The organism is Desemzia incerta (genome assembly GCF_900115825.1).
GTDB lineage: Bacteria > Bacillota > Bacilli > Lactobacillales > Carnobacteriaceae > Desemzia > Desemzia incerta.
Window position 1 is genome coordinate 115,343 of record NZ_FOXW01000001.1, and the last position, 57,671, is coordinate 173,013.

Here is a 57,671-nt window from a genome sequence, read left to right on the forward strand (position 1 = left end):
TAACAAATAATATTGCGGGATGTGGCAACTTATTCCCGACATTTTCAATTATCCCTAAAAAACCCTTAGACCTTTCTTTCGTAGGTCGTTCTTTCTTGCTCATTTTCTATTCCCCCGTTTATATATTTCTCTTCGTGATATAAATAAAAGAGAAGTATTTATCGGTCCCTATTAACCGATAATTTTTATATTACAGGATTTCAAAAGGGGGGTCAATGAACTTACGTAAGTGAATAGGTCATAGCAAGTATTGTATTCGCTAACAATATTTATAAATAAAGTTTTTAAAATGTTCAGAATTTTTAAAAAAGAACCTGAATCCACCAATAGGCTAAAGTTGCTATCGGTGAATTCTGGTTCTATCTTATTCTTTTTGGAATAGTGTCGGCGACTTGCCGTAATATTTTTTGAATAATTTGCTGAAATAATAGGCGTCTTGGTAACCTACTAATTGAGACACTTGACGGATGCTGATATCTAAGTTGTCCTCAATCATTTCTTTCGCTTTTAACAAACGCAATTGGATAAGGTAGTTGATAACGGTTTCACCTGTATGTTCTTTAAAAGCTCTAGACAGCGAAGTTGGGCTTGTGTAAAAATGATCGGCGATTTGATTTAATGTCAGATCTTCCATGTAGTGATTCTCTAAGTACTGAACAACTTCTTCTATCAAGGTTAGTTTTTCTTTTTCATCCGCGGTCAATAATAAAGAACTTTCATTGACAGGCAAGATGGAAGCGTCTCTAAGCAAGAGAACAAAAAGTTTCAAAATCAACCCTTTTAATAATAGCTCGGAACCTGTTCTGAACTGTTCGCGTTCCTTGAGGATCTCATCGCAGCTGTCAAAAAAGTTCTGTCGGTTTTTTGACAAGCGGATGATAGGTTCTTTTATAGGGAAATAATCCCTTGGAAATAGATCGATCGTAAAATTACGGATTCCTATATGAATTTGCCTATTTTTCATATCAGAAGGCATATACTCATAATGACTGACTCCAGGGTTTAATAAAAGCACAGTCGGTTCTGTTAGGTGAGTCGTTTTTCCTTCTATATTATAGAAAACTTCTCCGCTGACAAGGATACTCATTTCTACGAAATCATGATGGTGGTTTTTTCCATCAAATGGTCCTTTGGAATCTGCATCAAAAATGTAAAGAATTTCTGGATTAAACGTTTTAGCATCGATTTTAAGCATCCCTTCACCCCCATACATTCTATTGACATAAAATGTAAACTCACGTGTATTATATGCTTTTTTCAAACAAATAACTATCACAATAAGAAAACTTTTGGATACAGTTAGTTCAATTATAAAGTATTTAAAAATTGAACTCAAAAAGGATGATCAAAAGTTTCCTTGAAGAATTGAGAAACGATCTTCACATGTTGAATTTCAGTTGCGTGCCTCAGCTCCTCGGATAAAATCATTGCCTGTTTTGAGAATAAAGAGGATTCTCTAAACAGGCAATAGATTTTTCTGTCGGAGCTAAACGAGGCACTCCGCATGTTTATTATCAGCTGCGAGGCCTAGCAACTGTGCAAAAAAGATAAATTTTGGTTGGGATAGAAAGCATCCCAATCAAAATTTCCTATTTTTGCTTCGTTGCTGTCAAGTCCTCTCCGCATGAAGTAATTTTATCCATTGTTTTTGTTGGTTATGTCCATTTTATGTGGGGTGGTTTTGGCTTAAGATTTGGGTAAGAGATTTATTGGGGGGAGTGAGAGTATGTCTAGTTTTCGTTGGATATGGGGTTACATTAAGCCGTACAAGGTGTATTGGTTTTGGGCGAGTTTGTGGACGGTTATTGTGGCGTTGTTAAATGTGGTAACGCCGTATATTGGTGGAATGATCGTTGATGAGGTCATCAATAAGGAAAGAGGGTCTTTATTGGTGCCGTTGTTAGTGATTATGATTGTTGCTACGGTGTTGCGGACGGTATTGCGGTATGTGTACCAAATGATGTTTGAAACGACAGGCCAGAATGTATTGTTTAAGATCAGAGAAGACCTGTACACAAAGCTGCAAGAAATGGACTTTGTTTTTTTCAATACGACTCGTGTTGGAGATATCATGGCGCGTATGACAGGGGATACGGATGCGATCCGTCATGCGGTTTCGTGGGTTTATTTTAACATTTTGGACAGTGCGATATTGTTTATTTCAGCCATCATTTTTTTAGGCGCCATTCAGTGGCGATTGATGCTCTCTATGTTGATCATCACGCCATTCATTGGAATATTGACTGTCATGTTGTCTTCTCGCGCAAATGCTGCTTACTATGAGATTCGAGAAAGTTTTTCGAGATTGAACTCTATGGTAGAAGAAAATATTGGAGGAAACAAAGTCGTTAAGGCTTTCGCCAATGAGGATTACGAGACAAAAAAATTCAATAAACGAAATGAAGATTACAGAGAACGCAATTTGTTTTCTGCCGAAATCTCAAGAACCTATTTGCCGGTTTTAGAAACTTTGGCCGGGCTACTGTCTGTCATAACTATCGGATTAGGCGGGTTCTTTGTTATTAGAGGAATCATGACAGTCGGAGAATTGGTTGCTTTTAGCGGGCTGACTTGGATGCTGAACGTACCGATGCGGAGTATAGGGATGTTTATGAATGACTCCCAACGGTTTATCACAGCAACGTATAAAATCAGACAAATGTTGTCTGCTAAACCTCTGATTCCAGTGGAACAGCAAAGAAGAGAGCAACGGATTCGAGGAGAAGTGGAATTTCAGCATGTTTCTTTTGCCTTTGCTGATGACCCAGAGAACAAAGTATTGGAAGACATTTCATTGAAAGCTAGTCCTGGGCAAACTATAGGGATTTTAGGAGAAACCGGTTCAGGTAAATCAACGTTAGTAAACTTGATTTCCAGATTTTTTGATCCTACTGAAGGCAGAGTGCTGATTGATGGAGAGGATATAAAAAATTGGAACGTACGCGAATTGCGACAAAATATTTCTATCGTCATGCAAGATGTGTTTCTGTTCTCAGATACGATTCAAGAGAACATTTCTTATGGTACTCCAGAAGCTCCAATTGAAACTATTCGAGAAATGGCCAAAGTGGCTGATGCCAGTCCTTTTATTGAAAAAATGCCGGAAAAATACGGCACGTATTTGGGTGAACGAGGCAGCGGACTTTCTGGGGGACAAAAACAGCGGCTATCATTAGCTCGCGGATTGATGAAAAATCCAGCAATTTTAATTTTAGACGACACGACTTCTGCAGTAGATATGGAAACAGAAGTGAAAATTCAAGATGCTATGAGAAGAGTCAGCCAAGAAAAAACAACTTTCATTATTGCGAACCGAATTTCTTCTGTAAAAGCTGCGGATGAAATCGTGATCTTATCCAAAGGTAGAATCGTTGAACGCGGACGTCATAGCGAGCTGCTTCAAAAACGCGGCGCGTATTACGACATTTATAGAGAACAACTTGGCCAATCTGAAGTAGAGGAGGCGTTTGATGATGGCACAGAATAGGTTGGAGGAAGAACAACAACTAGGAACCAAATTCAACACCGAAAACTACACAAGAATTGCTAAGTATTTACTGCCATATAAAAGTTCCATTGCTAAAATATTTGGAGTAATCATTTTCTCCAATATCGTGCTTGTTCTAGGACCTTTCTTAACAAGTGTTGTTATCGATGAGACTATTCCGAACCAAGATGCTACACAGCTTTTGTGGATCACGATTATTTACACGTTGGCAACCATTTTGAATGGAGCCGCTATTCGTTACCGGTTATACAATATTCCATTACTGGGACAAAATGTCTTACGAGATATGCGGTATGACTTGTTCACTCATTTACAGCGCTTATCTTTCTCATTTTACGACAGCAGACCTCACGGAAAAATTTTGACCAGAGTGGTCAACTATATCAATACGTTGAGCGATTTGCTATCAAATGGGGTCATCAATGTGTTGTCAGATATATTAAGTATTTTAGTGACATTAGTATTTATGTTTTCTTTAGACGTCACGCTTACTTTATATAGTTTCATTCTGCTGCCGATTTTATTTGTGATCACATTGGTAATAAAGAACAAACAACGGATCGCATATGATGAATTAAGTGCAGAACAAGCCAACTTAAATGCCTACATTCATGAAAGTATCGCAGGGATTAAAACAACTCAATCCTACACGCGCGAAGGAATGAACTACGAGATTTTTTCTCAGTTCAGCGACAATCAGCGAAAAGCATGGATGAGAGCTGTTCGGGTTCAATTCTTACTGGGACCAATCGTTCAAAACATCGCCACCATAACGATCGCGTTTATTTACTTCGCCGGAATCAGCGGGTTAGGCGTAAACGTTTCGACTGGTATTTTGATTGCTTTTGTCGGATACGTCAATAACTTTTGGAACCCAATCATTAATTTAGGAAACTTTTACAACTCATTGGTATCTGGATCCGTTTATTTAGAACGAATATTCGAATTGATGGACATTGAACCTAGTGTGAAGGATTCAGAGGATGCTTTTGAAATGCCGCCGGTAAAAGGAGACGTAGAGTTTAGAGATGTGACTTTTGGATACAAAGAAGGGCAAACGATTTTTGAAGAATTGAATTTCCATGTAAAACCAGGAGAAACGATTGCTTTAGTGGGTCCAACAGGAGCTGGTAAATCAACGATTACCAACTTGATCAGCCGATTTTACGATGTACAAAAGGGATCGATTTTGATTGATGGGATCGATATTCGCGATGTTACATTAGACTCTTTGCGCAACCAAGTAGGTGTCATGCTGCAAGATACATTCATCTTTTCAGGTACGATTCTAGAAAATATCCGGTACGGAAAATTAGACGCCACACATGAAGAAATCGTTGAAGCCGCAAAAATCGTTCGAGCAGATGAATTTATCAGCGGAATGAAGCATGGGTATCGTACGATCGTTCAAGAAAGAGGAAGTACCTTATCAGCCGGGCAAAGGCAGTTGATTTCATTTGCCAGAACGCTATTGGCTGATCCTAAGGTATTGATTCTTGACGAAGCAACTTCAAGTATCGACACTCAAACAGAAGTCCTTTTACAAGAAGGTCTGGATCGATTATTGGAAGGTCGAACAGCTTTTATCGTCGCCCATCGCTTATCAACGATTCGAAATAGTGACCGTATATTCTATATCGGAGACAAGAAAATTCTGGAATCCGGCAGTCACGAAGAATTGATGCAGCAAAAAGGCTTATATTACCAACTGTACCGAACACAGTCTGAGTTATTGAAGAAAGTATAAAAAGCTGCAGCACAAAAAAGCAACTCTATAGTGAGACTCAAAATGAGCCGAACTATAGAGTTGCTTTTTTTAAGTGGCGATTACACATTATTTTTTTCCTTGTTCAATCCAATAATCGGCGATTGTACCCATTTTAGACAAGCTACAAACAACGATCCCCAAACCAAGTAAAGCCAGCAGTAACATCAATCTCCCGTCCTTTCTATGATTTAACGTTGTTCTAAATATTTCTACTCACTCATCACTTTCTGCGTCTAGCACTATAAGAGAGAAGACCTCTTGTGATCAATGCCGTCCCGATGATAAATAAAAACCAAAACAGTAAAAAACGGTTCAAAGAAAGGTGATCCGGCACAAAGTAATTTTTAAAGAAAAGAGTCATAATTGCTGCATCCACTATAAGATAATAAATCAATCGTTGTTTTTTCAAACTCATCTAAAAACCACCTAAAAGTTAGTTGTACGATCTTTTATAGTTATCCAAACGTAAGTTTTCATCTAAAGTATACCATTCCACAAGTGGCTTGCAATCGTTTTTATAACAAATCCGATTTATTAAAGATGCAGTCCTTAATGCTTTGACTTTTTTCGCGCTCTGACTGATTTTGTGGTAATCTAGTTAGTATGAATAATTTGAAAAGAGGCTATTTTGAATGAGTGGAAAAATTTATCAAGCAAAACATTTAGTGAAATATTATGAGTGTGATACGACTAAAAAAATGACTTTACCTATGTTAGTAAATATTATGGTACATACTTCTGGGGAGCAGAGTCACCTTTTAGGTGTGAGTGATGAAGTGGTAAATGAAAGAGGTTTGTCATGGATCATTCTGCAATATGAAATGAAATTCAATAGAATGCCGGAATTTGCAGAAGAAATCACGATCACTACTCAAGCGATATCATACAATAAACTGTTTTGTTACCGTGAGTTTAAAGTATATGGAGCTGACGGAAAAGAATGTGCAACAGCTATGACGACGTTTGCTTTAATCGATACTGAAAAACGGAAAATGTCTCGTATTCCGGATGATCTTGTAGAGCCTTATGAAGCACCTTTTGATAAAAAATTAGTTCGGACTCCTAAACCAGAAAAAGTGGGCGAGGATGCATCTTCAACAGAATACCGCGTGCGCTTCTTGGATATTGATCGGAATCAACATGTGAATAACTCGAAATATTTTGAATGGGCCATTGATGCGTTAGAATACGATTTCTTGATTCAATACGAGTTTGATGCAGTAAATATCAAATTTGAAAAAGAAGTTCATTACGGAAATATGATTTCCAGCGAATTCAGTAGGACAGAACTGGAAGATGGTAAAGTGTTGACAGCTCATCGAATCAGAACAGATGAAACTGTCAATTGTGAACTAAGTGTCGTGTGGAGGAAGCGATAAGTTAGAAAAAACATTTTTTGTCCTTGAGTTTTTCTGATTCGCCTAGTATACTTATAAAAAGTAAGTTAATAAACGAATTGTAAATAAGAAAGGATACTGATATGTTTAAATTAAACGAGAATACAAAAATAGGTAAAGTAGTTTTAAATGTAGAAAATCTAGAAAATATGAAGAATTTTTACCACACTTATATTGGATTAGATATCAAAAAGGAAACCGCTGAGGAAATTTCTTTTGGGGCTCATGGAGAAGACAAAGTGATTTTAGTTCTGAAGTCTGTACCGGCTTCAGGTGCAAAAGGACGTTATGCAGGTTTGTATCACTTAGCTCTTTTAGTACCAACTAGAAAAGATTTAGGGGAAGTGCTTTACCACTTATTATCTGCTAAGTACCCAATAACAGGCGCTAGCGACCACGGTTATAGTGAAGCTATTTACTTAGACGATCCAGAAGGCAATGGAATCGAAATTTACCGCGATAAACCAGTAAGCGAATGGGATATCCGTGACAATGGAGATATCGCTGGAGTTACAGAGCCGATGGACGCTGAAGGAGTTATTGCTGAAGCTGCAGAACCGTTCAAAGGTATGCCAGCAGGAACTTACATGGGACATGTTCATTTATTCGTTTCGGACTTGGAAAAAACAGAAGAGTTTTATAAAAACCTATTAGGGTTTGATTTGAAATTCGACTTCGGTTCTCAAGCTAAATTCTTTGCAGCTGGTCTGTATCATCACCAAATCGGTTCAAACGTTTGGGCTGGAACAAACATTCCTGCAGCTCCTGAAGGAACTCGTGGAATGGACTTCTACACGATCGAACTGGACTCTGCAGAGGATTTTGAAGCGATCAAATCGTTGTTAGACGAAAAAGCTTATGCTTACGAGTTAAACAGTGAAGACAAGCAACTAACTTTGGATGATCCAAATGGCATCCACATCGTTATCGAAATGGCGTAATACGAAAAATAAAGAGCGTTGATTGCTTATTTAGTGCAATCAACGCTCTTTTTGTTTAGGATTCGCTTGGATCTCTAGGTGTTCCTGGAGAGAATGGAATGTTTTGTTCATTTGCTGTTTGTTTTTGATCAGAAGTTTCTCCAGGTATATTGTCTAAAACTGGCCGGTCGCTTTCTGGTGTTGGTTTACCTCTATAAGACTCTGACACTTCTCCAATATTAGAGAGAGTAGGATCACTTTTTGATTTGATCGGGGAACGGTTCAAGGCCGCTCCTTTTTTGTTGTCTACTGCTTCTTTTTCGACCAGAATGACATATCCGCCGTTTTTAACGGTTTTGTTGTAGTGTTCAGTTGTATCTTTATCCAATTCATATGCGGCAAGAGGATTGGTTTCATCCCCGTAATCGAAGAAATCGGGATGTCCTTTAGCCACCCCTTTTTTATCCGCTACCGGGTCCACATTTGCTACAGTTAGAGATTCTAAAGCACCTTTATTGGCACTTTTTGTTACGACGACAAGATCAGATGAAGTATAGCCTACTGTCAGTAAATGTTCTATTTCAGCAGCTGCTTCTTCTACAGACATGTATCCACCTATTACTTTTTTGACCATCGAATGAATTCCTCCTTTGATTAGCTTTGTTTCAAGTTCATACTAACAAATTATGTAAGCGAACCCAAATGATTAGTTTGTGTCGGAAATGACAATTGGGGGAAGTTATTTTTAAGAATGCTTATACTTCTAGGTGAAATCCTGTTATACTGGAAAAAAATGGACGACGAAAGAGGCTATTATGAACAAACAGAAGAGTTTTAAAGATTTTGCAGTCAGCGATGAAATTGTAGAGGCATTAACAGATTTGCGCTACTTTCATCCTACTACAGTACAAGAAGAAGTTATCCCTGTAGCATTAAAAAATGAAGATATTATTGTAGAAGCTCAAACTGGTAGTGGAAAAACAGTCAGCTACGGTGTGCCGTTGGTCGAAAAAGTGGAATGGGCAGAAAATAAACCGCAAGCATTAGTGTTAACACCGACTCGTGAGTTGGCTATGCAAGTAAAAGAAGATTTGACCAATATTGGGCGTTTCAAGCGTGTGAAAGCAGCAGCCATATTTGGGAAAGCTTCTTTCAAAAAGCAACAGCTTGAATTAAAGCAAAAAAACCATATTGTAGTGGGTACCCCAGGACGATTATTGGATCATTTGCAAAAAGGAACAATAAATGTAGACAAAGTCCGTTACTTAGTCTTGGATGAAGCAGATGAAATGTTGAATATGGGCTTTATTGAACAAGTAGAAGCTATCATTGAATACATTCCTAAAGATCGTCAAACGTTATTGTTCTCCGCTACGATGCCAAAAGAAGTCGCTAGATTAGCTGCTTTTTATATGAAAGAGGAAACGACCTCGATCAAGATCGAAGCGAGCGAAATCAATAAATCAACGATCCATCAATCATTTGTTAAAGTGCAAGAAGAAGACAAAGAGCGACAATTGTTGAATTTACTGACTGTTGAAAATCCGGATAACTGTATGATTTTCTGCAACACACAAGCAGCTGTCAACGAGGTCTATGCTTATTTGAACAAAGCTGGGTTGCCAATCGATAAATTGCATGGTGGAATGTACCAAGACGATCGATTTGAAGTCATGAAAGAATTCAAAGAAGGCCGTTTTCGTTATTTAGTGGCTACAGATGTAGCAGCCAGAGGAATCGATGTTGATAACGTGACACATGTCATCAACTATGACGTGCCCGTTGAAAAAGAAAGTTTCATCCATCGTACTGGTCGTACAGGCCGTGCAGGTAAGGCTGGATTGGCGCTGACAATGGTAACGCCAAAAGAAATGAGCTGGTGGAGAGAAATACGAGAGTATGCACAGCAAGATTTCGAAGAAGTTCCATTGCCAAATGCTCGTTTAGTTCAACGTCACCAAAATGCATTTGACGAAAAAATTGCTAAACGTCCGCCATTGAAGCGTCCACGTGAAAAAGACTTGAATAAAAATATCACTAAAGTCTATTTCAACGGTGGGAAAAAGAAAAAATTGCGTGCAGTTGACTTCGTAGGGACGATCGCTAAAATTCCTGGAATCAATGCAGAAGACATCGGAATCATCACTATTCAAGAAAGCTCGACTTACGTAGAGATTTTGAATGGAAAAGGACAGTATGTCATCGATGCAATGAAAGACCGCACGATTAAAGGAAAACAACTAAAAGTTTATAAAGCTAAGAAATAAAGAGAGCAGAACAAAGCGCTCAGAATACTGGATATAAGAAGGAATAGCCTCGTTGATGTTTTTTATCAATCGGGCTATTTCGGCTTATAGACATGTAGTCTGCTTTGTGCAGCTCGTTTAAGAGCAGAACAAAGCTTTTTGCTGATCGATTTAAAAAGAGTCTTGATTATTGGGTAGATGACCCAATAATCAAGACACTTTTTGTGTTGTAGATTTGGAAAACGGACTTGTGGAGAGAAAATTATCTCGTTTAAGTCGGGAAAGTTAAACAAACCTAACTTATGAGAGTTAGAAAGCTGCAGTCAAGTCAAGTAAACCTAGTTTAGCTGACTTAAGAGCTTTAAGTTACACTCGACAAGGCACCTTTCTAAGTTATTCATCCAAAACTGAAAAGTCGTAAAAATGAACATAAAAAAGACCGCACAATGGCGGCCTTTCTTTACTGTTATTTTGCGTAAAGTTCTGCAATTTGTTTTTGAACTGTTTCATTTTCCAAGAAATCTTCGTAAGTTGTTTCCGCACGGTCTACAACTCCGTTTGGTGTAACTTCAATAATGCGGTTAGCGATTGTTTGGATGAATTGGTGGTCATGAGAACTGAACAATAATGAACCTTTGAAAGCAATCAAACCATTATTCAAAGCAGTGATCGATTCTAAGTCCAAGTGATTTGTAGGGTCGTCCATTACCAAAACGTTTGCTTTACTTAACATCATTTTAGATAACATACAACGTACTTTTTCTCCCCCTGAAAGGACAGAAACTTCTTTCATTACTTCTTCTCCAGAGAACAGCATACGACCTAAGAAACTACGTAAGAAAGTATTGTCGCTTTCTTCTTTAGAAGCGTATTGACGCAACCAATCCACAATAGTTAATTTACCATCTGAAAATTCAGCTGTAGTATCTTTTGGCAGATAAGCTTGAGAAGTAGTTACTCCCCACTTAATAGTACCAGAATCTGGTTCCATTTCTCCCATAATGATTTTGAAAAGAGTCGTAAGAGCAATATCGCTTTCTCCAGTGAAAGCAACTTTGTCGTCTTTGTTCAAACTAAAGCTGATATTGTCTAAGATCTTTTTGCCGTCAATAGTTTTAGAAATGTTTTCCACACGCAACAAGTCGTTTCCAATTTCACGTTCAGGTTCGAAACCAACAAATGGGTAACGACGAGTAGAAGGTTGGATATCATCCAAAGTGATTTTTTCCAGTGTTTTCTTACGAGAAGTCGCTTGTTTTGATTTGGAAGCATTAGCACTAAATCGAGCGATAAATTCTTGTAATTCTTTCACTTTTTCTTCTTTTTTCGCATTTTGGTCAGCTTGTAATTTGGCAGCTAATTGGCTAGACTCTAACCAGAAATCATAGTTTCCAACGTACAATTTGATTTTACCAAAGTCCACGTCACACATGTGCGTACAAACTTTATTTAAGAAGTGGCGGTCATGTGAAACTACGATGACTGTATTTTGGAAATTGATCAAAAATTCTTCTAACCATTCAATAGACTTTTTGTCTAAACCGTTGGTAGGCTCATCCAACAATAGAGCGTCCGGTTTACCAAATAAAGCTTGAGCTAAAAGGACTTTTACTTTTTGTCCACCAGACAATTCGCTCATTTTCAGGTAGTGCAAGTCTTCAGAGATTCCTAAACCTTGAAGCAAAGTTGCTGCTTCTGGTTCAGCTTCCCAACCATCTAATTCTGCAAATTCACCTTCAAGTTCAGCAACTTTGATACCGTCCTCGTCAGAAAAATCTGCTTTCATATAAATAGCGTTTTTCTCTTGCATAATGTCATATAAGCGTTTGTGTCCCATAATAACAGTGTCTAGAACTGTTTGATCTTCATAGTCATAGTGATTTTGTTTTAAAGTTGCCATACGTTCATCAGTAGCCATTGAAACATTACCAGTAGATGGGGAAATTTCGCCAGACAAAATCTTCAAAAATGTTGATTTTCCAGCACCATTTGCTCCAATCAATCCATAACAGTTCCCTGGTTTAAATTGCAAATTCACTTCGTCAAACAATTTACGATCAGGAAATTGCAAACTTACATCAGATACAGTGATCATTAATTAATTACCTCTATTCTTTATATTATCTGCATCATTTTAGCATACTAATAGTTAGAAAGCGATAGAATTGTTGGTTTTCTCATATTAAGAGGTAACAATTTGTTCAAACAAACAAGGTTTTTCTTGACAAGAAAATTATGTTAGATTATACTGATTATAAAGTAATAAACAATACAAAAAGTATGAGGAGGAATTTTTCATGGCAACCCAAGAAGTACAAGAGTATTTGAATAATACAGTCGCAACTTTAGGTGTTTTTTACACGAAATTGCATCAACATCACTGGTATGTAAAAGGTTCGCATTTTTTCACGCTGCACGAGAAATTTGAAGAACTGTACGATGATGTAAACGAAACGTTTGATGAAGTAGCTGAGCGCTTGATTACAATTGGTGGAAAACCTTACTCTACATTAAAAGAATTTCTAGACCACTCTATTATAGAAGAAACTCCATATACAACAGAAAAATCTGGGGAAGATATGGTCGCAGAAGTAGTAGCTGATTTGAGAATCTTAGCAGATAATCTGTCAAAAGGAATTGAATTAACAGGAGATGCCGGCGACGATGTAACCCAAGACTTGCTGATCGGATATAAAACAGACGTAGACAAACACATCTGGATGTACCAAGCATTCCTTGGAAAAAGCCCAGTAGAATAAGCTGAAAAGATATTGAGTTAAGAGACGGAAGAAATCTTCCGTCTCTTTTTTGTATAAAAGGGCTTGGATGTTTTACCATTTTTTGAATGAAGAGTGTTTTGTTGCGTCCTAACTCACAAGGTTCGATACAAAAGAGCTCAAGATGTGACAGAATAGCCTTCTCGCTCATAAGAACTCAGTCCAAAAGAGTTAGAAATGTGAGAGAACAGCCTTCTCACTCACAAAAACTCACCCATAAAAGCTGAAAATGTGAGTGAGGACCAACCAAACACCCTAGTAAGAGTGATTACTTTTCTAATAATCAGGAAAATGACATAATAGATAAGTGAGAAGGAATAAAAGGGGGAACGAAAATGAACAAAAAAGGTATATGGTTACTAAATGATATTAAACCAGAGCATTTAGAAAGACTGAAAGAGTTAGCGCCAGATCACGAACTCGTAAACAGAGATGATGATTTTCCGATAGAGAATATAGAAATCGTTTATGGGTGGGATAAGATAAAAGCTGAAGAAGCAGGTTTACTTGAAACAGAAGGTCAGTTGAAATGGATTCAAGTAGCTTCGGCAGGCGTGGATTATATGGATCTGGATACATTAAACGAACGCTCTATTCTGTTAACGAACGCTAGCGGAATCCACAGTGTTCCAATCGCCGAGTCGGTTATTGGTATGCTATTGGCGTACTGCAGAAAAATTCAACAAGCAGTTGTGGATCAGTCTCAACACCATTGGAGAGAAGACCAACGGCTTATTGAGCTGTCTGAAAAAACCATTATGATCGTGGGAACGGGAAATATTGGAAAAGAACTTGGGAGATTGTCAAAAGCCTTTAACATGAAAACTATTGGAATCAACCGCAGTGGTCGAGAAGTAGAATATATGGATCATATTTTCCGACAACCGGATATGATTGACCATTTAAAAAAAGCAGATGTGGTAGTGAATATTTTACCTTTGACTTCAGAGACCAAAGCATTTTTCGACCATAAAATGTTTGCTGAAATGAAAGAGGGTACGTTGTTTATCAATGTGGGAAGAGGTCCGACTGTAAACACCGAAGACTTGATCCAAGCTTTAGACGATGGAAAAGTCTCCTTTGCCGGGTTGGATGTTTTTGAAACAGAACCTCTGCCAGAAAATAGTCCATTGTGGGATAGAAAAGACGTTTTGGTCACTCCCCATATTTCAGGAAATGCAGAGCATTACAACACAAGATTATTCAACATTTTTGAAGAAAATATCCAAGCTTTTGTTGAAGGAGAAGAACTGCCGCGTAACTTAGTGGACTACGATAAAAGTTATTAAAAAAATAAACCATCAGGCATACTCTTCATGCCTGATGGTTTATTTTTTTAGTAAATCGTTCTTTTCGTAGACCCTCTTTGGATCAATTTGAAATCTAAGGACTGGACTTGTTGTTCCTTGTTGACCAATCGTTGATAAATCAGGCGGAAAGCATTCTCGGCTTGCAAATCAACGGGATAATGGATAGTGGTGATGTCCAGCATTTCAGATAAGAAAATATTGTCAAAGCCGATAATTGAATAATCTTCTCCAGCTATGTACCCTAAGTGCATGGCTTCAGCTACGAAACCAGCAGCTACTGAATCAGAGGCGCACATAAAAGCGTCAGGTTTTTCAGTTTGCTGATGAAACCAACGTGCGGCTTGGGCTCCGTCTTTGGTGCCGGCAAGGTTGATAAATAAAGAAGGATCATGAGAAGGTAAATGGTACTTTTGAGCAAACTCTTCAAAAGTCTTGATTCTGATTTGAGTGTTCAATCCAGATTCATTGCTATATAAATTGATGATTTTTCGGCACCCAGTATTGTACAGATGTTCCAATCCTAATAAGTAGCCGCTGTACTGATCCATGTAAACAGAAGGGATAATATCTGAATCCACTCGGTTTAGGGTAACGATGGGACCATACTTTTCATACTTCTCGATAATCTCCCATTCGTTTGTTCGATAAAGCAAAAAAATACCATCTAGTTGTTTGCTTTTCAACATTTCTAATGCATCTAATTCTTTTTGTTTGTTTTGATTGGTAATGAAAATAGTGACATTATAACCTTCTTTTTGTGCTTCCATCGTGAAACTTCTTAATAAAACAGAAGCTGTATCAAAAAAGTCGGTCGAGATGATGCCTAAGGTTTTAGTAGAGCCTTTTTTCAATGAAACGGCTTGGCTGTTGGGGACATAATCGAGTTCTTGAATAGCTTGTTTCACTTTCTCTTTAGTGGACTTGCTGACGTAACCATTTTTATTGATCACTCTTGATACAGTAGCGGAAGATACGTTTGCCAAATGAGCAATATCTTGAATTGTCGTCATGTCTTTTCTGCTTCCTTTCACTTAACTCATGGTCTGTAAGGTAATACCTCTTCAAAGACAGTATAACAAAGAGAGCAGAAGTTTTGGGAAAATATTCTTGTTGTCGCCGAAGGGAAAAGACGTTATTATAAGACTATTCGAATCTAGATGAAATGAAGGGAGAAAATAATGAAAAATGAAACAAAATTAACAGCAGCATCCTATCTGACAATAGGGTCTATGTTGTTTGGGCTTTTCTTTGGAGCTGGGAATTTGATTTTTCCAGTCCATATGGGACAACTCGCCGGAGCCGAAGTGCATTCAGCTATTATAGGATTTTTAGTTACAGGGATCGGCTTGCCTTTTTTAGGGATCGTCGCTATGGGGATCACCAACAGCAATAGTCTGTTTGATTTAGCTAGCCGTGTTCACCCTATTTATGCTTATTTTATGACGATCGCTCTTTATTTGACGATCGGCCCGTTTTTTGCGACACCGCGTTTAGCAACAACTTCTTTTGAGGTTGGATTTTCATCTTATGTACCAGAAAACTACCAAACAATCGCTCTTGCGGTATTTACGCTCTTATTTTTTGGAACAGCATTATTGCTATCGTTAAAACCGACCAAAATTTTAATGTATGTCGGTAAAGTACTGAACCCGTTGTTTTTGGTGTTCTTAGGTATCTTGATCATCACAGCATTTATTCGTCCGTTAGGCTCAATCAACGATGTAATGGTCAGCGAACCTTATACCGCAGCACCATTTGTTAATGGCTTTTTGGAAGGGTATAACACAATGGATGCTTTAGCTTCCTTAGCCTTTGGAGTGATCGTCATTCAAACAATCAAAGACTTAGGGGTAACAAAACCTTCTCAGATCGCTTTAGACACTATTAAATCTGGATTTTTAAGTGTTGTTTTGATGGGAATCATTTATGCCAGTTTGGCGTATTTAGGAACCATGAGTATTGGACAATTTCCGATTTCAGAGAATGGCGGAATCGCACTTGCTCAAATATCAAATTATTACTTTGGGACATTTGGCAGTATTTTACTAGCTGTTATTGTTACGGTAGCGTGTTTAAAAACGGCTATCGGACTGATCACTGCCGGATCGGAAACGTTCCACGAGATGTTTCCTAGATTACTCAGCTACAAAGGTTATGTGGTCGTATTGAGTATTGTTTCAGGAGTGGTAGCAAACGTTGGATTGACCAGCATTATTGCTTATTCGTTGCCTGTATTGATGCTGCTTTACCCATTTGCGATTACATTGATCTTACTGGCTATTCTGTCACCGTTATTTAAGAATCGTCAGATCGTGTATGTATGTACGACGTTATTTACGTTGCCAGTTAGTTTGGCAGATTTTTTCAAAGCAGCTCCAGCTTTCCTCAGTGATTACAATTGGATACAAAACAGCTTAGCTTTTCTTACTGAACATTTGCCTTTATTTGAAGTCGGACTAGGATGGATTATTCCTTCTTTAATAGGATTCCTTATCGGATGGGGTATTAGTTTAGTGAAAAAAACCGCTTAACAAAAAAGATTCTGCCATATCACAGGCAGAATCTTTTTTTGTTCTTGACCTTCACGTTACGTAAAGGTTTAAAATGGATATCAAGGAAGGGGGAGCGTGAATGGAGTACACGGTAAACGCATTGAGCCGGTTGGCTGGGGTCAGCAAACGAACACTTCGGTATTATGATGAAATCGGCTTATTGCATCCCAAACGAAAAAGTTCAAATGGATACCGAATCTATGGCGAGGAAGAAGTGGAAAAGCTTCAGCAAATCTTATTTTACCGTCATTTAGAAATGCCGCTCGAAGAGATTCTGCGTATCATGGACGATCCGGAATTTGATACTCAAAAGGCTTTGGAAAATCATCGCCAACAACTAGCAGCAAAAAAAGCTCAACTGGATCTGTTACTCGAAACAATCGATAAAACCTTAGCCAGCAAAAGAGGAGAGATGGAAATGACAGATAAAGAAAAATTCGAAGGCTTTAAACAAGAAGCCATTGAAAAGAACGAGAAGCAGTATGGTAAAGAAATCAGGGAGAAATACGGCAGGGATACTATAGAAAAATCGAATCAAAAATTAGCCGGTTTAAACCAGGAAGACTATCAAATGATGCAGGATTTGGCTGAACAGATTCTCACAGCATTGAAGAAAGCGATGCAGACAAATGACCCAACCAATGAAGAAAGTCTTCAGTTAGCCCATTTGCATAAGGAATGGTTGTCTTATAGTTGGCCGACTTATTCTAAAGAAGCCCACAGAGGCTTAGCGCAAATGTATGTGGATGATCCAAGATTCACAGCTTATTACGATGAGCAAGCAGGGATCGGAGCGGCAGAATTCTTAAGAAAAGCCATTTTTCACTATACCCGATAATAAAAACCACCTGAACGAAAATCACGCAACTTCGACGAAGAAGATGCGTGATTGTTTAGTTTTATTCAAAAAATCCTCTTTTATCCCGTTCATTGACGACTTGTTCCATAAAGTATTGTTGACTGTTTACTAAAGGCGCATCATTTTGGATCAATTGATAAGAGCCATCCGCCAGTTGCTGGCGCGCTTTTACATTGTCTTTTAAATAAACCTCTAAGATAGATAAGATAGTCTGATTGATTTCGTCATCTAAAATGGGAAACTCAATCTCAACGCGCTTGACCATATTTCGTGTCATCATATCTGCAGAGGATAAATACAACTTATGCGCTCCGTTATGACGGAAGTAGTAAATCCGACTGTGTTCCAAAAAGCGGCCGACAATACTGATTACACGAATATTTTCGCTCACACCAGGGATTTGTGACCGCAAGCAACAGATTCCTCGAATGATCAAGTCGATTTTAACACCAGCTTGACTGGCCTCATACAATTTTTCTATCACGACTTTGTCCGTTAAAGAATTCATTTTAGCAATCATATGCCCATTCCCGAATTGTTGATGAAAAGCTATTTCTGCATCAATATCTTCTATATAAGAATCACGGATATCAAATGGAGATACAGTCAAATGATGGTAAACAGGCTGCTGGGAATAACCGCTCAAATAGTTGAAGAAATTGGTGGCATCTTCTCCCATTTCCTTATTAGTAGTGATCAGCCCCATATCTGTATACAATTTGGCTGTAGAATCATTGTAATTCCCAGTTCCTAAATGAACATAGCGGGTAAGAGTGTTGCCATTCTTTTTGACCACTAAAGAGATTTTGCTGTGTGTTTTAAGATTGTTCATGCCATAAATCACGTGACAACCGGCTTCTTCCAATTCTTTTGCCCATTGAACATTTCGTTCCTCATCGAAACGAGCTTTCAATTCCACGAGCACAGTTACTTGCTTCCCATTATCAGCCGCTTGTTTCAAAGCTTGAACGATCGGTGAATCGCTGCTGACCCGGTACAGCGTTTGTTTAATTGCCAATACATGAGGGTCTTCAGCTGCTTGCTGGATAAACTCGACGATCGGATAAAATGAATCATACGGATGATGAAAAAAGAGGTCTTTTTCATCCGCTAGCTCATAAATGGTTTTTTCGGTCAACTCTTTAGGATACACCGGAGAAAAAGGCGGATAACTTAAAGTCGACAACCCCTGGGAAAGATAGGTTGCGATGTCTCCTAAAACAGTCAAATCTAAAGGACCATCCATCAGATAGACATCTCGGGCTTCCAATTCCAATGCAGTTGTTAAATAATCGATATCTTCTTGGATAGTTTCATAAGGATCCCTGAAGTCGACTTCTAAACGAACAGCCATCCCTTTTTTTCGCTCTTTCAAATAATCTTCAATCACAATGAGCAGATCTTCAGCACCTTGTTCGTGGATCTCCAAGTCTGCATTGCGAGTTACCCGAAAATTGAAGGTACTGGTGACCGCGTAGCCGTTGAACAAAGAACCGATGTAATGCGTCACTAAATCTTCTGTGTAGAGGAGAGTGACTTCATCACCGATTTCAATCGGAACGAATTGGTCCGCTAAAGCAGGTAAAGGAACGACCGCTACTTCTGATGCCCCATCTTTTTCTAAATGGACAAAGACGTTGATCAATTTATTTTGCAAATTAGGAAAAGGGCGATAAGCATCAATACCTAAAGGAGTCAGCGTTGGGAAAATCAACTCGAAAAAAACATTTTCTGCCAACTGTTTTTCTTCAGGAGATAAGTCGTTGATGGATTTGAAAAAAACACCATACTGGGTCAATTCTTGGGTCACTTCTTTATATAGTGAATACTGATATTCTACATTTAAGCGATTTTTTACCGAAATAGCTTCTAATTGTTCCTCAGGAGATAATTGAGTCTTGTTATCAGTTTGAGTGTAATTGGACTTTACTTGATCTTGTAATCCCGCTACACGAACCATAAAAAATTCGTCTAGATTCGAACTCCCGATTCCAAGGAACCGCAGCTGTTCTAATAAAGGGTTTTGTTGAGAGTCGGCCTCCGATAAAACCCGGTAATTAAAATCCAGCCAACTCAATTCTCTGTTTTCATATAATTCTGGATTCGCATAGTCTATTTTTGACATTCCTCTACCCCCCTTTGAAGAAGCTGTTAAGACGTATAAACCGGGTCATCAGCCTCTATAAATTGAATATCCACTTTTGCATCTAATATGCGTTCTAAATGTTTTTTCTGTCTATTGGCCCTGTACTCCTCAGCTAAAACATCGCCTTTATGAACAATACGAAGGGTATAAGTGTCATCATCTGTTTTTTCAATAGCCAGATCTTTGACGACATTGATATGGGAATCATTTAAAGCTTCACTGAATTTGATAATGCCGCCAAGATGATGCAGCAGGGTAAGTTCATCCTCTGTGAACCAGTCTTTTATTTCTTTGATGTACTGCTTCAATAAAGATTTGTTTTTATAACTTGCTAAGAGAGCCAATATAACGCGGTCTTTATGGTTCAAACCAGCTAAGTTGCTGTTGGCAATAATGTAAAAAGTATTTTGAGATTGAGCATCGTTGTCGATGTAACTGCCCAAGTAATACAAGTAAGATCCAGAACGCAAACACGTTTTCCAATACGCATCAGCTTCTAAAATATTTTCATTGGCTAGGACAGAGAATAATTTATCTGCGATAGAGACCCGCTGTCTAGCGACCATAGGATGAATATTATATAAGCGAGCAGTGCGTTCTACGGTTTGTTTACGAATTTCATGCAAATCGAATGGGTGATTGTGGTGAATGTTCAAGTACTCCATTATGACCCCTTCGCGCAATCCTTTATTGCTGAAAATAAAAGCAGAGGCTTTTACAGTATCGAATAAAGCATTGAACACTAGATTTGCCGGCAAAATAATATCTGTCCGGTCACGGCTCAAACCATCTAAATCATTCAACTCGTCGGTATCAAGGTTTTCCAATGTATCTAATGTTTTACTTAAATGTTCTCTTTCCATTTGGTAACCATGAATCCCGGCCAGCGGATAATCGATCATCCGCTGGTGGATATTGGCAATATTCCTTGCGCTCCCGCCGATAGCAATAACAGGGACTTTTTTCTCTTGGATCCAAGGGAGAGAAGAAAATTGTTCCTGAATAAAGCTTTTTGCTTTCTTGATCGCTTTACGGTCATTATGAGCTTTTCCGTCAAAAAACATCTCTTTCAGTGTGACGACTCCAAAAGGGAAACTAATAGAATGCACTAATTTCTTGTCTTCAAAATAAGTGATCTCTGTACTTCCTCCACCAATGTCTATTGTAACTCCATTTGGCTCGTCGATAGAGTGCAGTACGGCGTAATTCCCGTAATAGGCTTCTTGTTCTTCAGCCAATAAAGTAATTTTGATGCCAGTTTCTTCTTTAATATGGTCTAAAATTTCTTGCTGATTTTTTGATTGCCTTATAGCTGCAGTAGCTACCGGCATCAAAGTGTCTACTTCGTATTGAATCGCTACTTGTTTAAAGCTGTGCATGATTTTGGTTAATTTGTCGATACCTTCTTGGTTTAAGATTTTCTCTTCTGAAAGGTATAAATACAAACGAGCAGGGGTTTTAATGTTTTGCAATTCATGAAGATTGTAATAAGCGTCTGTTTCAAAAATAACCAACCGAACGGTGTTGGAACCGATATCGATTAAACCAATTCTTTCTGTTGACATAAAAAGACCTCATTCCTGTAAGAAACTTTTATAAGTTTATCTTACTGGAATGAGGTTTTTTTGTCTAAAATTTGAGATGTAGCAAGGTTTTTAAGCAAATTGGAATGTTCAGAAAGATGTCAGACGTGTTACAAATATGACTGAATGCCTTTCAATAAGTCAGCAGAGTTAGTGTAGATTGCTCCATTCATTTTTATCAAGCCGACTGTATAAAGATTAATGTACGCAAATTGCGACTCTGCCGGCTGTTGCAAGGCGTCTAATTTTTGTTTATTGGTTGCTCCTTGTTGACGAGAATCACTGAATAAGCCGACAATCGGTATTCCAGCTTGGTAAGCTACACCGATCTCTGAAGCTACTCCGACATCGATTGCAGGACCGTCTAATACAGCTACCATTAAAGAACTGCTTAGTAAAGCATCGGTATCATATTTGGCGATAGCAATAGAATCTGCATAAGCGTTTTTATCATTGATGTCACCTTGTTCTTGAGGAGCATAAACCTCAACTTCAGGATAGTGCTCGCGAATTTTATTTATTAAAAATTCATTATAAGTATATTCCATTTCTGAAAAAAGCGGACTGGCATAATAGATTTTATTCGACATTTTTCTTCCCCCTTATGTAATGTTACAGAACCATTATACTACAAATAGATATTGTAATAAAAAGTAAAAGGAAAGAAATGTAGTAAACTAGATTATTGGGTATAATGTAGAAGGCTTAAGGAAACGGATAAAAAATATAAAAAACATTTAGAAAGGCGTTGTCTTATGAAGAAGAGAACCATGAGTTTTTGTTTAGTGCTTGGAATGATGATGACAGTTTTTGTTCCAACAGTAGGAGAAGCAGCAACTTTAGAAGAAATCAAAATACAACAACAATCTAAACAGAGTGAAATGATTTTGCTAGACAACCAAATCAACGACAAATTGAGTGAAGTAAATGCAAAAAATGCTGAACTGGAATTGGTCGAACAAGAAATGGTCACTCTAGAAAATACAGTAGAAGAAACAGGGAAAGAAATTGCAGCACAAGAAGAAATCGTTGAAGAACGTTTAGAACAAGCAAAAGATCGACTAAAAACGATCCAAACAACAGAAGTCAATCAAAACACTGTACTTAGTCTGATTGAATCAGAAAGTGTTACTGACTTTTTGAATAGAGCTTATGTACTTATGACGCTTCAATCTGCTGGAAATGACCAAGTAGACATGGCGCAAGAAGAAGCTGAAGAATTGGAAGCTTTAAAAGAAGAACAAGCAGCAGAAATTGCTGAATTGAAAGAGCAATCACAATTAGCTCAAGAACAAAAAGAAGCGTTAAATAAAGAAGTTGCGAGCTTGCAACAAACAATGGATGAAAACAAAGCTTTATTAGATCAATTAGATAAAGAAAGAGCTACTGAAGAAACGCGCTTAGCAGAAGAAGAACGTTTAGCTAAAGAAAAAGCAGAAGCTGAGAAAGCTGCAGCTGAAGCTGAAAAAGTAAACAATGAAAAAGTAAACAATGAAAAAGTTGTTGCAACACAAACTGTTTCAACAGAAAAAACAGCACCTTCCACAACTAAAGTAGCTGTTAAAGAAGAAAATCCAGTCAGCAACAAGAAAACAGAAGAGAAACCAGAACCTGCAAAAACAGAAACTAGTTCATCAAGCAAAACGATTGTCGTTTCAGCAACTGGTTACTCAACACAACAAGCTGGGTTGAGCACTCATACGGCAACTGGTATTGATTTGAGAGTCAACTCGCGCGTCATCGCAGTTGATCCAAGCGTCATTCCTTTAGGTTCTAAAGTAGAGATTCCAGGATATGGTGTATTTATTGCTGGAGATACTGGTGGAGCCATCAAAGGAAATAAAATCGATATTCACTTCTCAACTGTTCAACAAGCATTGAGCTGGGGAAGAAGAACGATCACAATCAAAATTTTAGACTAAAATGAGCTAAACAGGTGATGAAAATGGAAAATACAATAGATATTGATTTTTATCAAGATAAAGACGAAGATGCTTTTTTAGATGCATGGGAAGAAAAGTATGGCGAACTTGAAGAAAGTGAGATAGATGCACTCTATCAAGCCATTGCTGAAGATATTCACCAGCAAGTAGAAGCGCAAGAACACAAATTAGGCAAGAAATACGTCTATAAAGAAGTGTTCGTTGGATACTCTGATTTCAACAATTTCAATCAGCTGTATTTATTCAGTCAAAAAAAGAACTAAATATTGTTACAAAAAAACAACGACAGAGCTCACATCTGTCGTTGTTTTTCAATTACTGATATAATAGAAGTCATACGATAGTAACTAAAATTCCGATTTTTTTAAAAAATAAATGACACATAATACAAGTAGACAGGAGAATTTAGTAAATGGCAAGCGACCTTATTAACAATAAACTCATGTTACTACCTGATTTACCAGGTTGTTATGTGATGAAAAATAAAGACAATGAAATTATTTATATTGGAAAAGCTAAAAACTTAAAAAATCGTGTTCGTTCTTATTTCAAAGGAAGCCACGAAGGAAAGACTCAATTATTGGTAGAAGAGATCCGAGATTTTGAAACGATCATCACGCAGACAGAAAAAGAGTCACTGTTATTGGAAATCACACTGATCAAAAAACATCAGCCGAAGTACAATATTAAACTAAAACAAGGTACGCATTATCCATATATTAAAATTACCAATGAGCGTAATCCACAATTAATCATTACTTCTGATGTCAAAAAAGATGGAGGCTATTACTTTGGGCCATACCCAAACGTTTATGCTGCTTCTGAGACACAGCAATTGATCCAAAAAATCTATCCGCTCAGAAAATGTAACGGACGGCAAACCAGAGCTTGTCTTTACTACCATATCGGACAATGTATTGGTCCGTGCGATCATGAAATTCCAGAAGAAGAATACAAAGCTCAAATTGATCGTATCAGACGCTTTTTGAATGGCGATGTAAAAGAAATCAAAACAGAGTTGCGCAGCCGGATGAAAGAAGCTGCAGAAAAACTTGAGTTTGAAAGAGCGGCAGAGTACCGGAATCAAATTCAACACATCGAAACCACTGTGGAAAGACAAAATATCATTACTAATGATCCTACGCCTAGAGATGTGTTTAGTTTCTATATGAATAAAGGATGGATATCCATTCAGACATTCTTTATCCGTCAAGCAACATTGATCAAAAGAGAAGCGACTATTTTTCCTTGTTACGATACACCTCAAGAAGAATTAGCTTCTTACATCGTTCAGTTCTATCAAGAGAAAAATCATATCTTGCCAAAAGAGATTCTGGTGCCTGAAGGAATGGACACTGATGTTTTAGAAGAGGTATTGCAGATTTCGGTTCGGACTCCGCAAAAAGGGCGTAAGAAAGATATGCTGGATCTAGCGACCAAAAATAGTGAAGTCGCATTGAATGAGAAATTCAAATTGATTGAAATGGATGATAAGAAGACTGTTGGGGCGATAGAAGAATTGTCAGAAGCTTTAGGTATTCCTTATATTCATCGAATCGAAGCCTTTGACCATTCCAACATCCAAGGTACAAGTCCGGTTTCAGCAATGGTTTCGTTTAAAGACGGATCCCCGGATAAAAGCCAATACCGAAAATACAACATTAAAACCGTTGAGGGAAGTAATGAGTTGGCAACAACTAAAGAAGTCGTCCGCAGAAGATACTCGCGTTTGCTGAAAGAAGGCAGCCCATTGCCAGACCTGATTTTAATGGATGGGGGCAAGATTCAAGTCAATGGAGCGATCGATGTGTTGGAAAATGAGTTGGGCTTAGACATTCCAGTAGCTGGGATGGTAAAAGACAACAAACATAGAACATCATCGTTAATTTTTGGAGAATACCATCAAATCGTTCCGTTAGAACCGACCAGCCATGCGTTTCATCTTGTTCAACGAATACAAGATGAAGTTCATAGATTTGCGATCACTTTCCACCGTAAAGTGCGCAGCAAAAACAGTGTCGCTTCTAGATTAGACAGAATAGCCGGTATCGGACCAAAACGAAGAAAGAAAATCATGACACATTTTAAATCCGTGAAAAATATCCGTGAAGCCGATGTGGAAGAGATCACTCAATTAGGTATTCCGTTAGAGATAGCTAAAAAAATAAAAGAAGAGATCAACTAAACAAAAACTCCGAGAATCAGATACGATTCTCGGAGTTTTTTTAGTATAATTTGTTGTCATTGTCATCCACAACAGCAATGTCTGGATTGATCATACCAGCGTCGCCAGTCAGGTATAAAGTGTTTTTGTCTTTTTTGTAATCTAATTTTATATTTTCATTCAAGTCGTCTAAGTGGGTACTTTGAGTGTAAATATCACCGATAGTAGACTCGATAGGTGTGTCTAGTTCTGGATGATCAGTAGTTACTAATTTTAAAGAAAATTCTCCTCTGATCCCACATGCAAAACCACCTGGAACATCGTTGTAAGAAAGAGCCAATTGCCCTTTATGCTGCTCTTGAATGTGAGCTAAGCGTTCTTGAGCTGATTCAGTTACCGTTAAAAACATGGAATGCCTTCTTTCGTTTGAGTTATTCTTATTATTTGTAAGTGATTATACTATAACGCATTTTTTACAAAAAGTCCATGCCATTGCTTAAAGCAGCTGTTGTCCTTCTTGATCTGTGATGATGACGTTCGGGTTCAACATCCCAGATTCACCTTTTAATTCGAGCGTATTTTTTGCCGGTTTATAATCTAAGGTCATCTGTTGATCTAAATAGGAAAGACTCCATTTTTGTATCGGCAATTTACCAAGAGATGTTTCGATTTCGCCGTCCATGTCAGGGTTTGGAGTGTTTTGTAACTGAAGAGTAAAAATACCTGTATTTCCACACTCGCATCCAACTTTTGATTCATAATAGATAGCCAAGTTACCTTGATTGGAAGATTCAGCTTTCTTGATCCGCTCGTGTGCAGCATCTGTAATAGTCAAAAACATTAGAAAAACCTCCTTTGTACATCAAATGGTAGACCTATTCTCTAGTAGAATAGGGATGTTTCATCTATAGTATACTATTTTTTCAATTATTAACCAACCACTGCTAAAGCGTTTTGAGTAGGAGTAGTAAGGAAAAGTGGGGGTCTACTTAACAAGTTAGAGTGAAAAAGATGCAGGGATGTCAAGTAGAAGGGGTCTACTTGAGAAGTTGAAGTAAAAAAGGTGTTGGGATGTCAAGTAGAAGGGGTCTACTTAACAAGTTAGAGTGAAAAAGATGCAGAGATATCAAGTAGAAGGGGCCTACTTAACAAGTTAGAGTGAAAAAGGTGCTGTGATATCAAGTAGAAGGGGTCTACTTAACAAGTTAGAGTGAAAAAGATGCTGTGATATCAAGTAGACGGTGTCTACTTGATAAGTTGAAGTAAAAAAGGTGTTGGAATGTCAAGTAGACGGTGTCTATTTGATAAATTGAAGTAAAAAAGGTGCTGTGATATCAAGTAGAAGGTGTCTATTTGATAAGTTGAAGTAAAAAGATGCTGTGATATCAAGTAGAAGGGGTCTACTTAACAAGTTAAAGTAAAAAAGATACAGGGATATCAAGTAGAAGGAGTCTACTTGATAAGCAGCAGCTAAAACAGTGTGGAGTTGGTGTTTAGCAGCAGAATACTCCACCAATAAGAATGTTACACCAGCTAAGGAATGATTTAGCTGTATCTCCAGTTCGGTTTGTTTAACAATTATTTTTCATGTAGTATAGGTTGAAAGAAATCTAATAATAAGAGGTGCGAAAAGTGATTCGACAAGCTGAGTTGAAAGATACAGAAAAACTGATAGAAGGAATTCTAGCCATTTGGAGAGATATGGAGGCGCCATTTGTGACAGAGATTCCTCTAGCAGAGTTGAAAGAAATAATAAGTGAAAGTATGAATCAGGAAGATTTTCGATTCCATTATGCCAACGGGATTGTTTATGAAATTGATGGTAAGATTGCTGGGTTTGCTTACGGGTATAAAGGTGAAATGGAAGAAGGGATCGACCAAGGTTTCAAACAACTACTAATTGATCGAGGTTATCACCATAAAATCAATCTGACATTTGATTTGGAAACAGAGCCTGGAGAATGGTATTTAGATATGTTATATACCTATCCTGACTTTCGAAAACAAGGGGTAGCGACTAAACTATTGGCTGAATTACCCGCTGCGGCTAAAAAAGCTGGAGAAACGGCGATAGGATTAAACTGTGATGTAGCAAACCCAACAGCAAAAAACTTGTATGAAAACCAAGGGTACAAAAAAATAAAAACCATCACAATTGTTGGTCATGAGTATGATCACATGGTAAAAAATATTGATTAAAAAACTACAAAACGGCATCAGAGCCTACTCGCTCTGATGCCGTTTTGACAATTTTTAAATCGGATGTATCGCAACCGTTTTTTTCTTTTTGACTGTTAAGAAGTCTTGCTGACGTCTTCGTGCATAATGGTCCACGATCAAAGCAATGACCACACAAAGAGGAGCTTGATGCGGTTCATGGACTGTTAAGGCATAGAAATCGCCTCGTGCAAAGCAACTTTTTTCCATTTCCATAATGGTAGTGGTACCGCGGCGAATCACGTAATGGCCGCGTTCAAAGTCACCGGAGACTATCCAATTCAATTTATGAACCTTGAAATAGGTTTTAGAAAAAGCAACATGCTTGGTAATGGTGCCGATTTTTTCTCCTCGTACATATAAATCAAATTTAGGCAATAAGGAGAGCGTTACTTGTTTTACCTTCACAAGCAGCGAACCGTTCATAGCATATAGCGAAATTGAGTCTCCTACTCGTCCCCAAGTTCCTACAGCTAAAAATACATCTTCTCCAGCATGGTTTTTCACGATCACTTTATCTTGTTTTGAGACAAATTCTTCTCTCATATAAAGTCGAACCATTTTTATCCACACCTCTAATGATTATGACTTAGTTTATTGTGTTAGAAAATAAGCAACACTTATACCTTTATCGTTTAAGAAATAACGACTATTCTATACCATACTTATTATACCAAAAAAAGAAGAAAAATCGAATACCTGACTATTACTATTGTTTGATTTGCGAAATGATAAAGTAACAGAACTTTAACGTATAAAATGGTAAACTGGACTAAGATACAAAAAACGGATTATTCAGGAGGAATCAGTTATGAAAGCTATCGTCACAGTTATCGGAAAAGACAGAGTAGGGATCGTCGCAGGAGTCAGTAAAAAATTGAGTGACTTGAACATTAACATCAACGATATTTCACAAACGATTATGGAAGGCTACTTTACCATGATGGTATTGTGTGATTTGTCCTATAGTGAATTAGAGTTCAGTCAAGTAAAAGAAGAGCTTGCTGCTGTAGGAGAAGAGTTGGAAATAAAGGTGCGCATCCAACGTCAAGAAATCTTTGATGCTATGCACACGTTATAAAAGGAGTACACAAAATGGAAATCACAAACATAGTCGAAACGGTTCGCATGATTGAAGAAGAAAATTTGGATATTCGTACAATAACGATGGGGATTTCATTATTGGATTGCATTGATGCAGACGGAGAAAAAGCTCGTCAAAAAATCTACGATAAAATCACCACCAAAGCAAAAAATTTGGTGAAAGTAGGAGAAGAAATCGAAATGGAATATGGAGTTCCGATCATCAACAAACGGATCTCAGTCACTCCTATTTCACTCATCGCGGGGGCTTCATCTGACAGCGATTATGTTGCGTATGCTAAAACCCTTGATGCAGCAGCAAAAGAAGTAGGCGTCAACTTTATCGGCGGATTTTCAGCGTTGGTTGAAAAAGGCTATCATAAAGGAGATGAAATTTTACTTCGCTCTATCCCAAGAGCCTTAGCAGAAACAGAAAGAGTTTGTTCTTCTGTTAATATTGGTTCTACGAAAGCCGGAATCAATATGGATGCAGTGCGAGATATGGGAGAGATCATTAAAGAAACGGCTGAATTGACTGAGGATACTCAAGGATTAGGTTGTGCAAAACTAGTCGTTTTTGCTAATTCAGTAGATGATAATCCATTTATGGCCGGCGCTTATCATGGAGTTGGAGAAGCTGATTGTGTAGTAAGTGTCGGAATCAGCGGACCGGGCGTTGTAAAGAAAGCTTTGGAGAAAGTAAAAGGGGAACCATTCGATATTTTGGCTGAAACAGTGAAGAAAACAGCTTTTAAAATTACAAGAATGGGGCAATTGGTAGGGCAAGTAGTTTCTGAACGATTGAATGTTCCATTTGGTATCGTGGACTTGTCTTTAGCGCCTACACCTGCAATAGGAGATTCTGTTGGTCGTATTTTAGAAGAAATGGGACTGGAGAGAGTAGGAACTCATGGGACAACAGCTGCTTTAGCGTTGTTGAACGATGCGGTGAAAAAAGGCGGCGTGATGGCTTGTGGTCATGTAGGCGGTCTGTCGGGAGCTTTCATTCCTGTCTCAGAAGATGAAGGGATGATTGAAGCGGTAGAGATCGGTGCTTTGAACATCGAAAAATTAGAAGCTATGACCGCTATTTGTTCCGTTGGATTAGACATGGTAGCTGTACCAGGAGAAACTTCAGCCACTACGATATCTGCTATCATTGCAGACGAGGCAGCTATTGGAGTTTCTAATCATAAAACGACAGCTGTGCGTATTATCCCAGCACCAGGAACAAAAGTAGGAGACCGAGTTGAACTAGGCGGACTATTAGGAACAGCCCCAGTAATGGCCGTAAACCCATTCGGATCAGAAGACTTCATCCAAAGAGGCGGAAGAATCCCAGCACCACTACACTCATTCAAAAATTAGAGCGCTAAAAAAAGCGTTTAGCTCACCGAACAAAATCACTTTAAGGATTGTTAGGTTCTTTCTACCTAACATCCTTAAAGTGATTTTGGCAGTGTGAGTTGCTTTTTTTTAGCGCGTTTAAGACCAAGAGCGTGGAGAAAAACGTTTTGGCTTTAAACGACAAACCCATAAAAAGACAGCTTACCCGATAAGGATAAGCTGCCTTTTTGCTTAGAAACAAGTGACTATGCAGCTGATTTGATGACGGTACTCAAATCGTGCAGTGCTTTTACCACGTCATCCAGTTTGGTTTCCATGCGTTGCAATAAAATCAATGAAATAAAAATTGGAAAACCAACATTACTGATCAATTCTATTACAGAAGTCCACCACTGTATTTCTGTTCCCATGCACTCACTCCTTTCAAAATAGACTTATCTCTAATGGAATAACGTTTGAAATAAAAAACTGTCACCTTAGATTATACGCGTTTTTAAACCAGAAAGCGGTTTCGGTCAATTTTAAGTGGTTAACTGCACATGGAGAGACAATGAAATAACTTGGTGGAAGCGTTATACTAAAAGAGCGTTAATAGAAACCGATTGCGTAACAAAATCTACCTGTCTTATTTCTATGAACCTTTAAAGAAATAAAGACTTTTAATCTTCCAGCAATGAAAGCGGTTATAAAATCATTATTTGAATAGGCAAGATTTAAGCAATAAGGTGGCTAAGTACTTAAACAATAAAAATTTAAGGACAGGTGAAGTTAACATGACAAAAAAAGTTAGACTTGGCATTATTGGACTTGGAGCTCAAGGAAGTATGTATGCTAAATTTATCAAAGACGGCATGGTACCAAGTATGGAAATTGGGGCTATTTGCGACATCGACACAAGTAAAGAAGCTATTGCAAATACAGATTATCCAGGAGTTCCTTTCTATGAAGATTATATTGAAATGATGGAAAGTGGAAAAGTGGATGCTATTATCACTACTGTTCCGCATTACCTTCACCCTGAAATGGGAATTGAAGCTTTGAAACGCGATATTCATGCATTGGTTGAAAAACCTGCAGGGGTATATACAAAACAAGTGAAAGAATTAAATGAATATGCAGCATCTAAACCAGAATTGACATTTGGAATTATGTTCAACCAACGAAACAATCCTTTATACAAAAAAATCAAAGAGATTGTAGACAATGGCGAGATCGGAAAAATTCGTCGTACGAACTGGATCATTACAAACTGGTGGAGACCTCAACCTTACTACGATCAAAGTGAATGGAGAGCAACATGGGGCGGAGAAGGTGGAGGAGTTTTAGTCAATCAAGCACCTCACCAATTAGACTTATGGCAATGGATTTGCGGTGTTCCAGAATCTGTTTACTCTAAAGTAGCCTATGGATTCAGACGTGACATCGTAGTTGAAGATGAAGTTACTGCAGTAGTCGATTATGGTGATGGAGCGACTGGAACTTTTGTAACAGCAACTCATGACATTATTGGTACTGACCGTTTTGAAATCTTGGGAGACCAAGGGAAAATCGTAGTAGACGGAAGTAAAACAGCAACTGTCAGCCGTTTGAAAAAGCCAGAACGTGAATTAAGCGACAGCATGGATATGGAAGACGTGAAAAAATTATTCATGGGTCAAATGAACGTAGAAGAACTATACAGCCAAGAAGTCATTGAATTTGATAGTCCATGGGGCGAACAACATTCAGGCGTATTGGAAAACTTTGCAGCAAACATTTTGGATGGTACTCCTTTATTGGCACCTGGTTCTGATGGAATCAAAGGAGTTCGCTTAGCAAATGCAATCCATCTTTCAAGCTGGACAGGCCAAGAAGTTAGTTTAGAAAATCTAGACGAAGAATTGTATTTAGAAGAATTAAACAAACGTATTCGTGAAGAAGGGAGATTTTCTGAAAGAAAGTCTTCTGTAAGGAATTCTGTTGACTAAAGAAGCCGCAATGACAAGGAGCGAATAACTATGTTAAGGGTTGGTTTAATCGGATTAGGAGAAGTTTCGGGTGTACATGTAAATGCAATCAATGCTAGTGAATGTGGAGAGCTGGTTGCCGTATGTGATAGTGATCCGGATAGAAAAAGCGAATGGACGGAGTTTCCTTTTTTCAGCGATATGGAATCGATGCTGCAAAAGATGAAACTGGATGTCGTACACATCTGTCTGCCGCATTATTTGCATCAGTCGGCAACGGAATTGTGTGTGAAATACGGAGCTCATGTTTATTTAGAGAAACCTATTGCTATCAACTACGAGGAGTCTTTAAAACAGCTCGAATTAGCTGAAAGTACAGATCGTAAAATATGTGTGAGCTTCCAAAACCGCTACAATAAAAGCTTTATGAAGCTAGTTGAAATCCTTCAAAACGAAGATGTTGGTGAAATCACTTCTATTAAAGGATTAGTCACTTGGTTCAGACCAGAAAGCTACTACACTTCTAAGCCATGGCGCGGACGAAAAGCAGAAGCTGGATATGGATCTATCATCAATCAGTCGATTCATACACTGGACTTGATTCAACTCATTGGCGGCAAATTAGAGAGCTGCAAGGCTACTTTATCTAACTTGACGGACTACGATATTGAAGTAGAGGACACAGCTAGTGCGACATTCACGTTCCAATCAGGCGTGAAAGCTTTCTTTCATGCAACCAATGCCTATACAGAAAATTCGTCCGTCGAATTGCAAGTCATTACAGAAAAAGAAAAATTTACGATCAAAGACAGCCGTTTATACTTTACGAATGAAAATGGAAGAAAAGAAGTCATCGAAGAAGACGACCGGATTCCAGGATCGAAATTCTATTATGGAATGGGACACCGAATCTTGATAGAGCGATTCTATAGAAGTATTTTAAATCATACAGAAGACTATGTTCATATCAGAGAAGTTGTTCCTTCAATGGAAATGATTGAAATGATGGACCGTTCTTCTAAAGATATGGGAAACGCACAACGCGTGAAAAGAGAGGAGCTTTTACATGGCACAACAAGTAAAAATCGGAGCACAAGGGTATACGCTGAAGAAACAATTTAGCGAACTAGGCCCTTATGAAACGTTAAAAAGAGTAAGTGAGTTAGGCTATAATGCAGTGGAAATTTCTCAAGTAGAAATGACTCCGGAAAATGTAGCAGAAATCAAACGAGCTTCAAAAGAATTCGATATGGAGATCGCTTCTTTATCAGCAGGATTAAAACCTATGATGGAAGGACAAGAATCATTGTCTACTCATTTAGACAAGATCATTGAAGACTGCAAGACATTGAATACAGATATTGTCCGTATCGGTATGCTGCCGTTTGAAGCGATGGCTTCATTGGATAAAGTAGTAGAATTTTGTCATGAAGCAAATGCAGTAGCAGAAAAGATGAAAGAACACGGCATCAAATTATACTACCACAACCACCACATAGAATTTGTTAAATACGATGGACGCTATTTATTGGATATCATTCGCGATGAAGCTCCATTGTTGGGCTTTGAATTAGATGTTCACTGGGTGCAGCGTGGAGGACGCAATCCTGTAGAAGTATTGAAAGAATATGCTGGGAAAGTGGACTTGGTTCATTTGAAAGATTACCGAATCGTTCCAGTTCCTCAAGAAGCAGTAGATGAGTTATTGAAAGGCAATGGAGGAGACTTCATGAATGCATTCACTAACAATATCCAATTTGCTGAATTAGGACAAGGAACATTGGACTTGCCAGCGATCATCGAACAAAGTATCGCCAGTGGAGCTCGTTATTTGCTGGTAGAACAAGACGAGCAGTATGGACGCGATCCGTTTGATTGTTTAGCAGATTCTTGCGACTATTTAAAAGAAGCAGGATATGCAGACTTATTTTAATCATTCAAAAACACATAGAGGAGAAGCTGGAAAATAATTTTCATATGTTGCATATTTACGAGTAGTGGATTCGTAAACGTGCTCAAAAAGGCAGCCCCGACGACCATCCACGAATCATGCTCGGGTGGTCGATGACCATCCGAGCATGATTCGTGGATGGTCATGGGGCTAAGCGCCTTTTTTCCCACTCTCCTCTTTTATATTGATGAAGAACGAAAGAAGGGAAGACGAAATTATGGCTAATAATGATGGAATGAATCATGCTCCAAAAGGAAAAGTAAATAGAGTTGTAAAAGAAGGCGAATTCAATTTTGCGGTAGCGGCTTTAGATCATGGGCACATTAATGGGATGACTAACGGACTACTTGAAGCAGGTGCTACTTTAAAATGGGTATACGATCCAGATGCAGAGAAAGTGGCTGCTTATAGAGAACAATTTCCGCAAGCACAAGTAGCGCAATCATTGGAACAAATTTTAGAAGATTCAGATATTCATTTGGTAGCAGCAGCGGCTATTCCAAATAAACGTAGTGAACTTGGAAACCAAGTGATGAAAGCCGGAAAAGACTATTTTACCGATAAAACAGCGTTTACGACTTTGGATCAATTAGAAGAAACCAAACGTGTCGTTGCTGAAACGGGACAAAAATTCTGGATCTATTTCAGTGAAAGATTGCACGTAGAAGGTGCTGTATTTGCTGGTCAATTGATCAAAGATGGTGCTATTGGAGAGGTGATCCAAGTAACTGGATTTGGTCCGCACCGCTTAGTCAAAGAAAAACGTCCAGATTAGTTCTTCAATAAAGAACAATACGGCGGTATTCTATGCGATATCGGCAGTCACCAAATCGAACAATTCTTATACTTTAGCGGAAATGAAGATGCAGAAATACTGCACAGTAAAGTTGGTAATTACGCAAACCCTGACACTCCAGAATTAGAAGATTATGGGGACGCTACGCTGATCGGAGCGAATGGAGCTACATTTACCTTTAAAGTAGATTGGTTCACTCCAGACGGCTTGAATACCTGGGGAGATGGACGTGTGTTCATTACCGGGACAAAAGGGACAATTGAGGTCCGCAAATATATTGATGTGGCGCGTGAAGAAACAGGAGATCATTTATACTTGGTAACAGCTGAAGGAGAAAAGCATTACTCTTTAGCTGGAGAAGTAGGATTCCCATTCTTTGGTGAAATGATTAAAGACTGCATCAATCGTACGGAACATGCAATGACTCAAGAACACATCTTTAAAGCACAAGAACTTTGCTTAAAAGCTCAAGAACAAGCTATGGTTATCCAATCTAGCATATAACAAAAAAAGAGTTGGACGAGAATGCCTCGTCTAACTCTTTTTGTATTTTAAATGATAGATTTTTATTGACGTAGAACTAATAAGATGTGTAGTAAATAAGTTTTTTACTTAATTCACGTTCAACTTCTCTTCTAAACGGTCATTGAAAATCAATGATATACCTTCTGCAACTCCATTTTCGCTGTTAGAAGATGTCAAGTACCTTGCTACTCGTTTTGCTTCTTCTGCGCCATTTTCCATAGCGAAACTGTATCCAGTGATTTCCAACATAGATAAGTCATTGATGTTATCCCCAAACGTCATCACATCTTCCAAATCGATATCCATTCTATCAGCCAGCTCGCGAACCGCAATGCCTTTTTGAGCTTCAATATGGTTGATCTCGATATTATTCTCAAAAGAAGAAGTGATGGCCAGATCACCAATCATATTTAATTCAGCTGAAATAGGATTTAGTGTTTTTGCACCATCTTGACTGAATGCAATAATTTTCAAGACATCTATCGTCTCATCTTCAATCAATTTATCATAATTATCGATGTAATGGATATTCATGATCTCCAAACGAGCTGCAGCTAATACGACAGCCATTTTATAGGTAGTATCAGGGTTCGTTTCAAAAAGCAAAGAAGCAACAGACTCGATACGTTTTGCTCTATTGTCTGAAAAGATTCCTTTACCGGTAGTGATCTCACAATACAAATTGTTCTCTCTGATAATTGTCAGGATTTTACGAGCTGTAGCTTTGTCGATGCCAGCCGTTTTTAAAATCGTTCCATGTTCATCATAAACTTGAGCACCATTTAAGGTTATGATCGGACAGTTCAATTCAACTTCTTCCAATAAAGGTTTAGCTTCCGTGTATCCACGTCCAGTAGCTACTACAAAAGGAATCCCTCTTTTTTCTGCTTCGCGAATTGCTGAAGCATTTGCTATCGAAATCTGCATCTTTTCATTCAGCAATGTTCCATCCATATCCGATACGATCAATTTTACCATTTTCCAGCCTCCAGAATTGTTTGATTACTTCCAGTTTAGCATGACAAAGTCAAAATAGCACATTAAAATAAGGAGGGGTTATTTCTTGTGAAAGAAAAACAACTCTTGTAGGATAAAGACAGGATAATAGAGATAGAAAAGAGGAATAAATGTGACGATTCCAGTTGAAAACGATTGGGCACCTATTTTAAAAGAAGCTAGTGAGACTACTAGTTACCAACAATTGAGAGAATTTTTAAAAAAAGAATACGAAACAGAGACTATTTACCCAGAAAAAGAAAATATCTGGCAAGCATTCGAATGGACGCCTTACAGCAAAGTCAAAGCTGTCATTTTGGGACAAGACCCTTACATTCGAGAAAACCAAGCACACGGACTGAGCTTTTCTGTAAAACCGGGGGTAAAAGTACCGCCTTCGTTAAAAAACATCTATAAAGAATTGGAATCCGACTTGGGGTATCCACCTGTAGATCATGGGTATTTAAAATCTTGGGCAGAGGAAGGAGTATTGTTGCTGAATACTGTACTGACTGTTAGAGAAGGTCTGTCTCATTCTCACAAAGGAAAAGGTTGGGAAGCGTTGACTGATTTTGTGATTCAAAAGCTGAATGAACGAGAAGAGCCGATTGTGTTTATTTTATGGGGAAATCCTTCTATCAAAAAAAGAACGTTGATTGATGAGACGAAACACATTGTTTTAACATCGCCGCATCCAAGTCCTTTATCCGCCAGAAGAGGTTTTTTTGGAACTAAACCGTTTTCTAAAACGAACGAAGCTTTGATACAAAGCGGACAGGAACCGATCAATTGGAAATTGCCTGTTGCAGCAAAAGAAACGACACCGTGAAACTGTAATAGTTTTATCCTATAAATAAAAGTTATTTGTGTAATAAGTATAAAAGATAGTTGAAACAACTGTATTTTTTCGTGATATAGTAGTATCATAGAAACTGTAGTATAAAACGATGTTGGAGGGAATTAGATTGGAACTATTTGAAAGTTTAAAATCCAAAGTTTTAGGAAAAAATGTGCGCGTGGTTTTTCCAGAAGGAACTGAACCTCGTATTTTAGGAGCAGTTGTACGTTTACAAGCTGAAAACCTAGTACACCCAGTACTTTTAGGAAACGTTGAGGAAATCAAACAATCGGCTAAAGATCATGGATTTGATGTTGAAAATATCGAGATCATCGATCCAAGCAGCTATGGCGAAATGGAAGAAATGGTAGCAGCCTTTGTAGAACGTCGTAAAGGAAAAGCAACTGAGGAACAAGCTCGCGAAATCTTGAAAGACGAAAACTACTTCGGAACAATGTTGACTCATATGGACAAAGTAGACGCTCTTGTAAGTGGAGCTGTTCACTCAACTGGAGACACTGTTCGTCCAGCATTGCAAATCATCAAAACTAAACCAGGCGTTAGCCGTACAAGTGGTGCGTTTATCATGATGCGTGGCCGTGGACAAGAAAAATACTTGTTCTCTGACTGTGCAATCAACGTGAACCCTTCTGCACAAGAGTTAGCTGAGATCGCTGTTGAAAGCGCTAAAACGGCGGAAATGTTCGATATCGATCCTAAAGTAGCTTTGTTGAGCTTCTCAACTAAAGGTTCTGCTAAAGCTGAAGAAGTTACAAAAGTAGCTGAAGCAACAAGAATCGCTAAAGAACTGGCTCCACAATACGAAATCGATGGAGAGATGCAATTTGATGCAGCTTTCGTTAAATCTGTAGCAGATCAAAAAGCACCAGGTTCAAACGTTGCTGGAGAAGCTTCAGTATTCGTATTCCCAGAATTGCAATCAGGAAACATCGGTTACAAGATCGCTCAACGTTTTGGAAACTTTGAAGCTATTGGACCAATCTTGCAAGGACTAAATAAACCAATCTCTGATCTTTCTCGTGGATGTAACGAAGAAGATGTTTACAAAACAGCGATCATCACAGCTAACCAAGCTCTATAATCTGCTGTTGTTCACTTTAAAATGGACAGACTAAAAAGGCGCTCTTAGGAGCGTCTTTTTTTATGGGCTGATTTTGAATTCAATCGGGTTCGTTTTTCGAAAGTAAAAGACTTCTTTTGGAATCAATGTTAAAATAATCCATAAATACTTGTCTAAAGAAAGGTGAGTTTGATGCTGACATTTTACGCAAAAGACGAACAAGAAACGAAAAACATCGCAGCAAGCTTAGCAAAACTGTTGAATGCTGGGGATGTTGTATTGCTGGAAGGAAATCTAGGTGCTGGAAAAACAACCTTCACTAAAGGATTAGCTGAAGGATTGGGCATTAAAAGAGTCATCAAAAGCCCTACCTATACATTGATTCGCGAATATGATGAGGGACGAGTGCCTCTTTACCACATGGATGTTTATCGTTTAGAAGAAACTGGTGGTACAGATCTAGGTTTAGAAGAATATTTTGAAGGAGAAGGCGTCTCTGTGATTGAATGGGCCACGTTTATCCCTGAAGATATTCCAGAACAGCATTTAGAAGTCCAACTAAAACCAGTAGGGGAAGAGCTGATGGAACGTAAAATCACTTTTATCCCAAAAGGTGAACGCTATGAAGCTTTGATTGAAGAGTGGAAACAACTAGAAGGAGAATAGTGTATGGGAGAAAAAGTAGATGTGGTCATCAGAGAAGCTGTTCCAAAAGACGCGGAAGGCATCTTAGCCCATTTAAGCAGCACAGCTCTTGAAACCGGGTATATGACGATGGGAGAAGAAGGCCCAGGCATTACAGTAGAAGAAGAACAAGAACAATTGGCCAAACTGTATGAGTCGGATAATAACGTTTTGCTGGTAGCCTTGATCGACGGGAAAATCGTGGGTACGGCTTCTATCCATGGTTCTTCAAGTCCAAAACTGAAGCATATCGGGGAAGTAGGAATTGTGATTGCAAAAGAGTATTGGGGCTTTGGATTAGGAACGACGATGATGGAAGAATTGATTTACTGGGCAAATGAGCAGTCAAAACTCAAACGTCTGGAACTGACTGTACAAGCCAGAAATAAAAAGGCTCGTCATTTGTATGAAAAATTAGGATTTCAATTAGAAGCTATTATGCCGCGCGGAGTAAGAGACAATGGAGAGTATTTAGATGTTTGCTTGATGAGTATGATGATTGGTGAAATAGACGAAACTAGTCGTACATAAGACTTGGTTTTAGCAAAAGAAAAAAGCAAAGATTTACTGCAAGCTACTGTGCATCACTGAGGTATAAACATTAGGCAATGCAGATACAGATGATAAGAGGGATAACATGAAAAATATTAAAATGAAGATCGAGTACGATGGCGGCAGATACTTAGGCTGGCAAAGACTGAGTAATTCAGATAAAACGATTCAAGGGAAAATAGAAAACATCTTAACAAACATGACAGGAACGAAAGTGGAGATCATCGGATCAGGACGTACGGATTCGGGGACACATGCTAAGGGACAGATAGCTAATTTTAAGACAGATTCGACTATGGCTTTTACAGACATGCTGGACTATCTTAATCGTTATCTACCACAGGATATTGTCGTAAAGAAACTAGAAGAAGTACCTGAAAGATTTCACGCACGATATAATGCGGTTGGAAAGACTTACAGTTATCGCATATGGAATAATACGATCCCATCGGCATTTGAGCGTAATTACAGCTATCAGTATCCAGATAAACTAGATATCGATAAGATGAATGAAGCGTGCGAAAAACTGATAGGTACACATGACTTTATCGGTTTTTCTTCTCTTAAGAAGTCTAAAAAATCAACTGTCAGAACGATTGACGAAATCAAGATTCAAAGAGAAGGCAACATCATCCGCTTTACCTTCACGGGAAATGGTTTTTTGCATAAAATGGTCAGAATTATTATGGGAACTCTTTTGGACATTGGAGCCGGAGTGATGGAATCGGAATATATAGATACCATCTTTAAAAGCGGCGTCAGAAGCCAAGCTGGCGAGACAGTGCCCGCTCAAGGATTGTTCTTAGAAGAAGTTTATTACACTAAATAATACTAGTTTTACTGCTCTTTCTGTAACCAACATGCTATAAAGATTTCCGTACTCTCTCTTTAATAGAGAGAGTTTTTTTGTACAAAAAAATGACAAAAATTTTATGAAAAAAAGGATTGTTTCTTAGTCTTTTACCGTATATAATTTGATTTGCCGCAAAGATGAAGGGAACTACATAACCAAAAACTTGATCCTATAGAGTAGACAGACTAGATGGTTCGAATTGGACTTGCGAGTAGAAGATAGGTTGACGAAAGTCACAAAAAAGGAGAATTAAAATTGTTAAACGTAACCTATATTATGCCAAAAACTGGTATTCGCAAAGCTGCTCTTTCAGATTTACCAGACATAGTAAGAATTTATAATGACGCTGTTTCGTTAGGCGGAATTACTTGCGACATTGATCTATTCACGACAGAAGAAAGAGTTCCTTGGTTTGAATCGCATCAATCCAGTGAATATCCATTGTTTGTCTATGAAGTGGATGGAGATATTGCAGGATACAGCCATTTAAGTGCTTATCGAGCTGGAAGAAGAGCGGTAGAAAAAGTAACTGAGATCAGTTACTACGTAAATAAACAGTACCGCAAACAAGGAATCGGATCTCTTCTGGTCAGTCATACAATCAATCAAGCTATAGAGATAGGATACGAACAGATCATTGCAATGATCGTAGAAGGAAATCAAGGAAGCGAAAATATGCTTTTGAAACATGGATTCTGTCAATGGGGACGTATGCCTAAAGTAGCCGTATTCAATGGAAACAGACATGATCATATCTATTATGGGTTAGATTTGATGAATTAGATGTAGAGAACTCTTACGCTGAAAATTAAAGCGTAAGAGTTTTTTGTTTTTTATTGACTATTTCTTAATCTTTGTTATACTTATTATATAACAAGTGGAAGGGTGATGAAAAATGATTATCGAAATCAATCCTCATGATGAAACACCTATCTACACGCAATTGATGTATCAGATCAAAAAAAATATTATTCTGGATCGACAATCAGTAGAGGATGGATTGCCGAGTGTTCGAAGTCTGGCAAGCGACTTGGGAATCAATATGCATACTGTAAACAAAGCATACAACCTGTTAGTAGATGAAGGCATGCTGATCAAAAGCAAAAGAGGGTATTTTATTCAAGATAGAGCTACTATGAAGCCGCATGATAATGTGAAACAAGCGATGTTGGAAAAGTTGTCACAAGTCCAAATCGATGCGGAAATTTATGGTGTGTCTGAACAACTGATTGAAGAATGGTTGACGGATATCAAAAAGCAATTGAAAGGTGAGGTGAAATAACATGTGGCTATTTTATAGTATAATGATAGGTATTTTTCTGATTTTAGGTTTTGTCAACGGATTGACTCCTTACTATAGCAGGAGAGGGACACCCTTTGGGATAACCGTTCCAAGTTCTCACCAACAAGATTCGTTTATTCAAATGCGAAAGAAAAGATTTTTCATCCAAAATGTTCTGCTGAGTATTCTTTTATCTATACCTATTGTGTTCTTTTCCAATTTTGAAGATCAAACTGCACAAGACATGTGGAGTGGTGTCTATGTAATAGGTGCTATGTTGGTGTTTTTTGTACTAACTTTTGTATTGTATCTGAAAAACAGAAAAGCTATCCAACTGTGGAAAAAAGAAGAGCAGATTATTGTAGAAATTAAAAAAGAACGTATTGTGGTGGATACCAACTATCATAGAGACCTTAACGCCGTTTCTACTCGAACCATAGTCATTGTCCAATTAGTAATCGTCTTGATATCGGTTGCTGTAATAGGGTTCTTTTATGATCGGATTCCAAATCAATTCCCAATTCATTGGAATAGTCAAAATATTCCGGATCGGTCAGTAGAAAAGTCGCCATTATCAGTTATGATGATGCCTACAATGCAATTGTTGATGATACCAGTTTTAGCTTTCAGCCATTATGCTTTTATCAAATCAAAACAAAAATTACTAGCAAATTATCCTCAAATCACGAGCTATCAAAGCAAAAAGTTTCGTCGAGCTTGGTCCATCAACTTTTTAGTAACCTCAATAGCTACACAATTGTTATTGACATCGACGAATTTCTTTTCTCTGTTTTTCGCGGAAGATATGGCTTTTGGATGGATGGGACTATTGATTGGCCTATTCATCTTCGGTATTGTGGGTTATAGCTCATTCTTAACATGGAAATATGGGCAAGGCGGAGAAAAGCTGGTCTTTTCGGAAATAGACGAGCCGGTAGAAGAAGTGACAGAAGTAGATGAAGAAAAGTATTGGAAATTAGGCGTCTTTTATTATAATCCAGATGATCCGTCTATTTTTGTAGAAAAAAGATTCGGTATCGGCAGTACAATCAACTTGGCGAGATGGCAATCTTGGGCTTGTATTACTGGATTAGTACTTTTTTGTATTTTTCTTGGAGTTATTCCATTGCTTATGGAATAAGATTTATACGAGGTTTTACCTTAGAGCATTCATTGCGACCGCGCGGTGAATGCTTTTTTGGTTATATGGATTCAATTGGTTTAGTAAATCTTTTACTTTTTATAAGTGTTGTTTTTTGTATTTAAGAATTAAAAAAAGTTATAATAAATGTGCAATAATGAAACCGATTTCTAACAACTGGAGGATGATACTATGACTTTAAAAAGTACTATAGAATTAGCTAACGGAGTGGCCATGCCGACATTTGGTTTAGGTGTTTGGCAAATGAAAGACGGAGAAGAAGTTTCTAATGCGGTTAAATGGGCAATAGAAGCAGGTTATATCAGTATTGATACAGCTGCAGAATATGGCAATGAATCAGGCGTTGGAAAAGGCATCAAAGAATCTGGCATCAATAGAGAGGATCTTTTTGTAACTACTAAGGTCAGAAGTGAGATGCAAGGATATGAAAGTACTTTGCAAGCTTATGAAGATAGTTTAGAACGATTGGGATTAGATTATGTTGATTTATATTTAGTCCATTGGCCAGTCGAAGGAAAAACAAAAGATACATGGCGTGCATTAGAAAAATTATACAAAGATAAAAAAGTAAGAGCTATTGGGGTATGTAATTTTCACGTCCATCATTTTGAAGAATTGTTGAAGGATGCTGAGATTGTTCCGATGGTTAACCAAATTGAGCTTCATCCCCTATTATCTCAAGAACCGATACGCGAATACTGCAATGAACACAATATTGTAGTCGAAGCTTATTCCCCATTAGGAAGCGGAAAGATCCTCAATCACCCAGTGATTCAAGAAATTGCTGAAAAATACAATAAAACTGTAGCTCAAGTGCTGCTGCGTTGGGACATCCAAATTGGTGTTGTGACGATACCTAAATCAACCCACAAAGAAAGAATTTATGAAAATGCTGATATTTATGATTTTGAATTGACACAAGAAGATATGGATAACATCAATGCGCTGAATAAAAATGAACGTGTTGGAGGAAATCCAGAAAACTTGCCAATCTAAAAGATTGGTTTTCTTTGGGCAAATTTTATTTTTTGAAGGATCGAGTTGGACAGGTGAATAATCATTTTATAGGAGGATAAGAATATGAAAAAAGTATTGTTGTCTACTTTATTAGTAGGTTCGCTATTTTTAGCAGCTTGTGGAAACGGTTCTGGCGGAGGAAATGCCAATGAAACTGAAGATGGTAAAGTGCAAATCACTTTCTTGAACGGCTTCACGGGCGGTGATGGTGGTTACATGAAGAAAATCACGGATGGGTTCAACGAGTCTCAAGATGAATACCTGGTAGAAGAAGTACAAGATAAAGACCATTACACAAAATTTAAAACAGGAGATTATGATTTAGTGGTGATCCATGCCAACAACCTTGAAACATATAAGCAAGATGGCATGATCCAAGATATCAATCCATTGATGGAACAAGCCGGATTAAGTATTGGTGACTTTCATGAAGCTGCAGAAAATCTAGTGACTTTTGATGATGGTACCTATGGTATTCCATTAGACATTCATCCGTTAACCGCATTTTATAACAAACAATTGTCTCCAGAAGCTCCTGAAAACTATGAAGACTTGGTAGCTTTGACGGAAGAATTGCAAAGTCAAGATCCTAACTTGTATGCAGCAGGAGTCCCTAACGCCGGACTAGTAGAATATTACATTATGACAGCTGCTATTCAAAACAACATTGAGCTGCTTGATGGGAATCATTTGAACTTTGCTCAAGAAGAATTAGCTGATGCTTTAATGGTTTACCACGACATGGTTTGGAAAGATAATATCTCGCCAGCTGGATTAGGATTAGATGGTGAATTCCAAGCCTTCATGAAACAAGTAGAAGAAGGAAATACCGGTGTTCAAACAGCGGTAGCTCTTACAGGACCATGGTACTATCAAGCTGTTTCAGAAACATATGGTGAAGATCTTGGTATCACTTCTATGCCTCAAATTGGAGATGAACCTGGAGTATATGGAGGATCTCACACGATTGCTTTGCCATCCTCTGTAACGGATGAAAAAGAGATGGAGGCTATTTCAGCATTCGTTGAATACATGTATCAGCCAGAAAACTTAGCAAATTGGGCAGAGTCTGGACAAGCTCCGCTGCACACAGCAACGTTGGACTTGATTGCAGAAGACCCAGAAAAATATCCTTTAGCGAATGAAAATGCTAAACAATTCGATACAGTGACTGGTGCTCCTCAAGTTTATCAATTTGGAGAACAAATGAGATACATGATTGAAAATGTGTTTAGTATGTTGGTGACGGAAGAAAACTTGACGAAGGAAGATTTGATGGCTGAACTGCAAATCGCCACAGATAACGCGCAGCAAATTGCCGATACCGCTCCTGAACAGTAATTTAAACTAAATCTATGCATTACATTATTTGGGATTGGAAACTCTCTTTCAGAGTTGCAGATTTACGAATATTGGATGCGTAAACGTGCGCAAAAAGGCAGCCTCGACGTCCATTCACGAGTCACGCTCGGGTGGTTGATGACCATCCGAGCATGATTCATGGATGAATAGGAGGCTAATCGCCTTTTTCCCACTCTCAAATGTAAAAGGAGGATTCAAATGAAGATTTCTAAAATATGGTCAACAGTGATGTATTTGCCTTTTTTTATTTGTTTTGTCCTGTTCTGGGCTATACCGGTTTTCTACGGTATTTATATTAGTCTTCATGAGTGGTCTCTCTTTGGAGGAAACGGCGGTTTTGTCGGTTTAGAAAACTATATAACTGTGCTGTCTGGAGATAATATGTTCAGTGTTTCTTTTTATAGAGGCTTAGAAAATACATTAGTGTTTGTAGGGTTCAGTGTGATCCCATTAGTATTGGTCAGTTTAGGGCTGGCTTTATTAGTAAATAATATTCCAAAGAAACTAAAAGTTTTTTTCAGAACAACCTTTTTTATTTCCTATGCTGTTTCTGTAACAGCCGTATCAGCTATTTTTAAATGGTTGTTCACTGGAAACGGAGGATACATCAATAATGTTTTGAATACGCTCAATATTGCTCCTTTGAACTGGCTGAATGAACAACCGTATGCTTGGATAACGATTTTGATCGCTACAGTTTGGTGGACGATCGGATACAATATGATCTTATTTATCAATGCTTTAGACGAAGTGGATTACAATTTATATGAAGCAGCAGGGCTGGATGGGGCCAATTGGTGGAAAAAATTTCGCTATGTTACCTTCCCCTCTATAAAAGGTGTTTTTATCTTTGTGCTGATGACGACAATCATTGCTTCATTCAACCTCTACGGACAAACATTGCTGATTACTGCAGGCGGACCGCAGCAAAGTACACAATCACTTATCATGGTCATCCAACAAGTGGTCTTTTCTCAAAATAATCTAGGCATCGGTACGACTATGGCAGTTATTATGGGAGTTATCATGATGGTGATAACAGGTGCACAATACTGGTATGCCTACAGAAAAGACTAGGAGGGGATAGAAAATGAAATCAAAGAAAAAAGACATTACTGTAACGCTGATCTCTACAGGCGTGGCTCTGATTTTTCTATTGCCGATCGTCTGGATGATCTTCACTTCTTTTAAAGAATTAGGTGAATCATTGTCTACTTCATCACTAATACCGAAAAGTTGGACAATAGAAAACTACACGAGTATTTTTGGAGCTGATGCGGATGCTCCTATCTTAACTTGGTTAATGAACACAGCTATTGTTACTACAGCGGGGACGGCCTTGGTGGTTTTCGTGGATGTATTAGCAGCTTATACATTAGCTAGATTGAATTTGCCGGGGAAAAAAATATTTTTGAGTATTGTTGTGGGGGCTTTGACCATCCCTGGAATTGTCACACTATTTCCTGCTTTCTTTTTATTTAGAGAAGTTGGATATCTGGATACCTATGCACCATTGATATTGCCTTACTCAGCGGGAACGATGGGCGTTTTCCTGATTTATAACTTTTTGCGGGATTTTCCTCGAGATTTGGAAGAAGCGGCAATCATTGACGGAGCAAACTTATGGCATATCTTGAGACATGTAATCATGCCTACGATCAAACCAGTTGTAGCCACTTTGACGGTCATTACATTTTTAGCGATTTACAACGACTTCCTATGGCCTTCTCTGGTAACGAGTTCGGATGATATGAAGACAGCTACAGTAGGACTTGCTAACTTGATTCAAGGGTCAAACTTTGTCAATCCGGGTAAAATGATGGCTTCTACAGTGGTTGCCACGGTACCTGCCTTGATTATCTTTATTTTTGCCAATAAATACTTTGTTCGAAGCGTGACGAATACAGGAATCAAATAATTTACGTAAGAAACGCAATGCCTTTAGTGTAGAAAGAAGGGTATTGCGTTTTTTATGGAATAATACCTTCGTTTTTCATGCGAGAAAGGAGCAGACTATGAAATGGAATAAACGGAATAAGATCATTGTTTTCATTGTCCTGAGTATCATTCTGATTGCAGGAATGGTTCTGATTTATACTCAAAGTCGTCCAACTTATCAAAATCCTATCGGAGAAATGACAGATATCGGTGACCCTTATGTGTTAAAAGTAGAGGATCAATATTACATGTATGCCACTTCAGAACCGCATGTGGGTTTCAAAGTGTGGCAATCGGATGATTTAGTCAATTGGGAAGAACAGGTAGAGTTAGCCTACGACCATGAGCTGCAAGAAGACAAATGGGCAATAGGAGACTTTTGGGCTCCTGAAGTGATTGAATATGAAAACCAGTTTTACATGGTCTATAGTGCTAGAGAATATATCGGCAGTTTAAAAATCGCCATAGCGGTCAGTGATAGTCCGTTGGGTCCATTTGAAGATGTGGCAGTAGACATTATCCCTGAGGAAGGTTCTTATATCGATGGGCATATTTTTATAGATGAGGGCTCAGGGCAACCTTACTTATATTATGTAAAAGACAATTTTGAAAATATTATTGATGGAGATCATGTCAGTCAAGTTTATGTTAGAGAAATGAGTGACGATTTGCTGACAGTAGAAGGGGAAGAGACGTTATTATTGACCCCCGATCAATCTTGGGAGACGCCATATGGGGAATACCAGTGGAATGAAGGACCATATGTATTGGAAGAAGAAGGCACTTATTATTTGATGTATTCAGCCAATTACTTTGCCAGTCCGTTGTACGCTGTAGGATATGCTACAGCAGATAATCCGCTGGGACCATTTGAGAAAGCGGAAGAGAATCCTATTCTGTCGGAAGATGTGGAGAACGGCATCTCGGGACCTGGGCACAATAGTGTAACAGTAGGGTTGGATAACGAAACGCTCTACACGATTTATCATATGCATACGGATCCCACGGAACCTAGTGGCGACCGGAAAGTAGGGATGGATCTGATCTATATTGAAAATGGCAAACTGATTATTGAGGGACCCACTTATACAGAGCAGGAATTGAAGTAAAGTGGTGGAATGAGGATATACAGTTTCCTTAGCTTGAACTGGTTTAAAGATGCTGTGTAAAAGGGTTAGGGGTTCTACTTGATAAGTAGGCTCAAAAAATGAGTCAGGATGATAAGTAGACAGGTTCTACTTGATAAGTGGGCACAAAAAACGGGTCAGGATCTCAAGTAGACAGGTTCTACTTGATAAGCAGGCACAAAAAACGAGTCAAGATCTCAAGTAGACGGGTTCTACTTGATAAGTAAGTACAAAAAATGGGTCAGGATGATAAGTAGACAGGTTCTACTTGATAAGTGGTCACAAAAAATGGGTCAGGATGATAAGTAGACAGGCTCTATTTGATAAGCCGACACAAAAAACGAGGTAGGATATCAAGTAGACAGGTTTTTACTCGATAATTAACGAAAAACAACAAAAAGAACGCTCATTGGATCATTGTCCAATGAGCGTTCTTTATTTATAGAAAAAATTTTCTTTCTTAGAGTAGTAATTAAATCAATACTTTATCTAAAAAGTCTTTTGTACGTTCATGTTGTGGATGGTTGAATAGTTGTTCTGGTGGTCCTTCCTCGACAATGTAACCACCGTCCATAAAGATAACACGATCCGCAACCTCTTTAGCAAATCCCATTTCATGGGTAACGACTAACATCGTCATTCCTTCACGAGCTAATTTTTGCATAACTTCCAGAACGTCCCCAACCATCTCAGGGTCAAGTGCACTGGTTGGCTCATCAAACAACATAATATCAGGCTGCATCGCTAAAGCACGAGCGATAGCCACACGTTGTTTTTGTCCACCAGAAAGAGATTTCGGATAGTCGTCCGCTTTCTCAGCTAACCCAACAGTTTCCAACAAGCTTAAAGCCCGGTTACGAATCTCTTCGTCTGATTCATCTTTTAATTCTTTAGGTGCCAACATGATATTTTCGATAACTGTTAGATGTGGGAACAAGTTAAAGTGTTGGAACACCATTCCGATATTTTCGCGAATCTTATTGATGTTTTGAGATGGATCAGTCAAATCACGATCATCGATAATAACTTTTCCACCTGTGATTTCTTCTAGATTGTTCAAGCAGCGAAGGAATGTACTTTTACCTGATCCAGAAGGACCGATGATACAAATAACTTCTCCTTCTTGCACTTCCGCGTTTAAATCCTTTAAGACTTCTAAATCGCCAAAACTCTTTTTAAGGTGTTCTACTTTTAATTTAGTCATTTGACAATCTCCTTTCCAATACAGATGAAACCCATGTCAGAAGCGTGATAATCACAATATAGATGATTCCGACAATCAACCACATACTACCTGATGAGTACGTACGAGCAATAATAATTCGTCCTGTTTGTGTTAATTCTACTATACCGATTACCGAAAGAATAGACGTATCTTTCAGAGTAATAACAAATTGGTTGATCAATGATGGAATCATGATCTTAATAGCTTGCGGTAAAATGATTTTTCTCATTGAAGTATTGTAAGAAAGCCCCAAACTTCTACCGGCTTCTAATTGTCCTTTGGCTACGGCTAAAATACCTCCACGTACTTGTTCAGAGATATAAGCGGCTGTATTCAGTGTCAATGTTGAAACACCAGCTACAAAGGCCGTCATTTTAATATCAAACAATTGTGGTACTGAGAAGTAAATAAAGAAAGCTAATACGATCAATGGAATACCACGCATGATTGTAATGTAAATAGATGAAATAGCGTTTAATACTTTATTTGGACTAGCATTGAATAAACCAAGGATAGTTCCTAACACTAAAGCAATAGCAAATGAAATCAGTGTTAAGACTAGAGTTTGACCTAAACCACGAGCTAAATCCGACCAGTTGCTCGCGATTAAGCTGAACAAACCAGTTCCAGTTGCTTCTTCAGCATCTTCGCTGATGTAAGTATCAATAATTTCGTCGTAGGTTCCGTTTTCTTGGATATTTGCTAAACCTTCATTGAACATTTCCAATAACTCTGGGTTTTGATCTTTGTTTACTGCAAAACCGTAAACATCTCCTGCTTCAGGCTCAAGAGGGAATTTTAATTTCAACCCTTGTTGAACAGCGTATGCCATAACAGGGTAGTCATCAAACACAGCATCTGAGTGACCAGCGATAACATCTTCGTACATTGTGGCTGAATCATCAAATTGGTTGACTTCAATGTTGTATTCTTCTTTTAATTTATTCACGAAGTTTGCACCAGTCGTTCCAACTTTTACAGCGACTGTTTTGCCTTCCAGGTCTTCATAAGTAGTGATTTCTTCATTATCTTCAGCAACGGCCATTACGGTTCCAGCTTCAAAATAAGGTTCAGAAAAGTCAAATGATTCTTCACGTTCTGGTGTGATACTCATAGCAGCGATCATACCGTCAACTTGATTAGTTTCTAAGGCTTGCAATCCAGCACTAAAGTTTAAAGGCTTTAACTCAATCTCGAAGCCTTGATCTTCTGCAATTGCTTTTATGATGTCAACATCGATTCCGACGTATTCGCCGTCTGCGTTTTGAAATTCAAATGGAGTGTAAGTAACATCCGTTGTAATGAGGTATGGATTTTCGGGGCTTCCTTTGTCGCTTTCTGTTTCTGTTGCTTCCGCTTCTAAGGGAATGAAAATGGCAGCCATACTGGCTAAGGCCATAATAAAGGTAAATAATTTCCTTTTATATTTGTACATGGTTCTCTCCTCCAATTTTTCTATACCCTTAACATTACTTTATGAATGGCACCTTTTCAAATATAATGCCTTAAAGTACGCAGATTTTCGACAAAAAAGAATATGAATTAAATTAAGAAAGGGTTTTTAAATGTTGCAATAAAGGGATCCCCAACAAAAAAAACACTATATCAGTTTCCAGCTAGGATTCTGATATAGTGGTCTGTTGATTAAACGTATTTGACGAGTTTTTTCAATGGATCAGTCCCGAAATGTTCTTCTAAATACAATAAGATATTGGCGCAAGCCACACTATCGGCTAAAGCATTATGGTGATTATCTAACCTGATGTCTAAAGCATCGCAGACAGTATTTAATTTGTGATTTGGCAATTCATACAACAATTTCCGGCTGGACTGAACAGTACACAAGGTTTGGTAACTTGGACGTTCGATTCCGTAATAATCCAAACATCCGTGAAGGACGCCACGATCAAATGGAAGATTGTGAGCCACGATCAACTGGTTTTGAGTGAATAAAGGTTGGATCTCAGGCCATATTTGCGCAAAAGTTGGAGCATCAACGACATCACGTTCATGTATTCCGTGGATTTGAATGTTTTTTTGATTAAAAAAGGTATCTGGTTTCAAGAGTGTATAATAATTGTCGACGATTCTACTGTCGCGAACGATCGTAAGAGCTACAGAGCAGGCACTATGTTTCTGGAAGTTGGCTGTTTCAAAGTCAATAGCTGTAAAATTCATTTCTTTCCTCCGCTTTCTGATACATTAAAGATAAAGATATTGTAGCACAACTTTTTTAAAGAAAAATCATTATTAAAATAAAATGATATTCCTGCTTGAATGTAATCCATTACACAAGATATAGTCTATTTGTGAAAGCGGTATAATTTAAGGAGGCTGAATTATGAAACATCAAACATTGCGCCCATTTCCAAATGACTTTCTTTGGGGAGGCTCGACCAGTGCTTATCAAATAGAAGGGGCATGGAATGAAGGCGGAAAAGGACCTTCAGTTCAAGACACGAAGACCATCCCTAGTGACACATCTGATTTCAAAGTAGCTGCTGACCATTACCATCATTATAAAGAAGATGTAGCGATGTTAGCAGAAATGGGATTCAAAACGTATCGGTTCTCTATAGCTTGGACACGTATTGTTCCAGATGGCGACGGAGAGGTAAACGAAGAAGGAATCCAATTTTACGATAACTTGATTAATGAACTGTTAAAACATCGTATTGAACCTTTAGTAACGGTTTACCACTTTGATCTGCCTGCAGCATTAGAAGAAAAAGGTGGATGGAGCAACAGAGCAACGATTGAGGCTTTTGTACGTTACTGCGGGATTTTATTTGACCGCTTCGGGGATCGTGTCAAATTCTGGCAAACGATCAACGAACAAAACATGATGATTTTATCTGCTGGGGCAGTGATTGGCGGCGGAGCAACCACGATGAAAGAAACTTATCAGCAAAACCACCATATGCTATTGGCTCAAGCTCGCGTGATGAAAGAGTGTCATGACAAATTGCCGGATGCTAAAATCGGACCTGCACCAAACATTTCAACGATTTATCCAAAAACAAATGATCCATTGGACATCCAAGCTGCGCAAACGTTTAATGCGGTACGCAACTGGCTGTATTTGGATATGGCTGTTTATGGAAGATACAATAATGTAGCCTGGGCTTTCTTAGAAGCCAATAATGCCACTCCAGATATGGAACCAGGTGATGAAGAGACGTTGAAATCTGGATTGGCTGATTTCATTGCATTTAATTACTACAGCTCCGGCACCGTAGAATATTACCCGTTGGAAGAAGAAACAGATTCCGTGGAGGCTGATCAGCAAAAAGGTCAAGGAGTACCAGGATTTTTCCGACAAGTAGAACATGGCGCTCTTGATAAGACAGAATTTGGGTGGGAAATTGACCCAGAAGGATTGCGGATCACTGCAAATGATATTTACTCGCGCTATGCTTTACCGTTAGTGATCACTGAAAATGGTTTAGGCGGAAGAGACACATTGACAGAAGACGGTAAAATCCATGACACTTATCGAATCAATTACTTGCGCGATCATATCAAGCAAGTTCAATTGGCGATCACAGACGGTGTAGAACTATTTGGTTACTGCCCATGGAGTGCAATTGATTTGATCAGTACTCATGAAGGTTTCCGCAAGCGTTATGGCTTTGTTTACGTAAATCGTTCTGACTTTGATTTGAAAGACCTTTCAAGGTTACGCAAAGACAGCTTCTATTGGTATAAAGATGTTATTGCATCAAATGGTGAAAATCTAGCATAAACCAAAAGCAGTTTAGAGATGAATGTGTCTCTAAACTGCTTTTATTGATTATAAAAAGGGTTTATTTAGAATATTTTTCTTCAATTCCGCTGAACCAGTAAGAGAAAACAATACCGATGATGAGCATTACGATAGAGAATACCAGTGTCATAGCAAATGAAAGTCCTGATGAAGCCAAACCTTCTGTTGAAAATGCTGGGAAAATGACGGTCGGAAAAATCGCCAATGATGAACCAATGACCATACCTAAGATAAAGTGGTACATTTTAGCGTAAAAGCGATCGAACAACCAACTAGCTAATTTAGCTAACAATAGTACACACAGTATACCACCAAGAACTAACGGAATAATAACACTAAAATCAAATGCGCTGATACCAGCAGACATTTTTTCATATAAACCAAAATAAATTAGGAAGTTGCTGGGGCTCATCCCTGGAACGATCACACCAAGACCAATCAAAGCACCAGAGAACATCCATGTTAAAAATCCAGGAGCTAACTGCGTCAATGATTGTCCACCAATGACCATCAATAAGAACAGCCCAACAGCACTCACGACAAGAATACTCATATCTGCTGCACTGCGACCTTGTTTTCCGGCACTTTTCCATAAAGAAGGGAAGGTTCCTACAACAAAGCCAATAAACAAACAGGTAAACATAGCTTCATATTGCCCAAAAGCTTTCTCCACAAAGGCAGAGAAAATCACTACCCCTATGACTCCACCTATACCGACTGGCAAAAAGTAACGCACATTTCTTGCAAAATTTTTGGTAATATTGGCTAAGAAATCAATAATTTCGTCATACAAACCAAAAATAACGGCTAATACGCCACCTGATAAACCTGGTAAGATTCCGCCGATTCCTACAGCAGCCCCTTTAAGTAATCTAATAAACCAATCTCTCGATGAGTTTTTCTCGTTTATCACTCATTTTCTCTCCTTTAAGAACTACTTTTTTCAATAAGTTTCATTATAAACAGAATTTGTGACGATACACAAGCATTTATACAAAACGTAATAAAACATTAAAAGTATATGGATAGACAAATTATCTTAAAAAAATTCTAGAAAACGCTTGCCTATATCATTTAGTTATATTAAAATTAAGTCATAAATAAGTAAGCGCTTACAAAAAAGGAAGGAGGATAGCATTAAGCGCAAAGAAGTCTCTATTTTTTTGTCACCTTTTTCAATTACTCGTTTATTATATGGCATGATTAATGCATTTATTAGGAGGAAAAAGAATGGATAAGGTTATGAATTTTCTTGAAGAAAAAATGGCGCCAATTGCTTATAAATTAGATTCCAATCGGTATTTAACAGCTATCAAAAGTGGTTTTTTTGCAGCAATGTCTATCTTGATTATTGGTTCGGTTTTTTTACTATTAGCTAACTTGCCAATTAACGGATATGCAGATTTTATGGCCAATATTTTTGGCGACAACTGGTCAGAATTCTTTATGGTTCCTTATAACATGACGATGAATATCATGACACCGTTCGTAATTGTAGGGATAGCTAAATCATTGTCAAGCCATTATAAAGTAGATGATGTAGCAGGTATTGTATTATCTTTAGTAGCTTTCCTTATTCTTACACCTAGTTTAGTAACACCTGAAGGCGCAACTGGTATCCCTGCTTCTAACTTAAGTGCCAGCGGTTTATTTGTTGGTATGATCACAGCCATCTTAGCTACTGAAATTATGAGAGCTGTCATACAACGTGGTTGGGTCATCAGAATGCCTGAATCTGTTCCAAGTAACGTAGCACGTTCTTTCTCTTCATTGATTCCTGGACTTTTTGTTATTCTATCTTTTAACATTATCAGAATGTTGTTTACTTTGACTCCATTTGAAACAGCACACAACTTTATTTTTGAAGTGTTGCAAACACCTTTATTAGCTTTAGGCGGATCACTTCCAGCTATGATTATTGTCTTATTATTTGAAGCTATTTTATGGTCTTTTGGTATCCACGGATCTCAAATCGTATCTGGTGTAATGTCACCGATCTGGTTGTCTTTGACTGCTGGAAACGCTGAGGCTTTTGCAGCAGGACAAGCTTTGCCGAACATCATCAACTCTCAATTTTACGACAATTTTATCAAACTTGGAGGAGCAGGAAGTACATTAGGGTTAGCGTTATGTGCATTATTCTTTGCAAAATCCAAACAATTTAAGACTTTAGGTAAACTAGCTATCGGACCTGGGCTGTTCAATATTAATGAGCCATTAGTATTTGGTATTCCTATTGTATTGAATCCTATCATGTTGATTCCGTTTATTATAAATCCAATCATTATGGCTGTTGTTGCTTATGTAGCGATGTCTACAGGTCTGGTGAATGTCGCTAATGGCGTCAATATCCCATGGACAACTCCTCCAATCTTCTCCGGATTCTTGGTCAGTGGTTGGACAGGAGCGCTATTACAAGTCTTCCAAATTGGATTAGGCGGATTAGTATACTATCCATTCTTCAAAATGGTTGACCAAAAAGCTTATATGGTAGAACAAGGAAAATCTGAAGAAGAGATTCTTGCAGAACAAACTTCTGATACAAATGCACCGACCGGAACACCAACAGCTTAATTCTAAGTTGAGAGCACAAAAAACGATTCATTCTATTTTACTAGAATGAATCGTTTTTTTTGTGCTTACTATACTTCAGAAGAGTCATCGACAAACTTCCCATGACTTGGAACAGCCAATTCATCAAATTGATTTGCAAGATGCTTTAATTTCTCTGTTAGTTCAGCGCCTTGCATCAAAGGACCGTGTCCGGTCACCGCAATAATAGGTTCTAATGAAGCTAACTTTTGTACGGATTCTTTAGCCGCTGGCCAATCCGTTGTTAAATATCTTGGAGGTCCGCTCAATTCTTTCTTTTGAGTCAGTACATGATAAAGAGATTCTTGTTTAGTCGTTACGAAAGCATCTGCTGCTATTAAGAGACGATCTTTTTCTCTAAACAAAGCTACTTGACCTGGAGTATGTCCAGGAACGTGAATCCATTTGAAATCAGGCAGGTGAGGAACTGTTCCGTCAGCCGGTAATGAATGGATGTGTGAGGCTAAATTAATGGGTTCGACAGGGAAAGCTGCTGACATTTTAGCAATTAATCCGCCTTCTACAGTAGAATCCCCAGTAGGATAGCTTTCTTTTCCTGTAAGGTACGGAAGTTCCAATTCATGAGCATATACAGGAACGTCCCAGTGATTTACCAATTCAATGACTGAGCCTACATGATCAAAATGTCCATGGGTCAAGATGATGGCTTTTGGACGACTGTCCTTTCCAAAACGTTCTTCCACGGCCGCAATGATGTCTTCAGATCGATTAGGTGTACCAGCATCAACGAGTACAAAATCCCCACTCACAATGTCTCCAATCATATACAAATTAACAAATTGAACAGTGTACAAATAAACATCCGGTGTTACTTCTCTTCCTTCATTTCGTTTGCGAGAGGTCATAGGAATAGTTTTATAGTCATTTCCATAATACATAGATGAATCCATAATTAGCCTCCTTATAATAAAGTTTTAGACACCATCATTCTAACAAGTAAATAAAAAAAGTTCAGTTGATACCTCTTGGTTAACGATGATTTTCTTGTCGAATGATTTATTGTTGAAGATTCTTTTGGAATAAAGCTTGACTGTAATGGATTACACAAATTATAGTGAAGACGTAATCAAAAGAAAACGTTTTCCAAGGAGGATAACAATGACTAAAGAAGCTTTGAAAATTGTTACAATTGGTGGAGGTTCAAGTTATACACCTGAATTGATCGAAGGATACATCAAGCGTAAAGATCAATTGCCTATCAAAGATATCGTGCTGGTGGATATTGAAGAGGGAAAAGAAAAGTTAGAAATTGTTGGAGAAATGGCAAAACGAATGGTAAAAGCTGCGGGACTAGATTGGAACGTAGAACTGACATTAGACCGTAAAACAGCTTTAAAAGGCGCTGACTTCGTGACCACTCAATTTAGAGTCGGTTTACTGGATGCACGTGTGAAAGATGAACGAATTCCTTTGTCACACGGCGTTTTAGGACAAGAAACAAATGGAGCAGGCGGAATGTTGAAAGCTTTCCGTACGATTCCGGTTATTTTAGATATTATTGAAGATATGAAAGAACAATGTCCAGATGCTTGGTTGGTCAACTTTACAAATCCAGCTGGAATGGTTACTGAAGCAGCAATCAAAGTAGGTGGATGGGAAAGAACAGTTGGTTTATGTAATGTGCCGATCGGTCACTGCTCATCAGCTTCAGAAAAATTAGGAATTCCTGAAAATGAATTGTTCTTTAAATTTGCGGGAATCAATCATTTCCATTGGCATCGTGTATGGGACAAAACTGGAAAAGAAAGAACAGCCGAATTGATCGATATTCTTTACGGACCTGATCAAAATGAAGACAACAATCATTTGAAAAATATCCATAGTGCTTCATTCCACTATGAACAAATCAAAGACTTAGGCATGCTGCCATGCGGATACCACCGTTACTACTATATTGAAGATGAAATGCTGCAACATTCGATTGAAGAGTTTGAAAAAGGAGAAACAAGAGCTCAAGTCGTAAAAGAAACAGAAAGACGCTTATTCGAACTTTACAAAGATCCAGCATTGGATTACAAACCAGAAGAATTATCTCAACGCGGCGGAACACACTATAGTGATGCAGCGTGTGAGATCATCGCTTCTATCCAAAACGACAAACGCACAGAAATGGTCGTGTCGACTCAAAACAACGGCA

At 38.2% G+C, this 57,671-nt stretch carries 54 protein-coding genes and 1 pseudogene (2 of these 55 running past the window's edge); 36 read left to right on the forward strand and 19 right to left on the reverse strand.

Going from position 1 to position 57,671, the window contains the following annotated elements:
- Positions 1–103, reverse strand: partial view of an AbgT family transporter gene (locus BM137_RS00575; RefSeq protein ID WP_092479127.1) — the 5' end (the start) only. It extends 1,442 nt beyond the left edge of the window; 103 of the gene's 1,545 nt are visible here — the first part of the coding sequence; the start codon lies at positions 101–103; its stop codon lies off the left edge, out of view.
- Between the two features lie 261 nt (positions 104–364).
- On the reverse strand, positions 365–1,195 hold the full coding sequence (locus BM137_RS00580) for an AraC family transcriptional regulator (protein WP_177192455.1): 831 nt from the start codon (positions 1,193–1,195) through the stop codon (positions 365–367).
- A gap of 531 nt (positions 1,196–1,726) precedes the next feature.
- Here BM137_RS00580 and BM137_RS00585 point away from each other — a divergent pair.
- A complete protein-coding gene (locus BM137_RS00585) occupies positions 1,727–3,487 on the forward strand; it encodes an ABC transporter ATP-binding protein (RefSeq protein ID WP_092479131.1) in 1,761 nt (586 codons plus the stop codon).
- A complete protein-coding gene (locus BM137_RS00590; protein ID WP_092479601.1) occupies positions 3,474–5,255 on the forward strand; it encodes an ABC transporter ATP-binding protein in 1,782 nt (593 codons plus the stop codon). Before BM137_RS00585 ends, BM137_RS00590 begins: the two co-directional genes overlap by 14 nt.
- A gap of 241 nt (positions 5,256–5,496) precedes the next feature.
- Here the strand turns inward: BM137_RS00590 and BM137_RS00595 are convergent, their stop codons facing one another.
- A complete protein-coding gene (locus BM137_RS00595) occupies positions 5,497–5,691 on the reverse strand; it encodes a hypothetical protein (RefSeq protein WP_092479133.1) in 195 nt (64 codons plus the stop codon).
- A gap of 217 nt (positions 5,692–5,908) precedes the next feature.
- On the opposite strand from BM137_RS00595, the gene BM137_RS00600 reads away from it, so the two are divergent.
- Together BM137_RS00600 and BM137_RS00605 are read left to right on the forward strand one after the other, a co-directional pair.
- A complete protein-coding gene (locus tag BM137_RS00600) occupies positions 5,909–6,655 on the forward strand; it encodes an acyl-[acyl-carrier-protein] thioesterase (RefSeq protein WP_092479135.1) in 747 nt (248 codons plus the stop codon).
- 101 nt (positions 6,656–6,756) lie between these two features.
- Entirely contained in the window at positions 6,757–7,614 is an 858-nt protein-coding gene (locus BM137_RS00605; RefSeq protein WP_092479137.1) for a VOC family protein, read from the forward strand.
- Positions 7,615–7,669: 55 nt separating this feature from the next.
- Here the strand turns inward: BM137_RS00605 and BM137_RS00610 are convergent, their stop codons facing one another.
- Positions 7,670–8,227, reverse strand: a complete 558-nt coding sequence (locus tag BM137_RS00610; RefSeq protein WP_092479139.1) for a general stress protein — start codon at positions 8,225–8,227, stop codon at positions 7,670–7,672.
- Between the two features lie 181 nt (positions 8,228–8,408).
- Here BM137_RS00610 and BM137_RS00615 point away from each other — a divergent pair, with 181 nt between their 5' ends.
- On the forward strand, positions 8,409–9,860 hold the full coding sequence (locus BM137_RS00615) for a DEAD/DEAH box helicase (protein ID WP_092479141.1): 1,452 nt from the start codon (positions 8,409–8,411) through the stop codon (positions 9,858–9,860).
- A 445-nt stretch (positions 9,861–10,305) separates the two neighbouring features.
- On the opposite strand, the gene BM137_RS00620 is transcribed toward BM137_RS00615, so the two are convergent.
- Positions 10,306–11,934, reverse strand: a complete 1,629-nt coding sequence (locus tag BM137_RS00620) for an ABC-F family ATP-binding cassette domain-containing protein (RefSeq protein WP_092479143.1) — start codon at positions 11,932–11,934, stop codon at positions 10,306–10,308.
- Between the two features lie 202 nt (positions 11,935–12,136).
- Between BM137_RS00620 and BM137_RS00625 the strand changes: the two genes are divergently transcribed.
- Positions 12,137–12,598: a Dps family protein gene (locus tag BM137_RS00625; protein ID WP_092479145.1), complete on the forward strand. Its 462-nt coding sequence runs from the start codon at positions 12,137–12,139 to the stop codon at positions 12,596–12,598.
- A 353-nt stretch (positions 12,599–12,951) separates the two neighbouring features.
- Complete coding sequence (locus BM137_RS00630) at positions 12,952–13,905, forward strand: phosphoglycerate dehydrogenase (protein WP_092479147.1); 954 nt, start codon at positions 12,952–12,954, stop codon at positions 13,903–13,905.
- 47 nt (positions 13,906–13,952) lie between these two features.
- On the opposite strand, the gene BM137_RS00635 is transcribed toward BM137_RS00630, so the two are convergent.
- A complete protein-coding gene (locus BM137_RS00635) occupies positions 13,953–14,936 on the reverse strand; it encodes a LacI family DNA-binding transcriptional regulator (RefSeq protein WP_092479149.1) in 984 nt (327 codons plus the stop codon).
- A 168-nt stretch (positions 14,937–15,104) separates the two neighbouring features.
- Between BM137_RS00635 and brnQ the strand changes: the two genes are divergently transcribed.
- Together brnQ and BM137_RS00645 are read left to right on the forward strand one after the other, a co-directional pair.
- Positions 15,105–16,457 carry a branched-chain amino acid transport system II carrier protein gene (brnQ, locus tag BM137_RS00640; RefSeq protein WP_092479152.1) on the forward strand — a complete coding sequence of 451 codons (1,353 nt, stop codon included), beginning with the start codon at positions 15,105–15,107 and terminating at the stop codon, positions 16,455–16,457.
- A 100-nt stretch (positions 16,458–16,557) separates the two neighbouring features.
- Positions 16,558–17,316, forward strand: coding sequence for a MerR family transcriptional regulator (locus tag BM137_RS00645; protein ID WP_092479154.1), 759 nt, complete (start codon positions 16,558–16,560; stop codon positions 17,314–17,316).
- A 61-nt stretch (positions 17,317–17,377) separates the two neighbouring features.
- On the opposite strand, the gene BM137_RS00650 is transcribed toward BM137_RS00645, so the two are convergent.
- The 3 genes from BM137_RS00650 to BM137_RS00660 form a co-directional block, all read right to left on the reverse strand.
- Positions 17,378–19,462, reverse strand: a complete 2,085-nt coding sequence (locus BM137_RS00650; RefSeq protein ID WP_092479156.1) for an RNA degradosome polyphosphate kinase — start codon at positions 19,460–19,462, stop codon at positions 17,378–17,380.
- A gap of 26 nt (positions 19,463–19,488) precedes the next feature.
- Positions 19,489–21,048: an exopolyphosphatase gene (gene ppx, locus BM137_RS00655; RefSeq protein WP_092479158.1), complete on the reverse strand. Its 1,560-nt coding sequence runs from the start codon at positions 21,046–21,048 to the stop codon at positions 19,489–19,491.
- A 128-nt stretch (positions 21,049–21,176) separates the two neighbouring features.
- A complete protein-coding gene (locus BM137_RS00660; protein WP_092479160.1) occupies positions 21,177–21,656 on the reverse strand; it encodes a nucleoside 2-deoxyribosyltransferase in 480 nt (159 codons plus the stop codon).
- A 165-nt stretch (positions 21,657–21,821) separates the two neighbouring features.
- Between BM137_RS00660 and BM137_RS11410 the strand changes: the two genes are divergently transcribed.
- The 3 genes from BM137_RS11410 (at position 21,822) to uvrC (ending at position 25,194) form a co-directional block, all read left to right on the forward strand.
- Positions 21,822–22,988: a 3D domain-containing protein gene (locus BM137_RS11410; protein WP_092479162.1), complete on the forward strand. Its 1,167-nt coding sequence runs from the start codon at positions 21,822–21,824 to the stop codon at positions 22,986–22,988.
- Positions 22,989–23,011: 23 nt separating this feature from the next.
- A complete protein-coding gene (locus tag BM137_RS00670) occupies positions 23,012–23,272 on the forward strand; it encodes a hypothetical protein (RefSeq protein WP_092479164.1) in 261 nt (86 codons plus the stop codon).
- A gap of 149 nt (positions 23,273–23,421) precedes the next feature.
- Entirely contained in the window at positions 23,422–25,194 is a 1,773-nt protein-coding gene (uvrC, locus tag BM137_RS00675) for an excinuclease ABC subunit UvrC (RefSeq protein WP_092479166.1), read from the forward strand.
- Between the two features lie 40 nt (positions 25,195–25,234).
- On the opposite strand, the gene BM137_RS00680 is transcribed toward uvrC, so the two are convergent.
- A complete protein-coding gene (locus BM137_RS00680) occupies positions 25,235–25,582 on the reverse strand; it encodes an iron-sulfur cluster biosynthesis family protein (protein WP_092479168.1) in 348 nt (115 codons plus the stop codon).
- 87 nt (positions 25,583–25,669) lie between these two features.
- Entirely contained in the window at positions 25,670–26,014 is a 345-nt protein-coding gene (locus tag BM137_RS00685) for an iron-sulfur cluster biosynthesis family protein (RefSeq protein ID WP_092479170.1), read from the reverse strand.
- 791 nt (positions 26,015–26,805) lie between these two features.
- On the opposite strand from BM137_RS00685, the gene BM137_RS00690 reads away from it, so the two are divergent.
- Positions 26,806–27,372, forward strand: coding sequence for a GNAT family N-acetyltransferase (locus BM137_RS00690; RefSeq protein WP_092479172.1), 567 nt, complete (start codon positions 26,806–26,808; stop codon positions 27,370–27,372).
- A 54-nt stretch (positions 27,373–27,426) separates the two neighbouring features.
- Here the strand turns inward: BM137_RS00690 and BM137_RS00695 are convergent, their stop codons facing one another.
- Positions 27,427–27,951 (reverse strand): LURP-one-related/scramblase family protein, encoded by a 525-nt coding sequence (locus tag BM137_RS00695; protein WP_092479174.1) that lies wholly within the window; start codon positions 27,949–27,951, stop codon positions 27,427–27,429.
- Between the two features lie 250 nt (positions 27,952–28,201).
- On the opposite strand from BM137_RS00695, the gene BM137_RS00700 reads away from it, so the two are divergent.
- Positions 28,202–28,471 carry an ACT domain-containing protein gene (locus BM137_RS00700; protein ID WP_092479176.1) on the forward strand — a complete coding sequence of 90 codons (270 nt, stop codon included), beginning with the start codon at positions 28,202–28,204 and terminating at the stop codon, positions 28,469–28,471.
- A 14-nt stretch (positions 28,472–28,485) separates the two neighbouring features.
- Positions 28,486–29,841, forward strand: coding sequence for a PFL family protein (locus tag BM137_RS00705; protein ID WP_092479178.1), 1,356 nt, complete (start codon positions 28,486–28,488; stop codon positions 29,839–29,841).
- Between the two features lie 224 nt (positions 29,842–30,065).
- Here BM137_RS00705 and BM137_RS00710 read toward each other — a convergent pair whose 3' ends face one another.
- Positions 30,066–30,230: a YvrJ family protein gene (locus BM137_RS00710; protein ID WP_092479180.1), complete on the reverse strand. Its 165-nt coding sequence runs from the start codon at positions 30,228–30,230 to the stop codon at positions 30,066–30,068.
- Positions 30,231–30,593: 363 nt separating this feature from the next.
- On the opposite strand from BM137_RS00710, the gene BM137_RS00715 reads away from it, so the two are divergent.
- The 5 genes and pseudogenes from BM137_RS00715 to BM137_RS11335 all read left to right on the forward strand — a co-directional run.
- Complete coding sequence (locus BM137_RS00715; RefSeq protein ID WP_092479182.1) at positions 30,594–31,787, forward strand: Gfo/Idh/MocA family protein; 1,194 nt, start codon at positions 30,594–30,596, stop codon at positions 31,785–31,787.
- 30 nt (positions 31,788–31,817) lie between these two features.
- Positions 31,818–32,888: a Gfo/Idh/MocA family protein gene (locus BM137_RS00720; RefSeq protein ID WP_092479184.1), complete on the forward strand. Its 1,071-nt coding sequence runs from the start codon at positions 31,818–31,820 to the stop codon at positions 32,886–32,888.
- Positions 32,833–33,699 carry a sugar phosphate isomerase/epimerase family protein gene (locus BM137_RS00725; RefSeq protein ID WP_092479187.1) on the forward strand — a complete coding sequence of 289 codons (867 nt, stop codon included), beginning with the start codon at positions 32,833–32,835 and terminating at the stop codon, positions 33,697–33,699. The genes BM137_RS00720 and BM137_RS00725 overlap by 56 nt, the downstream gene beginning before the upstream one ends.
- 235 nt (positions 33,700–33,934) lie before the next feature.
- Positions 33,935–34,492 carry a Gfo/Idh/MocA family protein gene (locus tag BM137_RS11330; protein WP_244887616.1) on the forward strand — a complete coding sequence of 186 codons (558 nt, stop codon included), beginning with the start codon at positions 33,935–33,937 and terminating at the stop codon, positions 34,490–34,492.
- A 12-nt stretch (positions 34,493–34,504) separates the two neighbouring features.
- Positions 34,505–35,017: pseudogene (locus BM137_RS11335) on the forward strand (Gfo/Idh/MocA family protein); the annotation flags it as partial.
- A 108-nt stretch (positions 35,018–35,125) separates the two neighbouring features.
- On the opposite strand, the gene BM137_RS00740 reads toward BM137_RS11335, so the two are convergent.
- The gene (locus BM137_RS00740) at positions 35,126–36,016 is read right to left on the reverse strand and encodes a Cof-type HAD-IIB family hydrolase (RefSeq protein ID WP_092479190.1); all 891 of its coding nucleotides are present in this window, start codon (positions 36,014–36,016) and stop codon (positions 35,126–35,128) included.
- A 151-nt stretch (positions 36,017–36,167) separates the two neighbouring features.
- Here BM137_RS00740 and BM137_RS00745 point away from each other — a divergent pair, with 151 nt between their 5' ends.
- The 13 genes from BM137_RS00745 (at position 36,168) to BM137_RS00805 (ending at position 47,912) form a co-directional block, all read left to right on the forward strand.
- Positions 36,168–36,863, forward strand: coding sequence for a uracil-DNA glycosylase (locus BM137_RS00745; protein ID WP_092479192.1), 696 nt, complete (start codon positions 36,168–36,170; stop codon positions 36,861–36,863).
- A 136-nt stretch (positions 36,864–36,999) separates the two neighbouring features.
- Positions 37,000–37,974, forward strand: coding sequence for a phosphate acetyltransferase (gene pta, locus BM137_RS00750; RefSeq protein WP_092479194.1), 975 nt, complete (start codon positions 37,000–37,002; stop codon positions 37,972–37,974).
- Between the two features lie 171 nt (positions 37,975–38,145).
- The gene (tsaE, locus tag BM137_RS00755; protein WP_092479195.1) at positions 38,146–38,619 is read left to right on the forward strand and encodes a tRNA (adenosine(37)-N6)-threonylcarbamoyltransferase complex ATPase subunit type 1 TsaE; all 474 of its coding nucleotides are present in this window, start codon (positions 38,146–38,148) and stop codon (positions 38,617–38,619) included.
- A 3-nt stretch (positions 38,620–38,622) separates the two neighbouring features.
- Positions 38,623–39,168 carry a GNAT family N-acetyltransferase gene (locus BM137_RS00760; protein ID WP_092479197.1) on the forward strand — a complete coding sequence of 182 codons (546 nt, stop codon included), beginning with the start codon at positions 38,623–38,625 and terminating at the stop codon, positions 39,166–39,168.
- 106 nt (positions 39,169–39,274) lie between these two features.
- A complete protein-coding gene (truA, locus tag BM137_RS00765; protein WP_092479199.1) occupies positions 39,275–40,018 on the forward strand; it encodes a tRNA pseudouridine(38-40) synthase TruA in 744 nt (247 codons plus the stop codon).
- Positions 40,019–40,297: 279 nt separating this feature from the next.
- On the forward strand, positions 40,298–40,825 hold the full coding sequence (locus tag BM137_RS00770; RefSeq protein ID WP_092479201.1) for a GNAT family N-acetyltransferase: 528 nt from the start codon (positions 40,298–40,300) through the stop codon (positions 40,823–40,825).
- 112 nt (positions 40,826–40,937) lie between these two features.
- The gene (locus tag BM137_RS00775; RefSeq protein WP_092479203.1) at positions 40,938–41,324 is read left to right on the forward strand and encodes a GntR family transcriptional regulator; all 387 of its coding nucleotides are present in this window, start codon (positions 40,938–40,940) and stop codon (positions 41,322–41,324) included.
- Between the two features lies 1 nt (position 41,325).
- Positions 41,326–42,465 carry a DUF1648 domain-containing protein gene (locus tag BM137_RS00780; protein WP_092479205.1) on the forward strand — a complete coding sequence of 380 codons (1,140 nt, stop codon included), beginning with the start codon at positions 41,326–41,328 and terminating at the stop codon, positions 42,463–42,465.
- 192 nt (positions 42,466–42,657) lie between these two features.
- Positions 42,658–43,482 (forward strand): aldo/keto reductase, encoded by an 825-nt coding sequence (locus BM137_RS00785; protein WP_092479207.1) that lies wholly within the window; start codon positions 42,658–42,660, stop codon positions 43,480–43,482.
- A gap of 84 nt (positions 43,483–43,566) precedes the next feature.
- On the forward strand, positions 43,567–44,844 hold the full coding sequence (locus tag BM137_RS00790; protein WP_092479209.1) for an extracellular solute-binding protein: 1,278 nt from the start codon (positions 43,567–43,569) through the stop codon (positions 44,842–44,844).
- Between the two features lie 219 nt (positions 44,845–45,063).
- Positions 45,064–45,942, forward strand: a complete 879-nt coding sequence (locus BM137_RS00795) for a carbohydrate ABC transporter permease (protein WP_092479211.1) — start codon at positions 45,064–45,066, stop codon at positions 45,940–45,942.
- Positions 45,943–45,955: 13 nt separating this feature from the next.
- Positions 45,956–46,783: a carbohydrate ABC transporter permease gene (locus BM137_RS00800; RefSeq protein WP_092479213.1), complete on the forward strand. Its 828-nt coding sequence runs from the start codon at positions 45,956–45,958 to the stop codon at positions 46,781–46,783.
- A 97-nt stretch (positions 46,784–46,880) separates the two neighbouring features.
- On the forward strand, positions 46,881–47,912 hold the full coding sequence (locus BM137_RS00805; RefSeq protein ID WP_218147480.1) for a glycoside hydrolase family 43 protein: 1,032 nt from the start codon (positions 46,881–46,883) through the stop codon (positions 47,910–47,912).
- 490 nt (positions 47,913–48,402) lie between these two features.
- Here the strand turns inward: BM137_RS00805 and BM137_RS00810 are convergent, their stop codons facing one another.
- From BM137_RS00810 to BM137_RS00820, 3 genes are all read right to left on the reverse strand, one after another.
- Positions 48,403–49,134: an amino acid ABC transporter ATP-binding protein gene (locus BM137_RS00810; RefSeq protein ID WP_092479214.1), complete on the reverse strand. Its 732-nt coding sequence runs from the start codon at positions 49,132–49,134 to the stop codon at positions 48,403–48,405.
- Positions 49,127–50,590 (reverse strand): amino acid ABC transporter substrate-binding protein/permease, encoded by a 1,464-nt coding sequence (locus BM137_RS00815; RefSeq protein ID WP_092479216.1) that lies wholly within the window; start codon positions 50,588–50,590, stop codon positions 49,127–49,129. The genes BM137_RS00810 and BM137_RS00815 overlap by 8 nt, the downstream gene beginning before the upstream one ends.
- Positions 50,591–50,799: 209 nt before the next feature.
- Positions 50,800–51,333 carry a 3'-5' exonuclease gene (locus BM137_RS00820; protein ID WP_092479218.1) on the reverse strand — a complete coding sequence of 178 codons (534 nt, stop codon included), beginning with the start codon at positions 51,331–51,333 and terminating at the stop codon, positions 50,800–50,802.
- 163 nt (positions 51,334–51,496) lie between these two features.
- Here BM137_RS00820 and BM137_RS00825 point away from each other — a divergent pair, with 163 nt between their 5' ends.
- Positions 51,497–52,900, forward strand: coding sequence for a glycoside hydrolase family 1 protein (locus BM137_RS00825; protein ID WP_092479220.1), 1,404 nt, complete (start codon positions 51,497–51,499; stop codon positions 52,898–52,900).
- Positions 52,901–52,961: 61 nt separating this feature from the next.
- Here BM137_RS00825 and BM137_RS00830 read toward each other — a convergent pair whose 3' ends face one another.
- Positions 52,962–53,834, reverse strand: coding sequence for a DUF368 domain-containing protein (locus tag BM137_RS00830; RefSeq protein ID WP_092479222.1), 873 nt, complete (start codon positions 53,832–53,834; stop codon positions 52,962–52,964).
- Between the two features lie 317 nt (positions 53,835–54,151).
- On the opposite strand from BM137_RS00830, the gene celB reads away from it, so the two are divergent.
- On the forward strand, positions 54,152–55,495 hold the full coding sequence (gene celB, locus BM137_RS00835; RefSeq protein WP_092479224.1) for a PTS cellobiose transporter subunit IIC: 1,344 nt from the start codon (positions 54,152–54,154) through the stop codon (positions 55,493–55,495).
- 68 nt (positions 55,496–55,563) lie between these two features.
- On the opposite strand, the gene BM137_RS00840 is transcribed toward celB, so the two are convergent.
- Positions 55,564–56,424 carry an MBL fold metallo-hydrolase gene (locus BM137_RS00840; protein ID WP_092479226.1) on the reverse strand — a complete coding sequence of 287 codons (861 nt, stop codon included), beginning with the start codon at positions 56,422–56,424 and terminating at the stop codon, positions 55,564–55,566.
- 208 nt (positions 56,425–56,632) lie between these two features.
- Here BM137_RS00840 and BM137_RS00845 point away from each other — a divergent pair, with 208 nt between their 5' ends.
- A protein-coding gene (locus BM137_RS00845) for a 6-phospho-beta-glucosidase (protein WP_092479228.1) crosses the window boundary here: on the forward strand, positions 56,633–57,671 show its 5' portion. The gene runs 392 nt beyond the window's last position; only the first 1,039 of its 1,431 coding nucleotides appear in the window; it begins with the start codon at positions 56,633–56,635; the stop codon falls past the right edge of the window.

Excerpts from the sequence above, each read along its gene's own strand:
- BM137_RS00580 (WP_177192455.1), bottom strand. The coding sequence starts at position 1,195 with ATGCTTAAAATCGATGCTAAAACGTTTAATCCAGAAATTCTTTACATT.
- BM137_RS00585 (WP_092479131.1), top strand. The coding sequence starts at position 1,727 with ATGTCTAGTTTTCGTTGGATATGGGGTTACATTAAGCCGTACAAGGTG.
- BM137_RS00590 (WP_092479601.1), top strand. The coding sequence starts at position 3,474 with ATGGCACAGAATAGGTTGGAGGAAGAACAACAACTAGGAACCAAATTC.
- BM137_RS00595 (WP_092479133.1), bottom strand. The coding sequence starts at position 5,691 with ATGAGTTTGAAAAAACAACGATTGATTTATTATCTTATAGTGGATGCA.
- BM137_RS00600 (WP_092479135.1), top strand. The coding sequence starts at position 5,909 with ATGAGTGGAAAAATTTATCAAGCAAAACATTTAGTGAAATATTATGAG.
- BM137_RS00605 (WP_092479137.1), top strand. The coding sequence starts at position 6,757 with ATGTTTAAATTAAACGAGAATACAAAAATAGGTAAAGTAGTTTTAAAT.
- BM137_RS00610 (WP_092479139.1), bottom strand. The coding sequence starts at position 8,227 with ATGGTCAAAAAAGTAATAGGTGGATACATGTCTGTAGAAGAAGCAGCT.
- BM137_RS00615 (WP_092479141.1), top strand. The coding sequence starts at position 8,409 with ATGAACAAACAGAAGAGTTTTAAAGATTTTGCAGTCAGCGATGAAATT.
- BM137_RS00620 (WP_092479143.1), bottom strand. The coding sequence starts at position 11,934 with ATGATCACTGTATCTGATGTAAGTTTGCAATTTCCTGATCGTAAATTG.
- BM137_RS00625 (WP_092479145.1), top strand. The coding sequence starts at position 12,137 with ATGGCAACCCAAGAAGTACAAGAGTATTTGAATAATACAGTCGCAACT.
- BM137_RS00630 (WP_092479147.1), top strand. The coding sequence starts at position 12,952 with ATGAACAAAAAAGGTATATGGTTACTAAATGATATTAAACCAGAGCAT.
- BM137_RS00635 (WP_092479149.1), bottom strand. The coding sequence starts at position 14,936 with ATGACGACAATTCAAGATATTGCTCATTTGGCAAACGTATCTTCCGCT.
- brnQ (WP_092479152.1), top strand. The coding sequence starts at position 15,105 with ATGAAAAATGAAACAAAATTAACAGCAGCATCCTATCTGACAATAGGG.
- BM137_RS00645 (WP_092479154.1), top strand. The coding sequence starts at position 16,558 with ATGGAGTACACGGTAAACGCATTGAGCCGGTTGGCTGGGGTCAGCAAA.
- BM137_RS00650 (WP_092479156.1), bottom strand. The coding sequence starts at position 19,462 with ATGTCAAAAATAGACTATGCGAATCCAGAATTATATGAAAACAGAGAA.
- ppx (WP_092479158.1), bottom strand. The coding sequence starts at position 21,048 with ATGTCAACAGAAAGAATTGGTTTAATCGATATCGGTTCCAACACCGTT.
- BM137_RS00660 (WP_092479160.1), bottom strand. The coding sequence starts at position 21,656 with ATGTCGAATAAAATCTATTATGCCAGTCCGCTTTTTTCAGAAATGGAA.
- BM137_RS11410 (WP_092479162.1), top strand. The coding sequence starts at position 21,822 with ATGAAGAAGAGAACCATGAGTTTTTGTTTAGTGCTTGGAATGATGATG.
- BM137_RS00670 (WP_092479164.1), top strand. The coding sequence starts at position 23,012 with ATGGAAAATACAATAGATATTGATTTTTATCAAGATAAAGACGAAGAT.
- uvrC (WP_092479166.1), top strand. The coding sequence starts at position 23,422 with ATGGCAAGCGACCTTATTAACAATAAACTCATGTTACTACCTGATTTA.
- BM137_RS00680 (WP_092479168.1), bottom strand. The coding sequence starts at position 25,582 with ATGTTTTTAACGGTAACTGAATCAGCTCAAGAACGCTTAGCTCACATT.
- BM137_RS00685 (WP_092479170.1), bottom strand. The coding sequence starts at position 26,014 with ATGTTTTTGACTATTACAGATGCTGCACACGAGCGGATCAAGAAAGCT.
- BM137_RS00695 (WP_092479174.1), bottom strand. The coding sequence starts at position 27,951 with ATGGTTCGACTTTATATGAGAGAAGAATTTGTCTCAAAACAAGATAAA.
- BM137_RS00700 (WP_092479176.1), top strand. The coding sequence starts at position 28,202 with ATGAAAGCTATCGTCACAGTTATCGGAAAAGACAGAGTAGGGATCGTC.
- BM137_RS00705 (WP_092479178.1), top strand. The coding sequence starts at position 28,486 with ATGGAAATCACAAACATAGTCGAAACGGTTCGCATGATTGAAGAAGAA.
- BM137_RS00710 (WP_092479180.1), bottom strand. The coding sequence starts at position 30,230 with ATGGGAACAGAAATACAGTGGTGGACTTCTGTAATAGAATTGATCAGT.
- BM137_RS00715 (WP_092479182.1), top strand. The coding sequence starts at position 30,594 with ATGACAAAAAAAGTTAGACTTGGCATTATTGGACTTGGAGCTCAAGGA.
- BM137_RS00720 (WP_092479184.1), top strand. The coding sequence starts at position 31,818 with ATGTTAAGGGTTGGTTTAATCGGATTAGGAGAAGTTTCGGGTGTACAT.
- BM137_RS00725 (WP_092479187.1), top strand. The coding sequence starts at position 32,833 with ATGGCACAACAAGTAAAAATCGGAGCACAAGGGTATACGCTGAAGAAA.
- BM137_RS11330 (WP_244887616.1), top strand. The coding sequence starts at position 33,935 with ATGGCTAATAATGATGGAATGAATCATGCTCCAAAAGGAAAAGTAAAT.
- BM137_RS00740 (WP_092479190.1), bottom strand. The coding sequence starts at position 36,016 with ATGGTAAAATTGATCGTATCGGATATGGATGGAACATTGCTGAATGAA.
- tsaE (WP_092479195.1), top strand. The coding sequence starts at position 38,146 with ATGCTGACATTTTACGCAAAAGACGAACAAGAAACGAAAAACATCGCA.
- BM137_RS00760 (WP_092479197.1), top strand. The coding sequence starts at position 38,623 with ATGGGAGAAAAAGTAGATGTGGTCATCAGAGAAGCTGTTCCAAAAGAC.
- truA (WP_092479199.1), top strand. The coding sequence starts at position 39,275 with ATGAAAAATATTAAAATGAAGATCGAGTACGATGGCGGCAGATACTTA.
- BM137_RS00775 (WP_092479203.1), top strand. The coding sequence starts at position 40,938 with ATGATTATCGAAATCAATCCTCATGATGAAACACCTATCTACACGCAA.
- BM137_RS00780 (WP_092479205.1), top strand. The coding sequence starts at position 41,326 with ATGTGGCTATTTTATAGTATAATGATAGGTATTTTTCTGATTTTAGGT.
- BM137_RS00785 (WP_092479207.1), top strand. The coding sequence starts at position 42,658 with ATGACTTTAAAAAGTACTATAGAATTAGCTAACGGAGTGGCCATGCCG.
- BM137_RS00790 (WP_092479209.1), top strand. The coding sequence starts at position 43,567 with ATGAAAAAAGTATTGTTGTCTACTTTATTAGTAGGTTCGCTATTTTTA.
- BM137_RS00795 (WP_092479211.1), top strand. The coding sequence starts at position 45,064 with ATGAAGATTTCTAAAATATGGTCAACAGTGATGTATTTGCCTTTTTTT.
- BM137_RS00800 (WP_092479213.1), top strand. The coding sequence starts at position 45,956 with ATGAAATCAAAGAAAAAAGACATTACTGTAACGCTGATCTCTACAGGC.
- BM137_RS00805 (WP_218147480.1), top strand. The coding sequence starts at position 46,881 with ATGAAATGGAATAAACGGAATAAGATCATTGTTTTCATTGTCCTGAGT.
- BM137_RS00810 (WP_092479214.1), bottom strand. The coding sequence starts at position 49,134 with ATGACTAAATTAAAAGTAGAACACCTTAAAAAGAGTTTTGGCGATTTA.
- BM137_RS00815 (WP_092479216.1), bottom strand. The coding sequence starts at position 50,590 with ATGTACAAATATAAAAGGAAATTATTTACCTTTATTATGGCCTTAGCC.
- BM137_RS00820 (WP_092479218.1), bottom strand. The coding sequence starts at position 51,333 with ATGAATTTTACAGCTATTGACTTTGAAACAGCCAACTTCCAGAAACAT.
- BM137_RS00825 (WP_092479220.1), top strand. The coding sequence starts at position 51,497 with ATGAAACATCAAACATTGCGCCCATTTCCAAATGACTTTCTTTGGGGA.
- celB (WP_092479224.1), top strand. The coding sequence starts at position 54,152 with ATGGATAAGGTTATGAATTTTCTTGAAGAAAAAATGGCGCCAATTGCT.
- BM137_RS00840 (WP_092479226.1), bottom strand. The coding sequence starts at position 56,424 with ATGGATTCATCTATGTATTATGGAAATGACTATAAAACTATTCCTATG.